A 57671-nucleotide genomic window follows, 5' to 3' on the forward strand; every position below is an offset into this window, starting at 1 on the left:
GGACTTCCCCGGAGGAAGAACCTATTTTATTTCACGCCGTAACGGTAGAACCTTTTTCAAGTCCTCCACCAGAGGTGGAGGGTTTAGACCGCAACTAATAATTTTTTCATTTCCGTTGTCCTCCCTTAAAAGTGTTTTGTTTTAAAAAACCGCTTACAGGTACTTGCTTGCAACAATCTGAAGCTGTTTTTTTACAGCTTGATTGTTGTACACTTCTGCCCTATCACCTCCTTTCAAATGACTTGCCGGTTATTGCTGCAAAAGGCGCGCAGCGCCTCTGGTTTGCTGCCTGTCAATTTTTAAAACCATCCGCGCGGGAAATCGCCGGGCCTTTTGGCAGGAAATTCCGGCTGGTGCGGATATTTGTCGGTGGTTCTGTGATGGTACGACAGTATTTGGACGTTTTTGGCTTGCGGCGCACGGAGGCATGCGCCGGGCTGACATTTTACGGAATTGTGGTTTCGGGGCTTGCGGTTCATATGAAATGGTTGCAAATCCTTTTGTTAAGATGGTTGCAACAAAAAAGACACGCAAATGAAATGATTACCAGCACAACTAAAGCAATTTTTCAGCAATGTCAACCCAAAACACAAAAAAATGTTTCCAAATGCTGCCCATGTGCTGGTTTATGAACATAGTTCAAAAACAAATATTTGAAATAACAGTTTTTTCGCCCATTCCAACCGCCCTGAAACCAAAGCATTTTTTCGGGGCTCCAAATCCTCTGTCGCCCGTTTGTTCCGTTTTTTCCCGCATCCCTTTCCCAGAAACCCGAACATGCCCGCATTTTTCCCCAAAGACCCAAATTTCCGGAAAGCAGAGGACGGAGGACAGAGGACGGAGGACAGAGGACGGAGGACGGAGGACAGAGGACAGAGGACAGAGGACAGAGGACAGAGGACAGAGGACAGAGGACGGAGGACGGAGGACGGAGGACAGAGGACGGAGGACAGAGGACGGAGGACAGAGGACGGAGGACAGAGGACGGAGGACAGAGGACGGAGGACGGAGGACGGAGGACAGAGGACGGAGGACAGAGGACGGAGGACAGAGGACAGAGGACAGAGGACAGAGGACAGAGGACAGAGGACGGAGGACGGAGGACAGAGGACGGAGGACAGAGGACGGAGGACGGAGGACAGAGGACGGAGGACAGAGGACGGAGGACGGAGGACAGAGGACGGAGGACGGAAGGCAGTGATCAGTGGTCGGTGGTCAGGAGCAAGAAGGCGGAAAGAACATCAGGCAATCAAACAGGAATGAAAGAAATGACAAAACAAGAACAGTTTAGTGATCAGTTTCAAACCGGGGTTACCGCCCCCCAAACACTGCCGGCAAGAGCTGCCTGCTTTTGCGCCCTGCCCGCCACTCCTCCCCCGTTCCAGGCCGGCCCCGGGGAAGGGGGCGGTTTTTGAAGCGACATTGCGATTTTTGCCGGACAGGCAAAAATCTCAGGAGCAAAAAAACCAACCCCGACTCCGGCGCCGCCTCCAAAGAAGTCCCCTGTACATTTACAACATCTTGAGAAAAAAAGAAATTTCTTCTCCAGAAAGGGGCCGGAATCCCCGGTTTTTAATTGACAGACAGGCAAATCTTAAATATTTTTGAATAAATTCGCTTTATTCAATAATGAAACGTTGGCTGCGAGTAACTGCTGCTATGGGTAAACTGGAAAAAGTGTACCAGCATATTCTGCTACGAAAATCAGATTCAAATGTATCTTTTGAAAACTTATGCACACTGCTTAAAAAACTCGGATTTGATGAGCGCATTAAGGGCGATCATCACATCTTTACCCGTGCAGACATTGAGGAAATTCTCAATTTGCAGCCAAAAGGCGCTAAAGCCAAGCCTTATCAGGTCAAACAGGTCAGAGGGATCATCCTGAAATACAATTTGCATGTTGGGGAATGATGATGGGAAAAAAATATGAAATCATTATATTCTGGAGCTCAGAGGACAACGCTTATATCGCCGAAGTCCCGGAGCTGCCCGGTTGCATGGCCGATGGCAATACCTACCAGGAAGCGCTCAAAAACGTGGAGCAGATTATCGATGAATGGATCGAAACCGCCACCCAACTCGGCAGACCCATCCCGCAGCCCAAAGGACGGCTGATGTATGCTTAAAACATTTTCCCGTGTGGGCGATTGCAGATCTGAAGTATTCTCCTGAAAAGATGCGTTTATATAAGGATAAATAATATGGCAGAACAAGAAAGTTTTGGCCGGTTGTTTGAAACCGGCGTGTACCGGCCGCCGAGCGAAGGCGGCAGCAACTCCCTGCTGCTGCGCTTTACCCGCAACTGCCCGTGGAACCGGTGCGCGTTTTGCGCCATGTACAAGACGGAAAAGTTCGAGGTGCGGCCGGTTGAAGAAATCAGGGCGGATATCGACGCCATGGCCCGGGTGCGCGACGAGCTTTATGAAATCTCCCGGCGGCGGGGCCTTGGAGATCAGGTCAACCGGCAGGCCATTGTGGAGCTCATTGAAAAATACCCGGAGTTCAACTATCATCAGGGTTTTGCCATGCTCATCAACTGGCTTATGGCCGGCGGGCGCACGGCATTTTTGCAGGATGCCAATACGGTGATCATGAAAACCCCTGATTTGGTGGAAGCCCTGCAGTATTTGCGCAAAAAATTTCCCTCCATCGAGCGGGTCACCACCTATGCCCGGTCCCGGACCCTGTCGCAAAAAAAGCCCGAAGAGCTCAAGGCCATCCGGCAAGCCGGACTGGACCGGGTCCACATCGGCCTGGAGACCGGCGATGACGAACTGCTGAAAAAAATCAACAAGGGCGTGGATGCCGACGGCCTGATCAAAGGCGGTCAAAAGGCCGTGGAAGCGGGTTTTCAGGTGTCTGAATACTGGATGCCCGGTCTGGGCGGAAAAGAGCTGTGGGAAAACCACGCTGTGAACACCGCCCGGGTGCTTTCCGCCATCAACCCCCATTACATCCGGTCCCGGCCGTTTCGGCCCCTGCCGGGCACGCCCATGTATGATCAATACCAGAAAGGCACACTGCAGCTTTTGTCCGCCACGGAACAGCTCCGGGAACTGGAACTGACCATGGAAAACCTGGAGGTCACCTCAAAGGTCTGCTTTGACCATGCGGGCAATTACTGGCGAAACTCCCGGGGCGGGCTGATGTTTTCCCACGATTACGAGGGCTACAAGTTCCCGGAACAGAAAGCCGAAGTCCTGGAAAAAATCAAGGACGGCTTAAACACCGACCACCCCATGCCCGGTTTTCTGCAGATGTGAAAAGAATTGTCACAGCCTGCCGGTTTAAAACAAAGGAGATCTCATGGAACTTAAAAACGCTTCTGCCATTGTCACCGGGTCATCATCGGGCATCGGGGCCGCTGTTGCCATGGAACTGGCAAAAAAGGGCTGGGGGAAAAGGCCTATGAAACCCTGAAAAATCAGTTTGAGGACGCCGCCCCCTTAAACCGCACCGCCACCCCGGAAACCGTTGCCCAAACACTTGGCTCTTTCATCAGCGGCGCGGACCTGACCACGGGCGAAACCCTGATCATCGACGGCGGCGCCCATCTGCACACCGCACCCATGCGGCGGTAATTTCGGCTGACTGGGCCACAACCCTGGTCAAATCATGCAAATCCCCTCTTGACATATACATATATTATATGCATAATTATTGCCATGAACACTGCTTGGGATCCCCAAAAAGCGAAAATCAATTTCCAGAAGCACAAAATTCGCTTTTCGGATGCTGAGGGCGTATTTTTTGATCCATACGCACTGACAATAGAGGAACAAAATTGTTTGGGCGAAAAACGATTTGTGACCGTTGGTGCAGACACTTTCGGGCGAATTGTGGTGGTGGTTTACACATACAGGGGTGAAACCATTCGCCTGATCTCCGCAAGAAAAGCAACATCAGGGGAAAGGCAGCAATATGAAAAAGGAATATAATTTTCAAAATGGAAAACAAGGCCCTGTTATTGCACAAAAAGGCAAATCCCGAATCACTATCTGCCTGGATTCGGATATTGTGGACGAATTCCGGGCCCGGGCAGATAAGGCGGGATACGGATATCAAACCATGATCAACGAAGCTCTGCGCCAGTATCTCGGAAAGAGCAGCAAATCACTGGATGAATCGGTTATCCGTCAGGTCATACGGGAAGAACTGGACCGCGCGGCCAATCATTGAGATGATTTTCCCTGTTGAAAAATTGGCATGCAAGCATAACCGGAGAAGATCATGGATGCCGGGAAAAAACAAACCGATGTGCTGCGGCAGATGCTTGAGAAAAGCCAACGGATCATTGTGTTTACAGGAGCCGGTATCAGCACGGAGTCCGGAATCCCGGATTTCAGAAGCCCGGGCGGCATCTGGAGCAAAAACCGGCCCATCAATTTCCAGGATTTTGTTTCTTCTGAAGAAATGCGCATTGAATCCTGGCGCCGCAGATTCGCCCTGGGCGAAGTCCTGGACCCGGCCCGGCCCAATTCCGGCCACCTGGCCGTGGCCAAACTGGTCCAGCGCGGCAAGGCCGCCTGCGTGATCACCCAGAACATAGACGGCCTGCACCAGCAGGCCGGGGTTCCGGACGACAAGGTTATCGAACTGCACGGCAACACCCATTATGCCGTGTGCCTATAAAAAAAACAAAACCATCAATTAAAGGAAGTATTTATGAACCTGTTTGAAGTCAATACAGACACCTGCAACCAGGACGGCATCTGCGCGGCAGTGTGCCCGGCCCAGATCATCTCCTTTTCCAAAGGACAATATCCCGAGCCTGTGGCAGATGCCGACGAACTCTGCATCCGGTGCGGCCACTGCGTGGCGGTCTGCCCCACCGGGAGCCTGACCCACAAAGACATGCCCGCGGAAAAATGCCCGCCGGTCCGGCCCGAAATGCTGCCAAGCCCGGAGCAATGCGAACATTTTTTCCGCATGCGGCGCTCCATCCGCACCTACAAGGACAAGGCCGTGGATGGCGATACAGTCTCCCGCCTGATCCACATGGCCCGGTTCGCCCCCACCGGACACAATTCCCAGTGCGTGGAATGGACCGTGATCGGCGGCAGGGACAAACTCGCAAACCTGGGCGAAGTCGTGGTGGACTGGATGCGCTGGATGATCGAAAACATGCCAGAGGCGGCAGCGGCCGTGCACATGGACCGGGCCGTGGCCCGGTGGGAAAGCGGTAAGGACGTGATTTTCCGGGGCGCACCCATGCTGGTTCTGGCCCATGGGGACAAAAGTCTTCCGCCTGCGCCCGCGGCCTGCACCATTGCCATGGCCTACCTGGAACTGGCCGCCCCCACCCTGGGCCTGGGCGGCTGCTGGGCCGGTTATTTCATGGCCGCGGCCGGCAATTTCCCGCCCATGAAAGAGGCCCTGACCCTGCCCGAAGGCCATCAGTGTTATGCCGCCATGATGATCGGATATCCCCGGTTTTCCTACAAACGCCTGCCGCTTCGAAATGCCCCGAAAATCAACTGGCAAATCAAATAAAAGAGGTGGGATATGCCTCCTTTTTCCGGCTGCCCTTTGTGCGGGGAAAAAGCGGTTGAACCCTACACTGCCGACCGGCTGCGGACATATTGGATCTGCAGCCGGTGCAGGCTGGTGTTTGTGCCGGAAAAACAACATGTATCACCGGCCCGGGAAAAGGCCCGGTATGACGAGCACAACAATGACCCGGATGATCCGGGTTACCGGAAATTTTTAAGCCGGCTGGCCGAACCCTTGTACAACAAACTGCCTTCAGGGGCATCCGGTCTGGATTTCGGCTGCGGGCCCGGCCCGGCGCTGGCAGCCATGCTCCGGGAGCAGGGCTTTGATACAGCGGTTTATGACAAGTTCTATGCCGCAGATTGCCGGGTGCTTGAAAAAACATACGATTTTATCACCGCCACAGAAGTGCTCGAACACCTCCGCCAGCCCGGAAAGGACCTGAACCGGCTCTGGCAGATCCTGCGGCCCGGCGGCATTTTCGGCATCATGACCAAGCTGGTCAAAGACAAAGCCGCCTTTGACACCTGGCACTACAAACGAGACCCCACCCATGTCTGCTTTTTCTCCGTTGAAACCCTGATTTGGCTCGGGGATTTTTTCCGGGCGCAGGTGGAATTTATCAACAGCGACACGATATTGTTTTATAAAACCAAAGCGCTCTGAACGATCCCGGCACTTGCCCTTTTTGTTTCAAGGACCTGTTGCTGGTATAAGTATTTGAACCTTGAACATTGAACGAAGTTAGAAGTTCAAGATCAAGGCTTGGCGCTTGCCGAAGAATGCGGCGCAATTCGCCGTACATGAAATTCTGAGAAATCGCGCGTAACGCGGATATTGGACACTTTACAGAAATCAACCAATATGCAATAAAAATAAATGACTCACAATGGCTCAACCCACAACCTTTCAATGCCATGATCAATGATGGATGAACTGGAATGGCAAACCCGAAGAGACCGGATCAACAAACGGCTACAGGCACTGAGCCGGCCCTGGATCATTATTTCCTCCCGGGAAACGGGCACAACACCTCTTACCTGTCACGCTGTTGAAGAATACTCCACTGCAAACGGACCTGCAGATTACGCACTTTTTGTAAACGGCCACCTTCTGGGCATTATTGAGGCCAAAAAAGTAAAAGTCGGTCCCCAGAATGTCCTGGAACAGGCCAAGCGGTATGCCAAAGGCGCCTTTAACAGCGTCGGCACCTGGAACGGGTACAAGGTGCCGTTTCTTTATGCCACCAACGGCGAAACCATCTGGTTTGTGGATGTCCGCCATCCCAACAACCTTGCCCGAAAAATCAGCGCGTTTCACACGCCGGATGCGCTTGCGGAATTCTTTGACGCGGATGTAACCGGGCGCTATGCGCATCTTCAACAGGATGCCCCGGCAATCAAGGGACTCCGCCCCTACCAGCAGGAAGCCGTGGAATCAATCGAAAATGCCATTGCCGCACGAAAACGTGCCATGCTCCTGGCCATGGCCACCGGCACAGGCAAAACCTTTACCACCGTATCCCTGATCTACCGGCTGCTTAAAACCAAGGCCGCCCGGCGGATACTCTTCCTGGTGGACCGGCGGGCATTGGCTGCCCAGGCAGTGCGGGAACTGTCTGCTTTCACCACCCCGTCAGGCAGCAAGTTCAACAATGAATACGAGGTGTACAGCCAGCGATTCCGAAGAGAGGACCTGGAGGAAGACCAGCCTTTTGACAACAAAGTGCTGCCAAACGAATACCTGACCGCACCGAAACCGGCCCATACTTTTGTGTATGTCTGCACCATCCAGCGGATGACCATTAACCTGTTCGGCTGGGAAAATGCATTTGCACAACCGGAAAGCGACCCGGATTATGAAGCTGAAACCGAAGCACTGGATATTCCGATCCATGCTTTTGACATCATTATCGCGGATGAATGCCACAGGGGCTATACCGCCCGGGAAACCGCGGTGCGCCGGAAAACCATGGAATATTTCGATGCTGTAAAAATCGGGCTCACCGCCACTCCGGCAGCCCATACCCTTGCCTTGTTCCGGGAAGTGGTTTACCGGTACACAACAGAACAGGCCATCCAGGACGGCTATCTGGTGGATTACGAGGCTGTCAAAATCGCCTCTGATATCCGAATGAAAGGAATTTTTTTAAAGCCCGGGGAATCTGTAGGCATCGTTGACACGGAAACCGGAAACGAAGCCTATGATGAACTGGAAGACGAAAGGGAATTTCCCACCCGGGAAATTGAACAGAAAGTCACCGCACCGGAAAGCAACCGGAAAATCATACGGGAAATCGCCGCCCATGCGTATCAGCATCAGAAGGAGACAGGTCATTTCCCCAAAACCCTGATCTTTGCGGCAAACGATCTGCCCCACACATCCCACTGCGATCAACTGGTCCGGATCTGCAAAGAGGAATTCGAACTGGGCGACGAGTCAGTGAAAAAAATCACCGGCAGCCCGAGCGTGGACCGGCCGCTTCAAAAAATCCGGGAATTCCGGAACCGTCCTGACCCCAAGATCGTGGTCACCGTGGATATGCTGACCACCGGCGTGGACATCCCGCCCCTGGAGTTTCTGGTATTTCTGCGGCCGGTCAAATCCCGCATCCTGTGGGTGCAGATGCTGGGCCGGGGAACCCGCAGGTGCCCGGAAATCCACAAGGAAAAATTCGTGATTTTCGACTGCTTTGACGGCACGCTGATCCAATATTTTCAAAACACAACGGATTTCCGGATCGAGCCGCCCCAAAAGGAAACCATACCCATATCCCGGGTGATTGAAAACATTTACCAGAACGTGGACCGGGCATATTACACCCGGGTGCTGGTGAGAAGACTGCGCCGGATCGAACGCACCATGAGCGGGCAGGCCCGGGAACAGTTTGCCGCATTTATCCCGGACGGCGACATGGCCAGATTCGCGGATGCGCTGCCCGAACGGCTGAAAAATGCATTCCCGGAAACCATGAAGACCCTTCGCAATACTGAATTCCAGGATCTGCTGGTCAAATATCCCAGAGCCAAACGATCGTTTCTGGTTGCCTATGAAGCCGAAGATACCGTGTCTTCTGAAACCGTATTTCTTGCCGGCGGAAATTATCAAAAACCCGGGGACTATCTTGACGCATTCGCCCGGTTTGTGACAGAAAATCCGGAACAGATCGAAGCGATCCGCATCCTGCTGGAACGGCCGGCGCAATGGCGCACTGACGCCCTGGATGAATTGCGCAAAAAATTACACCAAAACCGTTTTGATGAAGAAGCCCTTCGGCGGGCACACCAGCTGGTGTATAACAAGGCCCTGGCAGACATCATATCCATGGTCAAACACAGCGCGGACGAACAGCAGCCGCTGCTCACCGCTGAAGAGCGGGTGGATCAGGCCCTGGCCCGGGTGACCGCCGGCAGAAGCTTTACACCGGAACAGCAGCAATGGCTGAACCTGATCCGGGAACACATGATCGCAAACCTGGCCATCGAACTGAATCATTTCGACTATGCCCCGATTTTTGAGCGCAAAGGCGGACTGAGCCGCGCCCGCGCATTGTTTGAGACGGATCTGGAACGACTGATCGAGGAACTCAACTACGAAGTGGCTGCATGAACATGCGGCACCTGCTTTATCCAAAGGAAACCGAATGTCAGACATTGTCAACAAGCTCTGGGGCTTCTGCCACACGCTCCGCCACGACGGCATCGATTACGGGGACTACATTGAACAGCTCACCTACCTGCTTTTTCTCAAGATGGCAGATGAGCGGGGCATTGCCATCCCGGAGCAATATAACTGGGAAAGCCTGAAAAAAGAATCCGGACAGGATCTGCTGGACCGTTACGCGGAAATTCTGCGCAATCTCCGGGAACAGCCGGGTTTGCTCGGCGATATTTTCACCCAGGCAATGGCCCGGTTCAACAATCCCGTGAACCTCAAGCAGCTGATTGCCATGATCGACCGGGAAAACTGGTCTGCCATGGACGTTGACGTCAAAGGCGCAGCCTTTGAGGGCCTGCTGGAAAGATCGGCCAGTGAGGGGAAAAAAGGGGCCGGACAGTATTTCACCCCCAGGGAGCTGATCAAGTCCATCATTCGGGTCACGCAACCGGATCCCCGGAGGCACAAAAATTTCGCCGTCTGCGACCCGGCCTGCGGCACCGGCGGTTTTCTGGTTTCCGCATACGAGTGGCTCATGGAAAAGACCAAAGGTGCGCTTCGGATCAGCGAAGTGGAGCGCATCCGGAAAAAGACCTATTACGGCCAGGAATTCGTTCCCCGGCCCAGGCGCCTGGCCCTGATGAACCTGTTTCTCCACGGCATCCAAGCCACCGTTTATTACGGGGACACCATTTACGAGCCGAACCGGGGCGAGCGCTACGACTGCGTGCTTACCAATCCCCCGTTCGGCACAAAGGGCGCCAACCAGGTCCCTGACCGTGATGATTTCACCATTGCCACCAGCAACAAGCAGCTCAACTTTGTCCAGCACTGCATGAATATTCTCAAGCCCGGCGGCCGCTGCGCCATTGTGCTGCCGGACAACTGCCTGTTCGAAGGCAAGGCCGGCGAGGTGTTTGAAATCCTGATGCAGGACTGCAACGTGCATACCATCCTGCGGCTGCCCCGGGGGACCTTCACCCCCTACAGCCCGGGAGTCAAGGCCAACGTGGTCTTTTTCCAGAAAGGACTGCCTACGGAAAATACCTGGATATTCGACGCCCGCTCCAACGTGCCCGGCATCACGAAAAAAGAAAGACCCCTGACCGCAGAGCATTTTGCCGAATTCGAGCAATGCTACGGCCCGGACCCGGACGGCAGAAGCCAGCGCACCGACCTCGGCCCGGAGGGCCGTTTCCGGCGCTTCCACATCAGCGACATCAAGGAACGCGAATACAAGCTGGACATCACCTGGCTCCGGGACGAATCCCTGGAGGACGCCAATGACCTGCCTGAGCCGGAGGTGCTGGTTTCGGAGGCGATTACGGAGCTGGAGGCGGTGGTGGATGATTTAAGGAGAATCTTGCAATCCGTTGAAAATAATGGTGAATAATTTTGTACAAACCAAGTCATTGGGCCAAATGCACAATTGATGAAATTGCAGTTGTATTCCTAGGCAAAACTCCTCGGAAAAACCAATACAAGTCAAAAGGCAAAAATAAAGTAATAAAATTTCGAGATCTTAAGGAAGGACAAATAGACTTCAATAATGATAAAGAAGGATTTGTCGTTGATGATGCAGAGCTATTGAGATCTTTGAAAAAATTGAAAAAAAAAGATATTCTTATTACTTCCGCAGCTCATTCAGGAGAGAACATCGGTAAAAAATGTTCTATAATAAGTGAATTACCGCCAACATATGAAAGTATTTTTTTCACCGGGGAACTTTTAAACATTCGTTGTTTATATAATGAGAGCATGGCAAAATGGCTTTTTTACTTCTTTTCATCTAAATACGGTGTAAAAGAAATTCAAAAAGCTGTTTCGGGTGTTCATCTTACATCTGGCCGAGCAAAACTGATGGAGGTTGTGATTCCGCCCGATAAAGAAAGGGCGCGCATAGTCGCCAAACTGGAAAAATTACTGACCAGAGTGGACCAATGCCAGGCGCGGCTTGAAAAAATTCCGGGCATCCTCGAAAACTTTCGAACAACCATTATTTCGGCAGCGTGTACCGGAAAACTGACCAAAGACTGGAGACAGAAAAACAAAGATGCAAAATCAGCAAGCTCGGGACCACACCATCCAACTCCGAACAAAAAAAGCCAGAAAAAACCTTCTTATTTTCAGAGAAACTGGTTTGAAGAATTACCTGCATCCTGGAGTTGGGCATATTTATCTGAAATATCTGACTGCCGCCTCGGCAAGATGCTTGATAAAAGCAAAAACAAGGGAGAAAAAACAAGATATTTAAGAAACATAAACGTCCGGTGGTTCACTGTTGATCTGACTGACCTGCTTGAAATTCGGGCATCTGCAGAGGATAAAAGAAAGTTAAGTTTAAAAAAAGGTGATGTTTTGGTCTGCGAAGGAGGCGAACCGGGAAGAGCAGCGGTTTGGAATCGTGAAGATTCCGATATCATTTACCAAAAGGCCTTACATCGAGTCAGATCCGATGGCTCCTTTTTGCCTTCATGGCTGGTATACAACCTGAAAAATGATTCAAAAAACTGGCGGTTGTCATCGTTATTCACAGGCACGACAATAAAACACCTGACCGGCCAATCCCTTGCAAAGTACCCCTTGGCAATCCCGCCGATTGAAGAACAGAAAGAAATCATAAGGCGTATTGAAAAACTTTTTCAACTCGCCGACCATATCGAACACCGCTACCACAAGGCCAAAACGCACATCGACCACCTCACCCAGTCCATCCTTGCCAAGGCCTTTCGCGGTGAACTGGTCCCCCAGAACCCGAATGACGAGCCGGCCGCCGAACTCCTGAGACAGATTAAAAACGAAAAAGATCGGCAATCCCCTGAAAACAAATCAGGACGAAATTCAAAAAACCAGAACCAAAAGAAAAAGGCGCGGGCATGAAAGACTCGATCAAGACAGAATCCGATTACGAGAAGGCCCTCGAACGTATCGCCGCTTTGATGAATGCCGCCCCGGGATCTCCGGAAGCCGATGAACTGAAAAGACTTGCCGTGCTGGTGGACAATTACGAGTCCGTGCATTACCCCATTGACCCGCCGGCACCCGAGGATCTAATCGAGTTTAGAAAAGAACAGGCGAGACAAAAAACGTAACCGGAAAATTTGCCATCACAGGAACGCAGAACCATGCGGAAAATCAAAACCCTTCCAAAATGGGACCGTCCCAGGGAAAAGCTGCAGAACAGAGGGGCGCAGGCATTGTCAGACCTTGAGCTCATGGCGATTCTGCTCGGCTCCGGCACCCCGCAGCACGATGTCATGTCTCTTGCGGAAAAAGCGGTAAAAGTGGCGGATAAGACCAATGCAAAACCTTCTCTCGATGATTTGCTCGCCATTGACGGCATCGGCCCGGCCAAGGCCGGTCTGATTGCCGCAGCCCTGGAATTTGCCCGCCGCAGAATAAAACCGGAAGGCATCAAAATTGCGTTTCCGCCGGACGTGCTGCCCCTGATTCAACACCTGGCAGACCGCAAACAGGAACATTTCATCTGCATTTCCTTAAACGGCGGCCACGAAGTCTTGGCGGTGCGCACGGTTTCCGTAGGCTTGGTCAATCAATCCCAGGTTCACCCCCGCGAAGTCTTTGCCGATCCCATCACCGACCGGGCAACTGCGGTTATCGTCGCCCACAACCATCCCGGCGGCAGCCTGCACCCCAGTAAAGAGGACATGAAAATCACCCGTCAGCTAAAAAAGGCAGGGGAAATCCTGGGCATCAGCCTGCTGGATCACATCATTTTTAACGCAAGGGGATATTACAGCTTCCTGGAAAACGGAGATTTCAATGACGACCCTCACCTATAACATCTGTTGCGATGAATCCGATCTCCGTAAAACAAACCGACCAAGGGGAATAGCAGAAGTTGCCGCAAGGCATATCAAAATGCTGACAGGGTAAGAAAACAAAAGCCGCCAAGCTGACTTGACGGCTTTGATTGCTCCTTCTACACATGGCAGATGAGACTGATTCAACAATAGCTATTCTGTGCTCATTGTCAATTTTTGACATGACATGAACGTCCAAAAAAATTTGTCAGAATCGGCGCCAACTAAAAAGCTGCCCAAAAAACGCATGACAGATGGAAAAATCCCGGGTTCATAACCAAAGCTCCCCTGATGAAAAAATCGCCTTGTTCCGTTCGTTTTTCCGCGGCCGGGATGATGTCTATCCCCGGCGCTTTGAGAGCAGGAAATCGGGCAAAACCGGTTACCAGCCGGCCTGTGCCAATGAGTGGGCAAAGGGACTATGCGATAAACGCGCTGTTAAATGCACCCAGTGCCCGAATCAACGATTCCTTGCTGTCACAGATACGGTGATCCGATGGCATTTGTCTGGCTGTGATGACGGCGGTCGGGATTTTGTCATGGGCATTTACCCCATGCTTTTTGATGAGACCTGCTTTTTTCTGGCAGCTGATTTTGACAAGACAACATGGCAGAAAGATGCCCAGGCATTTATGGAAACTTGTGAGCAGATGAATCTTCATGCAGCCCTTGAGCGTTCCCGTTCCGGAAACGGTGCGCACGTGTGGTTGTTTTTCGAAGAGCCGGTTCCGGCTGTCCTGGCAAGAAAACTGGGCGCCTGCGTTTTGACCCGGACCATGGAAAACCGGCCGGATATGGGACTTGATTCATATGACCGGTTTTTCCCCAACCAGGACACCCTGCCCAAAGGCGGTTTGGGCAGCCTGATAGCCCTGCCCCTGCAGAAAAAAGCCCGGGAATCGGCAAACAGCGTTTTTCTTGACAAGCATTTCAGACCGTATCCGGACCAGTGGGTTTTTTTGTCAACCCTGATGAAAAACTTCCGCAGTCTTACAGAAACCATTGTGGATGCGGCGGAACAGAAAAACCAGGTGATGGGGGTCCGGTTTCCGCCGGCTGAAGACCCGGAGGATGCCCCCTGGGAGGCACCTCCTTCCAGACGACCCAAAGAACCGAAAATCACGGACGTACCAGATGAACTGACACTGATTCTGGGGGATCAGATCTATATATCCAAAGATGCGCTTTCCCCGGCTCTGCGCAACCGGCTCCTGCGCCTGGCGGCTTTTCAGAATCCGGAATTTTACAGAGCCCAGGCCATGCGCCTGCCCACCTATGACAAGCCAAGGATTATCGCATGCGCAGAGCAGTATCCGCAGCATATCGGACTTCCCCGGGGCTGTATTCCGGATATTGAAAAACTGTTTTCAGAGCTCAACATCAAGCCCGTGATCCGGGATGAACGTTTTCAGGGCAGACCGCTGCCGGTTTCATTTCAGGGGAGACTGCGCCCGGAGCAGATCACTGCAGCAGAAGCAATGGCAGCACACGACAATGGGGTTTTGGCCGCTGCCACGGCTTTTGGCAAAACCGTGATTGCCGCATGGCTGATCGCCCAGCGAGGTGTCAACACCCTTGTGCTGGTCCATCGAAAGCAGCTCATGGAGCAGTGGATCAACCGCCTGACTGCATTTCTGGATCCGCCGGCAGAATCCATCGGGTCCATGGGCAGCGGCAGAAAAAAACTGACCGGCGCTCTGGATGTGGCCCTGATTCAAAGCTTGGTGCGCAAAGGCCAGGTCAATGACCTGGTGGCTGATTACGGACACATTGTGGTGGACGAGTGCCATCACCTTTCTGCAAGAAGCTTTGAACTGGTGGCCCGGCGCGCAAAAGCCCGGTTTGTAACCGGCCTGTCAGCCACAGTGACCCGAAAAGACGGACATCATCCCATTATTTTCATGCAATGCGGGCCGGTGCGATATCGCGTTGATGCCAAAAAACAGGCAGACAAAAGTCCGCTGCAGCATAAAGTCATTGTCCGCCCGACAGATTTTCAAACCCAGACAGCCGATAATCCGGACGTTCGGATTCAATTTCAAGCTTTATACCTGGAACTGATGGCGGATGAAAACCGCAACCAGCTCATCTGCGGCGATGTGATCCAGGCGGTCAGAAACGGACGATCCCCGATTGTTTTAACAGAGAGAACCCAGCATCTGGAAATTCTGGCAGAACGACTACGGCCGGAAATACAGCATTTGCTTGTTTACCGGGGCGGCATGGGGAAAAAGGTTATGGCAGATCTTTCTGACAGACTCGCAGCCATAGATCCTCATGAAGAAAGGGTATTGCTCGCCACCGGCCGGTATATCGGAGAAGGGTTTGATGATAAACGGCTTGACACGCTTTTTCTGACCCTGCCGGTGTCATGGAAAGGAACCGTGGCACAATATGTCGGGCGGCTGCACCGTTTGCACGATACCAAGCGCGAGGTCTGCGTCTATGACTACGCAGACCTCAACGTGCCCATGCTGGCCAGGATGTTTGACCGGCGCTGCCGGGGATATGAAGGCGTCGGCTACACCATCGAGCTGCCGGCCAGTGCTGTTCCGGGATGGCCCGCAGATGCAGAACTTCCGGTTGATCCTGCCTGGAAACAGGATTATGCCGCCAGTGTACGACGGCTCATTCGCGACGGGGTGGACAAGCCTTTGGCCTCCCTGTTTATTCAAGCGGCCGGAGCTGCGCCTGGGGAAACAAAAATCCAAGGAGGGGCACGAAGTGCCACCGAGGCATTTCTTTACCAGCGGCTGCAAACCCTGCCTCAGACCGCTGGCAGATTTGAATTGAATCAGACCCTGCCCATTTCCTTTGACGGCCATGGCAAGATGGAAGTGGATCTGCTGGACAAAGACAACCGGATCGCCATTGAAATTGACGGCGCTCAGCACCTGGATGATCCGCAGGCATATCGCCGGGACCGGCGCAAAGACCTGCTTCTCCAGGAAAACGGATATATTGTCCTCCGTTTCCTGACCACAGATGTGGGCACCCACTTAGATCAGGTGCTGGACGCCATTGTCCGGACAGTCGTCCATCGCTCAGGGCAACCGGGTGCACTAGGCGTCATCATTGATTGACAAAACAAACACGATGCTTTAATTTAATACCACAATGATCATACCAAAATATTCTGAGTGCAAAACAATCAAAAAAATCAAAGCCGATAAATATGAAAGTCAAAACATCAATCACGCTGTCCCGGGATTTAGTCTGTCAGATAGACGCGCTGTCAGGGCGATATGGCAACCGATCCGCATTTATTGAAAAAGCGGTACGGGCGTTGATCGATACGGAAACCAAGCGTGCACGGGATCTCAAAGATTTAAAAATTCTCAACGAACAAGCCTCTGAACTCAATAAAGAAGCAGAGGATGTTCTGGATTTTCAGGCGGACTTGTGAAACGCGGGGAGCTTTATCGAGTCTATAAAGGCGCTGCCCATGATCCGAAACGCTACCGTGTTTTTGTGGTCATCAGCCGCCAGGTTCTGCTTGACTCCAGGCTTTCAACTGCCATCTGCGCCCCTGTATATAGTTCTTACCACGGTCTTTCCACCCAGGTACCGGTTGGTATCGACAATGGGCTGAAACATGACAGCAGCATCCATTGCGATGAACTGGTCAGTATTCCCAAACGCTTGCTGAAAAATTTTGTCGGCACGCTGTATCCCGTTCAAATGACTGTCCTGGACAAAGCCCTGGCCATAGCTGTGGGCATCGACAGCTGAAATCCGCGCGGCGCCGCCTCAGGGGCGAATATGTTCTGCAAATTCGTTGAAAGCCACATGGATGGGAATGGCAAATCCCAGGCCCTCGAACTTGCGGGTGAGTTCCTTAAAGGAGTTGATCCCGGCCACCCGGCCCTGGCGGGTCACCAGGGGGCCGCCGCTGTTTCCGGGATAGATTTTGGCATCGGTCTGGATGAAATTGGACTTGAACCCGGCAATAATGCCCCGGCTCATTGAATCCCGGAGGCCCAGGGGGCTGCCGATGGCATAGACCTGATCTCCCTGGGAAAGCGGGCCCGGGTTGGCCGGGGCGATAAAAGGGGTTTTGTACCCGTCGATTTTTAAAAGCGCCAGATCATGGCTGCGGCTTTTGGCCACCAGATAGGCGGGGATTTCCCGGCCGTCCTTGCATATGACCTTGAAATGGCGGCTCAGCGCTGCAGTGGCGTTTTTGTAACGATACGAGCTGATCTGTCTTTCGTATTCAGCCTTTTTGTCCTCATATTCGGCCTTTTGCTGTTCAAAGCGCTTCTTATACGCCTCGTATCGATCCTTTTCAATGGCATAGCGCCGCTTTTCCCGCTGCCTGGCCGCGCCCCTGGGCATCCTGTCTATGCTTGTCCGGTACTGGTTCAAATGCCGGGCAAACTTGCGCAGGCGCTGTTTTTCATCTGCGATCTGCTTGTCTGCGGCCGCAAACCGTTTCTCTATTTTCTCTATTGCCGCATCGCTTCGCTCAAGGGTATTCGAACTTGTCTGGATCACATGCCGGTTGGTGAGAATATAACCGTTTTCATTAACAAAAAAGCCGGAACCGGTTCCAATGCCCGTCTTTATGGTCACCGCGGCCAGGGCCGCGGCCTCCACCGGGCTTGAGGGGTTGTAGCGGTTGTGCAGGTCCGCCTTCAGATCCCGGCCTGAGGCGGGCCCGTGGCGGCCGGAGCGCCCGGCCGATTCCACCCGCTTTGCTTCGCCTTCGGGCGCGGTGTCGGTAAAATGCCATTTGCCGTCTGCATCCTGGTATTTGTAAATTTCAGACAACACCGGCGCGGCTGCAAAAGCAGTCACCAAAATCACCAGAACGGCCGGAAAAACCATTTTTCTCAGCATTTTTCTCCCCTGAACATTGACGCGCTCGTAAAAAGTCGATTTTCAGATGGCGCTGTAAAAAGTTCAAGATCAAGGCTTGCGCGATTTCGAAGAATGCAGCGTACTGATCCGTACGTGAAATTCTGAGAAATCGCGCGTAACGCAGATATTGGACTTTTTGCGGTGCCATCAACATTAATCCGCGTTTTTAAATCAGGCCCCTTTCCCCCAGGTTTCCGTAGCGGTGGTAATTGTTGCACACGGCCTGTTCCTGCAGATACTGGAGCAGTTCCAGGCGGCCTTCCATGTAAACCGGGGTGCGGGAAACATAAAACCCGGTTTCCGCGGCCTTTTCATAGACCACGGCAGGCACCCGGTCGGCGGCGGCATACCGGATCCGGTCGATTTCGCCCATGATCTCACACAACCGCTGGTCTGTCTGCTCAACGATCTCCCCGTTTCTGAAAAACCGGCGGCCGTGACGGGTGTTCAGAAACCGGGCCGCAGGCCCGGAAAGCCCGGGCGGAATGCTGACTGTGGCCGTGCACCCGGTGATCCGGGCAGCGGCAATCCGGGCCAGCACTTCAAATACCGAGTCCTTTTCACTGACCCGGACCACCACCCGGCCCTTGGGCAGATACCGAAGGTGATTGTCCTGGCCGCGCAGATGAAAATAATCATGCTCTTGGCCAAACTCCTGCTCCCACCAGTGGAGATAGCTTTTAACCGCATAAACCACCTTTTCCAGATCTCCGGCAAGGTCTGCATCAAACCTGTTCCAGCGCAGGTCAATCTGCCATTCATTGACAATGCGCAGCAAATGGCTGTCTTCGCAAATGTCGCCAACAGCCGGATACCCGGTTTCGGCAAAATCCATGAACTGGTAGACGTAATTGGGGCTGCCGGCCTTGATCCCCGCGCCCAGGGCGGACTTTCCCATTCCGCCGAAAGGCTGGCGCAGCACAATGGCGCCGGTGGTGCCCTTGTTGATATACAAATTGCCGGCTTTGATCCCGGCTTTCCATTTTTCCTGCTCCCGGCGGTCCAGGCTTTCCAGCCCCGAGGTCAGGCCGTATCCGGTCATGTTGACCAGATCAATGGCATGATCCAGGCTTTGGGCGCGCATGACCCCGATGACAGGGCCGAAAAATTCTGTCATGTGGGTATAGCCGCCCGGCTTTACCCCCCACTTGATCCCCGGGCTCCAGATATAGGGATTGGCCGCCACCGGCCCGGGTTTTAAGGCCCAGGATTCGCCCTCTTCGAGCTGTGTCAGGGCCCGGTGCAGATCCCCGTCCGGCGGGGCGATGACCGCGCCCACCTTGTTTTGAAACTCCCAGCAGGAGCCGGTCTTGCAGCTTTTGGCCGCATCCGCGAGCTGGCGGCGGAAAAGTTGGTCATCATAGACCTCCTTTTCCAATATCACCAGGGAGGTGGCGCTGCATTTCTGACCGGAGTTGCTGAAGGCCGAATGCACGATATTTTTGATGGCCTGGTCCCGGTCGGACATGGCCGTGACAATGGTGGCGTTTTTGCCGCCGGTTTCCGCAGCCAGCTGGACGTCCGGGCGGTTTTTCAATATTCGCAGGCCCGTATCCGTGCCCCCGGTCAAAATAATATAGTCCACCTCCGGGTTGCCGGTTAACTCGCTGCCTGCGGTGCTGCCGGCACACGGGATGAACTGGAGCGTTTTTTTCGACACCCCGGCCCGGTAAAAACACTTCACCAGTTCCCAGGCCGTGAGCACGGCCGATGATGCGGGCTTGAACAACACGGTGTTTCCGGCCGCCAGGGATGCGGCAATCCCGCCGCAGGGAATGGCAATGGGAAAATTCCAGGGCGTGATCACAAGGCCCACGCCCCTGGGGCGAACGCGGACATTGTCCATGTTGTGAAAGATTTTGGCGCTGTGCGGGTAAAACTCTGTGAAATCAATGGCCTCTGACACCTCTGGGTCGCTTTCGGCAAACATCTTGCCCCAGTTGGCCGCAGCCGCGCCGATCAGATCGCCCCGGGCCTTTCTGAGCTCATGGCACACCCGGTCCAGGATCTGGTGTCGTTTTTCCTGGGTTTTCTCCCGCCATCCGTCCGGGTCCCGGCGGGCGGTTTCAACCGCGCGCCGGATGTCCTCGGTCCCGGCCAGGCCATACACGGCTGTTGTGACCGCATCCCCGGAATCCGGGTTATACGTGGTCACGTCAATGACATTTCTGGTTTCACGGTCCTGGAAAATTTCATCTCCGTCTATGACCACCGGGATTTCAATGGGATCATCATCGGCGGATTTCCGCCATTTGTCCCGGATGGTTTTGGCCCATTTCTGGTTGGGCGGCAGGGACCAGTCCGTATCCGGCTCATTGGTGAACCGGTTGGTAAAAAACGCCCCGATTTGCTCATCAAATGTTTCCGTGTTTCTGTTCTGGGTCCGGCTGGGTGCAGCCGGGGCCGCATCCATATGCCGGCAGGACTGTTCAAACTGGTCTTTTAAAAACGTCCAGGCGCGGGAGTTGGTTGTCAGGTAAGGGGCATAGCGCAGGAAATTTTCCGGGGAGGTGTTTTCATCCAGCCGCCGGATCAAATAGGCAATGGCATTGATAAACTGGTCCTTTGAGGCCACCGGCGCATAAAGCAGGATATCTCTGACGCTTTCCTGCAGGGTCCGGCGCATGTGATCGGCCATGCCTTCGAGCATTTCAAACCAGAAAAACTCGGTCACGCCCAGGGCATGGCCCAGCTCATGGGCATAGGCCAGTTCAAACAGGTTATGGGAGGCCACCCCCAGGTGCACGGCCCGGATGTGTTCGGGCTGCATGGCATAGGAAACCATGCGCTTGTAATTGGCATCCACGTCCATTTTGTTGTCATATGTGGCAAGCGGCCAGTTGAAATGAGAAGATTCCAGCAGCTCCATCTCAAGATTGGCGCCCTTGACAATGCGCAGCTTGATGGGCGCCCCGCCGGCGTCCACCCGCTTAATGGCCCATTGGGTCAAGCGCTGCTGCATCGGATAGGCATCGGGCAGATAAGCCTGCAGGACAATGCCGGCGGAATAGTCTAAAAATTCCGCTTTTTCCAGGGTCCGGACAAAGGCCTCGCAGGTAATGTGGATATCGCGGTATTCTTCCATGTCCATGTTGACGATCTTGGGCACAACCTCACCGTTTTCCCGGGTGAAATAATTTTGCCTGGCCACCCGCAGCAGTTGTGAAAGTCTTTCCACCAGGAGTTCCACGGTGTGCTCAAAGGCCATGGGCGAGATCTGGGAATACAGGGTGGAGATTTTCACCGAGATGTATTCCACATCCGGATCCTTCATGTCGTCAATATAGGTCTGCAGCCGGCGCAGGGACTCTTCTTCGCCAAGAACGGCCTCGCCCAGGTGGTTGATGTTCATGCGCACGCCCTGGGCTCTTCGTTTTTCCAGGTGCCGGTGCAGGGGTTTGGATTCGCCCGGGATAATGGCCCGGGACGAGGAATTGCGCATCTGCTCCACCATCCGGGGCACGGCGATATTGGGGAAATGCCGCCCCATGCCCATAAACATCTGGATCAGCAGCCGCTCCACCCGGGAGAAAAAATCCGGGACCCCGTATTCGGAGAGCAGGTGATTGACCTGGTCGGCCACCCGCTCATGATCGTAGGACCGGAAGCACTGGTCGATCATGCGGGTGAGCACCACCTTGTCCAGGGGGTGGGTCAGCAGACGCTTCATCTGCTGCTGGATGTGTTTTTCCTCTGCGGTAAGCAGCTCATTTGCCCGGTTCTGCCATTTGGCGGCAAGTGCGGCAGCGCTTTGTTCAATTTGGTCCGGATTCGGGGTGTTCATTGTTCCTCCAGCAAGGGTGAAAACATTGCCGCCGCAACGCCAATGGCCAAACAGAGAGCAGCAAGGGCGGGCTTTGTGTTATTTTATATCCTTGGTCGGTATTATAGCATATAATGGATAAATTTCCATTGAAGACAAGACAGGATTTACAGAAAAAGGCGGAAAATGAAAGAAGTGATCATCACAGAGGAACCCATTGCGCTCTACAAGCTGCTCAAGCTCGAAAATTTGACTGCAAGCGGCGGAGAGGCCAAGTACGTGATTGCCCAGGGCATGGTTCAGGTCAACCAGCAAACTGAAACCAGAAAGCGCAAAAAAATCTTTGCCGGCGATCTGGTGGAATTTGCCGGCCGGCAGCTCCGGGTGCAGGTGCAGGGAAAATGATCCGCCGCTTTTCCATGTCAACATCCCGGATGCATTATATAAGGATTTGGCTTGACTGCAGGTGTATTTGTACATACAATAGACACACAAATACAAGAAACGGAGGCTGAAATGAAAGCCAAAAACCAACGGGTTTCCTTGCGCACCACCCAGGCCCAGAAGACCCTGCTGTCCCGGGCGGCTGAAATTAAGGGAACCAGTTTTTCCGATTTTGTTCTTGAAAGTGCATGCAGGGCAGCCGAGCATGCCCTGCTGGATCAGCGGCTGTTTTTTCTCGATGAAGACAGCTTTGCCAGGTTCCAGGAAGCCCTTGAAAGGCCGACTGCATCAAAACCGGAAATCCTTAAGCTTTTCAGGGAAAAACCGCCTTGGGAACAAACATAGCCCCGCCGGCAGCGCTTGAAAAACATCACCGGACAACCGATTTTGATTGCGGCAATCCTGTTTTAAACCAATGGCTGACAGATTACGCCTGGATGAATCAGCAGGCCGGCACATCCAAAACATTTGTCCTTTGCCGGGATGACCACCAGGTTATCGGATATTACAGCCTGGCTGCAGGGGCAGTGGCTCCGGAGCAGACCGGGTCCCGGATCACCAGGGGCCTTTCCAGACACCCCGTACCGGTGGCCATCCTTGCAAGACTGGCTGTTGACCGCAGGTGGCAGGGATACAAAATCGGCCAATGGCTGCTGCGAGACGGCCTGATCCGAACCGTCAACATATCCGGCCAGATCGGAATCCGGGCGATTCTGGTCCATGCCAAGGACGAAAATGCCCGGAAATTTTATACCCATCATGGATTTGAAGCCTCCCCGGTGGACCCGATGATGCTCATGCTGCTGTTAAAGGATATCAAAAAGAGCCTTGCCCATGAACCCCTTGTTTGAAGAACTCGACTTTCGCAATACCCCCATGGGCGAGCTGGTGCTCCGGCGCAGGCGGATGATGGCCCTGAAGGGAAAAATCATCTACGAGGTCAAGCTCAATGACGAATATCTCATGTCAAGCCTGTTTTATGCCGCTGAAGCCGCCCTGGCCGAAACCGGACTTTCTTGCCTGGAAGGCGGCAACTGGGACGTTGCCGTGGGCGGGCTGGGCCTGGGATATACGGCCGCGGCCGCCCTGGAATTTGAGCAGGTAAAGCGCCTTGTGGTCATCGAGGCCCTGGCGCCGGTCATTGACTGGCACCGTCAAAATCTGGTGCCAAACGGGGCGGTGCTGTGCCATGATCCGCGCTGCCAATTGATACACGGGGATTTTTTCGCCCTGTGCCGTGCCGGCGGCCTTGACCCGGATACGCCCGGCCGGCAATTTGACGCAATTTTGATAGATATTGACCACAGCCCGGAAGCCTGGCTGGATGCCGGCCACGGTGAATTTTACACAGCAGCCGGCCTAAACCGCCTCCAATCCCTTCTCAAACCCGGGGGCGTGTTTGCCCTGTGGTCCAATGACGCCCCGCACGATGGGTTTATCCAGACCCTGTCTGCGGTGTTTGAACAGGCGGAGGGCCGCACCATCTGTTTTGACAACCCCCTGCAGCAGACCGTGTCTGAAAACGGCATCTACCTGGCCCGGCGCAAAACCGGTTAAAAAAACGCCGGCTGCATCTCCACGGTGGGCCGGTCATCGGCCATGAGGCGTTTTTCCAATCCTTCGATTTTGGGCAGTTCATAGGCAAAGAAATAGCGCAGGGCAAACATCTTGCCGGCGTAAAACCCCTTGTCCTTTTTCTTCGGGCCCTTTTCCAGGGCGCTCTGGGCGGCCAAACCCTGGGCCAGCCACTGCCAGGCGATTGTGACAATGCCGAAATACTCCAGATACAGGGTGGCATCAGCCAGAAAGGCTTCAGCCCCCTGACTTTGCGCAACACCGACCTGATGCCGGGTCACCTGCTCCAGCCGGCTGACAGCGTCTTGGAGCTGTACGGCAAAACCCTCCAGATCCTTTAGTTTTCCGGCTTCGGCAATGGTCTGGCGCAGCTGCTCAGTGAAGAAGGCAAAGGCCTTTCCCTGCTGCATCATGACCTTTCTGCCCAGAAGATCCATTCCCTGAATCCCGGTGGTGCCTTCGTGGATGGGATGAATCCGGCAGTCCCGGTAATACTGCTCCAGGGGATAATCATCGCAGAAACCCGATCCGCCCAGGCACTGCAGGCCCTGGCTGATGGCCAAAATGCCGGTCTCCGAGGGATAACTTTTGGCCACGGGCGTCAGGATTTCCAGCAGAAGATGATATTTTTCCCTTTCATCAGCGTCTTGTGTCACCTTCATCATATCCACGTATTTGCTGCACTGGGTGAGCAAAGACAGAGAACCTTCCACCACGGATTTCTGAAACAGCAGCATCCGCTTGACATCCGCATGCTCGATAATGGCAACAGGCGGTGATGCCGGGTCCTTTTGGCCCGGCTTTCTGCCCTGGGTCCGGGTCCGGGTGTATTCCAGGGCCGCGTGATAGGCCCCGCCGGCCATGGCCGTGGCCCCCATGCCCACGCCGATGCGCGCCTCGTTCATCATCTGAAACATGTATTTGAGCCCCTGGTGGGCCTCTCCCACCAGCCAGCCATGGCAGTCGTTCTTATCGCCCATGCTCAGCTGGGCAATGGGACATCCCCGGTAGCCCAGCTTGTGATAAATCCCGGAGGTGGCCACATCATTGGCCGCAAGGGTGCCGTCTGCACCGGGGCGGTACTTGGGCACCACAAAAAGCGAAATTCCCTTGACCCCGGCCGGACCGCCCGGGATCTTGGCCAGCATCAGGTGCACCACGTTTTCCACGGCATCGTGATCGCCCGCGGAGATGAAAATCTTTTGCCCCTTGATCAGGTATTGGCCGTTTTCCAGGGGTTCGGCGGTGGTGGCCACATCAGTCAAAGATGATCCCGCCTCGGGCTCGGTCAGGGCCATGGTCCCCTGCCACCGGCCCTGCCGCATCCTGGGCACAAAGGTCTCATTTAGCTCCCTGGAGCCGAAGGACTCGATGAGATGGGCCGAACCCCGGCTCAGGCCGGCATAGGCATTGGCCGAGTAATTGGCAGAGGCAAAAATGAACTCGCAGAGATCGGCCACCATGGAAGGCAGCTGCTCTCCGTCCTGGTCAATGGGAACCGTGCTGGTCAGCCAGCCGCCTTCGGCAAATTCCTTTAAAATCTTTTTTATGGCCGGATGTACTTTGACCTCGCCGCCAACCAGTTCGGGCGGCTTTCTGTCCATTTCCTCAAACAGGGGAAACAGCAGGTTTTTGGCCAGTTTCACCGCTTCTTTGACCACCATTTCAAACATCTTGCGGTTGTGCTGGCCAAAATAGTCATACCGGGTCAAAGACGTGACGTCAAAGACCTCGTAAAGCAGAAAATCCACGTTTCTTTCATCTACAAACCGGGTTGCCACAATAGCCTTCCTTTCATTTCATTTTGTTCAAACCGCCGGATTTTTGGGTCTGTGATCCGACAGCGGGGTTTTGGCCGAAACATCTTTTTCATTATCCTGTCTGCATTGCTCCGTCAACTCGCATCCATTAAAACAAATCAGCGCCAAAAAGACTGCCAGAAGCGGTCTTTATCCACGATCCCGGGGCCGGGGATATCATGGTCCGGGTTCCTTTTTGAGCAGCATTTGTCCGCCCCTGTCAAAGGCCCGGCAGTTGGCGGCCACCTTGTCCTCGGGCATCATTTGCGAGACCGCGGCTTTAAATGAATCCCTGTCCACGGGCAGAATATCTGCGGCAGCCAGGGCCCCGATCATCATGATATTGGCAAAAATGGCGTTTCCCATTTCCATGGCCGCCCGGGTGGCTTCCAGAAACCACGCCCGGGCCGAGAGATCACCGATCCACTGCCGGAGCCGGTCCTGCTGCGGATATTGGGCCTGGCCGGAAATCACGGCAATGGAATGCACCGGCCGGGTGTTGCACAAGACGATCACATCCGGGTTGCCGTAATCGGCCAGCACCCGCAGGGCCTCGGTGGGCTCAAGAGATATGATCACATGGGCCAGGCCCTTTGGCATCAGGGGCGACCAGGTGTGGGTTGCCGAGACGCGCAGGTGGCTCATGACCGAGCCCCCCCGCTGGGAGGCGCCAAAGGTTTCGCCAATGGTGACGGTATAGCCCTGGTGCGTAAAAATATGGCCCAGCACCCGGGAAGCCAGCACATTGCCCTGCCCGCCCACGCCGGTGATCACCAGGTTGTAAGGGTCGCCGGGAAGTTTCACAGCTGCCGCCATTTTCAGGTCCTCTTCTTTCGGGTGATGGCCCCTGCCGGACAAACCGAGGCGCAGACCCCGCAGCCGGCGCAGATCACCTCGTCGATGCGCGCGCAACGACTTTTTTCATCCCAGTTTAAGCCCGGACACTTAAACACCCGGGTGCACAGCTTGTTGCACCCGCAGCTTTCCCCGATGCAGATTTGCGGATCCAGATGCATTTCATATTCCGGCCTGCCTTTTCGCTCCGGACTCAGGGTGCAGGCCCGGCGCATGATCACCACCTGGACCCCGTTTTTGCCGGAGATCTTTTCCAACAGGATATCACGGGTCTGATCCATTTCAAAGGGATCGCACACAGTGGTCTGCGCCCCCACGGCCCGGCACACGGCCTCAATGTCAACGGCCGGCGCGCTTTGACCCATGGCGTCTGTATCCAGGCCCGGGTGGGGCTGGAAGCCGGTCATGGCCGTGCCGCTGTTGTCAAACACCACCAGGGTGATATCCGCATTGTAATGCACGGCATTGACCAGCGCCGGCATGACCGCGTGGAAAAAGGTGGAATCCCCGGATACGGCCACAATGGACTGGTCCATGCCGAACTGCCCCAATTTGCCGAAACCGCTGGCAATTCCCGTGCCCGACCCCATAGCGTGCATGGTTTTTAGGGAAAAAAACCCGGTTTCGCGCATGCCGAGAGAATAGCAGCCGATATCCCCGCACACAAACCCTTCCCGGTTATCCAACGCCAGCACATTGTGCAAAATCCAGTAGGAAGCCCGGTGGGGGCATCCCGGGCAAAAGGTCAGGTCCCGGCCAGGAGCCCCGGCCAGCACGCACAGCCCGGCTTTTTCCGTGTAGTCCGCGGACACGGCCGCATAAGAAATGTCAAAAATTTTGGCCAGAGCGGCAATCACGTGATCCGGACTCATCTCCCCGACTGACGGCAGGGTTTTGTCGCGCTTGGCATGGATGGTTTTGACACCGATTTCCGGGGCCAGCTCGGCTGCCAGGATCTTGATGTTTTCCCCCAGAAACGGGATCACCTCCTCGACAATGAGCACCCGGCCGGTTTTTTCCAGATGCCGGCAAACAAGGTTTTGCGGCAAAGGCCAGGTGGTCCCCAGTTTCAACAGGCCCGCGCGGTCTGACAAACCCAGTATTTCAATGGCCTCCCGGCAGTACAGATTGCACGCACTGGCGGTAATTACCAGCAATTCCGGGTTTTCAGGGCCTGTATAAGTATTGAACAATGCGTTTTCAAAAGCGTCCCGGGCCTTTTCCAGTTTTTGCTGCTGCAGGGCGTGCTTGCAGGTCACTGGCGCGCTGGTCACAGCGCCCTGCTCGGGATCCAGGATAAACCCGGTGTGCCGGAACCGGGCTTTGGGCCGGGCATCGGGGATGGGGCCGAGTTCCACGTTTCCGCTGGCATGCGACAGCCGGGTGACGCTTCTGACCATGACCAGGTTGCCGATCTGCTCGGAGAGTTCAAAAGCCCACTTGATCATATCCTTGGCTTCCTGAAAACCACCGGGTTCCAGCAGGGGGATTTCCAGCAGGCGCGCAAAATGCCGGGATTCGCCCTCGTTTATGGAAGACAGGGCTCCGGGATCATCGCAGGGCACCAGCACCATGCCGCCCCGGGTGCCGCCGCCGGCCAGATGGAGCAAAAAATCCGAGGCCACGTTGACCCCGTTTTGCTTCATCACGCAAAGCGAACGCAAGCCCGCAAAGGATGCGGCCGCAGCCACTTCCGCGGCCACTTTTTCATTCACCGACCATTCCACGTATATCCCCGCGGCATCAGCCACCCCGGCCAGGTTTTCAATGATCTCCGAAGACGGGGTTCCCGGATAACCGGCTGCCACACTCACCCCGGCTTCCAGGGCGCCCCTGGCAATGGCCTGGTTGCCCATCATCAAAAGCCGCTGGCCCGGCCGGCCTTCAATCAGCTCATTCATGCGCACCTCCCGGCCCGGCCGTCATTTTTTCAAGGGCCCGGGCATTGACCCGCAGCACGGCCGAGCCGGTTTTCTCCGAATTGACCCGGCCCGTATCAAGGGCGCGCCCAAAGGCCCTGCGCTTTTTGGCAGCCGCTGCCGTCTCCAGGTGAACCCGGCCGGATTGCGGAAAATCCCACACCTCCAGGTATCCGGCGGCCGCGGCATCGGCTGTTAGCTGCCGGCCTTTTTCAGTGCGCACCACAAGGGTGTTGTATCCCGGGTTCTGTTCCATGGTGCCCACTGACACATCCGCCCATTCGGCGGTCATGTCCGGGCACAGCCCGCATCCTTTGGCCACGAGATCCCGGATTTCATCAAGGGCGATTTCAATGGCATGATTGCGGGTTTCAGCCACCAGGATTTCTGCCGGGGGCGGGGGAATACGGATTTTGCGGATTTCTTCGCCGGGGAGGCGTTTTTCCATAAAAGCCATCAGGCCCCGGGCATCCAGGGCCCAGGTGCAAAACAGCCCGATGGTCAGGGCCACGGGATCTGAGAAATTTTCATCCGCCATGGGATTGGCCCGCATTCGGGCCACGGCGGTCATCTGGCAGGGCGTGCCCACAACCCCCATTTGCTGATACCCCTGGCTGATCCCCTGATTCAACGCCGCCAGGGTGGGTGCGGCCGCATACCTGGAGCCCGCATACCCGGCCACGTCCCGGGCCCGGGTCACCAGGCCCGGTTCCGGCATCAGGCCCTTTTTGCCCGTGAGCACGGCCGCGTCAATGCAGCCGGTTTCCAGGGCATACGCAACCAGGGCCGAAACCGCGCCCCCGTCCTGAAAATCCCCGCAAACTGCGGCATCCCCTGCCCGAACGGCAAAAATCTGCCTGTAAGCCCCGATCGGGTCCCCGCTATATTCCCCGCGGCCGGCCAACCTGGAAAGCGCATCCAGGTCCACCTCGGTTTTTGGGCAAAAGGCGTGGCACCGGCCCTTTTCCCGGTCGCAGGAAAAAACCATGGCAGTCTTGCCCTGCCAGGTGTCAAAATAGGGGCACAGGTGAATGCATGCCCCGCAGCCCACGCACAAACCGGTTTCCAGCACTTCCCTGTGCAGATCACCGGGTCCGAGTACCTGCATATGCAACTCCCCTGGTCAAATCCATGTCAAGTTGTCAATCCAGCCCATCCTGTTGTTTTTCTACCTGAATGGCAGATAGTCGTCAATGCCAAATATTGTTTGTTATTACCGAACAACTATACCGTCCGGAAATCATGAATCGTGTTCAGATAAAATTTGACTCCTGTTCAAAATACGGATATTTTTCAAACATTGGCAAATTCACAATGACCGAACGGAGCTTGAAACATGAGTGTGCAGTCTGTGCAGCGCGCGCTGACAATTTTAACCCTGTTTTCCCATCGCCGCCCGGTGCTCGGCATTTCCGAGCTAAGCCGGTTGATGGACCTGCCCAAGGGCACCGTGCATGGCATCACCCGCACCCTTGTGGACCAGGGCTTTTTAAGCCAGGATGAACAAACCAAAAAATACCGCCTTGGCCTGAAAATCCACGAGCTGGGCATTGTGCTTTCCGGCACCCTGGAATTAAACCAGAAGGCCGCCGGCCCCTGCCATCAGCTTTCCCGGCGCACAGGGCTGCTTTCACGCATCGGCATCTGGGACGGCGGGTCGGTGGTGATCACCCTAAACACCCATCCCAACCCCATGCCCGTGCTGCCCCACCAGGTGGGCCCGCGGATCCACGCCTACTGCTCGGCCATTGGCAAGGCCATCCTGGCCTTTCTGGATGAAAAAACCATCCGGCAGTACCTGGACCGGACCCGGATGACCGCATTTACCCCCCACACGGTAACTGTTAAAAAAAAGCTCCTGGAAGACTTAAAGGCCACCCACAGGCGGGGATACGCCATTGACCGGCAAGAGGCCGTGCAGGGCATGGGCTGTATGGGTGCGCCGATTTTTGACCACCAGGGCGGCGTGGCCGGGGCCCTGAGCCTGTCAGGCCCGGTCAACCAGGTCCTGGGAGATCAGACAGAGGAACTGGCCGGTGAAGTACTTTCCACGGCTGCCGAGATCTCCCGCCTTTTCGGATATTTTCCCGCAATCATGGAAACCGGCGCATCCTGACGCTAAAAACTATACGTCTGTGGCAAACACCTGTCAACGATCCTTGCTCCCGGCCCTTTCCCTTATGATGAATTTTTTAAAAAACTGAAAACAAAGCGATTATGCCTTGACCCGGCGCCGGGTTTCTGGGAAAATTATTCGGAATTGAATCAGCATGGCCCTGGCGGAAACGCATAAGGAGAAATACCGAGATGGACCTGAAAGCATATTGCCCGGAGAAACTGCTTGCCCCTGAAAAAGCGGTGAAAAAAATCAAAAACGGCAGCCGGGTGTTTATCGGAACGGGCTGCGGCGAACCCCAGCAGCTGATTCGCTCCATGGTCGAAGATGAAAGCGTCCAGGACATCGTGGTCTACCAGATGCTGTCTTCCACCTTTGCCCAGTACATCGATGATCCGTATTTTACCAGCCGGTTTTCCCTGAAGCTGTTTTTTATCAGCCTGCACATGCGCCAGGCTGCTTTTGAGGGAAAAATCGACTATATTCCGGCCTATCTCTCCCAGATCCCGGAGCTGTTTAACACCCGGCAGATCGGCCTGGATGTGGCCTTAATCCAGGTCAGCCCGCCGGACCGATACGGCTACTGCAGCCTGGGTATTTCCGTTGACATAACGGTTTCGGGCATGAGCAACGCCCCCCTTGTTATCGCCCAGGTCAATCCCCGTATGCCGCGAACCTGGGGAGACGGTTTTGTCCATGTCGATGACATCCATTATCTGGTCCAGTTTGAAGAACCCCTTGTTTCCGCCCTGCCTGAGGCCAAAAACCAGGAAATTGTCGAGCGTATCTCCCAGTACATCAACCAGCTCGTCGATGACGGCTCCACCCTCCAGGTGGGCTTCGGCCATCTGCCCAATTTTATCCTGCCCCATTTAAGCGGCAAAAAAGACCTCGGGATCCACACCCAGGTGATCACAGACGGATTTCTGCCCCTGTTTGAGAAGGGCGTGGTCACAAACAAGAAAAAAAACTATCTTCCCAACCGGGTGGTGGCTTCCCTGTGCATGGGATCGGAGCAGCTTTACCAGTTCATGGACAACAACCCCATGTTTTATTTCCGGGTGGCCGACTTTGTCAACGATCCCAACATCATCGCCAAAAACGACCATTTGATCTCCATCAGTTCGGCTCTGGAAATCGACCTGACCGGGCAGATCTGCACGGACTCCAAGGGCTATATCTTCTACAGCGGCATCGGCGACCAGGTGGACTTTATCCGGGGCAGCAAGATGTCGCGAAACGGATTTTCCATCATTGCCCTGCCCTCCACGGCCCAGGGCGGCAAGGTGTCGCGCATTGTGCCCCATCTAAGCGAGGGCGCCGGCGTGGCCACCACCCGTGGTGACGTGGATATCGTGGTCACGGAATACGGGATTGCCGAACTTCACGGCAAAGGCATTTACCAGCGGGTCATGGAACTGGCCCAGATCGCCCATCCCAAGTTCCGGGAATGGCTCATTGAAGAAGCCAAGAAGCGGCACTACATCTTTGGCGACCAAATCCCGCCCAGCGAGCAGGATTTGATGTTTCTGGAAGACTACAAAGACCACCTGGACCTGGAAAGCGGAAAAACAGTGGAATTCCGGCCACTTTTGCCATCGGATGAGTTTGCCACCCGCAATTTCTATTATTCGCTCCAGGAAAGCACGGTGTTTTACCGCTTTTTTTACCGCCGCAAGATCTTTTCCCGGGAAATGCTGCAAAAACAATGGGCCTCTGTGGACTATCACCAAAACATGACCATCATCGGCATGATCCAGCGGGGCAAGCACAGGGAAATCATTGCCATCGGCTCCTACGGCCAGGCCGAAGATGAAGTGGCGGAAGTGGCTTTCGTGGTCAAGGAAGAATACCAGGGCCAGGGCATCGGCAGCTACATGCTGGGCCTGCTGGAAAAAATCGCCCGGGAAAACAAGTACACGGCCTTTACCGCAACCGTGCTCAGCGAAAACAAGGCCATGGTCCATGTTTTTGAAAAACGCTATCCCCATGCCAAAATCAAGCGCGGATACTCCGGGGAGGTCGACATCCACATGCCCTTTGAGTCCCCGGAAAACCAGGCCGGCAACAACAAGGAAAAAAATCAGCCGGACCCGGAATAACGGGCCTTGATTTTTTCACGGTCCGGACTGCCGTCTGATCTGACCGGAAAATCGGTGACCACTTCAACATAATGGGGTTTTTTGTAACGGGCAATGCGCCTGCCCACAAACTCGATGAGTTCCTCCGCCCCCAGTCTGGCCCCGGGTTTGAGCCGGCACACCGCCTTGATCCCCTCTTTCCATTTGGGATCCGGCACACCAAAAACCACTGTCATATCCACTGCCGGATGCTCCAGGATGACTTTTTCCACTTCCGCCGGATAAACATTTTCCCCCCCGGGCTTGATCAGCTCCTTTTCCGCCATGCGGCCGGTATAAAACAAAAACCCGTTTTCATCAAAACGCCCCGTGTCTCCGGTATGATGCCAGCCGTTGCGGAATGTATGCGCGTTGTCTTCGGGCAGGTTCCAGTAGCCCTGAAACACCAGGGGGCCCCTGATGACAATCTCGCCGGATTCGCCCGGGGGCAGAAAACGGCCGGTCTCATCCACCGTGTGCACGTCCGCCAGCACCACCGGCTTTCCGGCTGATCCCGGAGCGTCGTTGTAAGGCCCGAGGGTTGCCAGCAATGAGGTTTCGGTCTGGCCGTACATGCAGTAATACGTACCGCCTGTCATTTGCTGGTACTGCTCGATGTCCCGGGCTGACGCCAGGCCGACCACCGACCGGAGCGATGAAATGTCCCGGTTCTCCTCTGCTGCGGCCTTTAAAAACGATGAGAGAATCGGCGGAAAATCAAAGAACAGGGAGGCGCCAAACTCTTCTGTCAGCCCTGCGGCCCTGCCTGCATCAAACCGGCTCATGTTCACGTTCAGCGCGCCCGCCTGAAACGCAGCCACTGCCATGAAAAGACCGGCCACGTGAAACAGCGGCAAAAGGCATAAGTGCACGTCCTTTTCAGACAGGCCAAAATAATAGTCCAGATGAAGACCGGCGCAAAGAACGTTTTCATGGCTCAAAAGCGCGCCCCTGGGCCGTCCGGCCACCGCTGCGGTATGGATGATCACAAATCCGTCATGGCTGCCTGCGTCTTCGGGCGCAGCATTGCTTCCGCCCTCTGCAAGGGAGGACAGGGCTCCGAATGCCCCGGCATCGGACTTTAAGTTGTAGCACTGCTGCAGCGAAGGCAGATCCATCAGGCGATCCTTGAGCATATCCTGGAATTCTGCGTCCGCAAACATGAGCCTGGGCGAGCAATCATTTAAGTTATAGCAGATCTCGTCTGCGCTCAGCCGCCAGTTTATCGGAAGCATAACCGCCCCGGCAGCTGCCGCGGCACCAAAGAGCAGAAAAAACTCAATGCTGTTTTTTCCAAGCACTCCCAGGCGGTCGCCTTTTTCCACCCCCGCGGCCTTGAGTCCGGAGCTAAGTGCGTCAACACGGGTTTTGATGTCCCGGAATGTGAACATCTCGCCGGTGTCAGCCTCGTACCAGGCCCCTGCATCCGGAAAGGCCGCTGCATTGCGTTTTATCTGATCATAAAATGTAAAATCGTAGAGTCCCATGGTTTTTTCCTGTCCTGTGCCCCAAAATTGAATTGGCCCCCTGCCCTCTGCCTTCCGTCCTCTGCCTTCCGTCCTCTGCCCTCCGTCCTCTGCCCTCCGTCCTCTGCCCTCTGCCCTCTGCCTTCTGCCTTCTGCCTTCTTACTTAACAGTGGTCACGGGACACGGAGCCTTTAAAATAATGAACTGCGCCGTGGAGCCCAGAATGATCTTCTGGGTCCGGGATTTTTTCCTGACCCCCACGAATATCAGGTCGATTTGATTTTCCGCGGCAAAGCGCACCAGATCCTCGCCCGGGGTCATCCCGCGGGCAAGCTGGTGTGTCTCGCATTCCACTCCCTTTTCCTTCATAAACCGTCCGGCCTCATCCAGGCTCTTGTCCACACTGGCGATCTGCTCGAAGCTCTCGCTTGACCCGCCTTCCATGGAGGTGACAATTACAACCCTGGCATTAAAAAACAGGGCATGCTCACGGGCAAGAGACAGGGCCGCCTCTGAGGCTTTTGTCCGGTTGTAGCCGACCAGTATTTTCATCAGATCATTCCTTTTCTACATCCATCTTTTCCGCCGCTTGTAAGACTTGACCTCCTTGAAGGATTTTCGTCCCCCCGCCCGGGTCAGGCCCATGTAGAACTCCTTGACGTCCGGATTTTGCTTCAATTCCCCTGCCGGCCCCTCCAGTACGATCCTGCCGGTTTCCATGATATAGGCATACTGCGATATTTCCAGGGCGATCCTGGCATTTTGCTCCACCAGCAGAATAGTGGTATTCAGATCCCTGTTGATGGCGGCAATGTTTTCAAAGATCTCCTTTACCAGAAGCGGGGCCAGGCCCAGGGACGGCTCATCGAGCATCAGCACCTTGGGTGCGGCCATCAGGGCCCGGGCAATAACGATCATCTGCTGCTCTCCGCCGGAACAATAGCCTGCAAGCCTTTTGGGAATGTTGGCCAGGCGCGGAAAATGCCTGTACATCAGTTCATGGTCTTCACGGATTTTCTGCTGGCCGTCTTTGCGGGTCACCGAACCCACCCAGATGTTTTCATCCACGGTCAGGTGCTTGAAAACACGACGCTCCTCGGGCACCATCACCGCCCCCTGCCTTACCACGTATGTACCCAGCACGTTTGTGATGTCCCGGCCCCTGAACCGGATGTAGCCGTCGCGGATGTATCCGTTTTCAGGCTTGAGCAGCCCGCTGATGGCCCGCAGGGTGGTCGTTTTGCCCGCGCCGTTGGTGCCCAGAAGCGATACAATGGCGCCTTCGGCCACCTTCAGGCTCACGCCCCTTAAAACCTGAACAATATCGTTGTATACCACCTCGATATTGTTGACTTCCAGCAGATGCCCGTCTTGTTTGGTTTCCATGAATATTTCAACCCGCTTTTCAGACATTTTTAAAAAGCCCCCCTTACGCCGGGCCCGGTGCAAAGGGGGCCTGAAATCCACTGCTTTGTTACTTGATTTTCTCCGCATATTCCGAGACAAACGGCTTGCCTTCTGCACGGAACTCCCCGTCATCAACCACATAGAGCTGCAGGGTATCAACGCCCTGGTGATCGTCTTTGGAATATGTAACCGGCCCCACGGTGGTGACCGGATAAAAGGCGTTCATGCCGTTCATCTCCAGTAATTCCTGATAGAGATTTTCCTTGTTGACCGGCTTTCCTTTGGCCTTGGCCCGCCTGATGACCTCTGTTGTGACCTGGGCGACCATGATCCCGTTTGCATAGTTGTGGGAATTGGCGGTTTTTTCATCCCGGCCGTATCTTTGCGCAAGTGCAAGCTGCGCCTCCGCTCCTACCCCGGGTTCGGAGGTCACGATATAAGAGGTCGTCCAAAAAAAATTTTCAGCCGCATCCCCGGCAAGGGCGATCAAGTCGTTGCCGCCCGTGTAATGAGCGCCCAGAAATGTCATTTTCCCCTTTTCGCCGAAATGCTTTGCAACCAGATCCATATTCTTTGCACCTTTGAGCATTGTTGCCACAGGCGACTGCACGGTCTGGCTTATTACATACTCAACTCCCTTGCTTCTCCACCTCTGGATCATGGCCGTGACATCCAGATCCTGACCATGTTCAACCGTTTCAACGAGTTCTATATCCAGGCCTGCTTCAACGGCTTTTTCAATGTCTTTTACCGGTTCTCTGCCGAATGCCGAAGGATGGACGTACATGGCCACTTTTGGCGTGCCGCCTTCATGGTGGTCCACCACATATTCGACAAGGCCGATGTTTTGGGCGGAATACGACGCAATGGGCAGAAAAATATAATCCGACCCCTCTATGTTGCCGGCATGAAAGGAAGCCGGGAGTGTGGGCATTTTCACTTCGTCAAAATCGCGCTTCAGCGCCAGGGTGCTGCCGGTGGAATAATTGAGATAAAAGACAATGCCCATATCCAGAAATTCTTCAAAGTTTCGCTTTGTGATGGCTGTCTCATACTTGTCATCCCGGATCGTGCACTCGATTGTATCGTCTCCCAGCAGTTTCATGTCATTGACATACCGGAAATAATCTTCAGCTCCCTTTGAATAAGGATTTCCCGCATCAGATGTCGGACCCGTGATGGCAAGGGACAGCGCTGTTTTGTAAACCTCTCCGGCCATGGAAGACCCGGGTGCGGCCAGCATCAGGGCCGCGGCTGCAACAATGATCCATATGCTGATTTTTTTGGTTTTCATTTCCCCCTCCTTGATTTGGCTTGTTTAAACGGCTCCGGGCAAAAGCCCTGCAAGCCAGGGGCCGCAGATCAGTATCGAAACGGCCAAAGCTTTACATAAGAGCGTATGATCCGCCACCAGTTGGCGATTCCGCGCGGTTCAAATATGAGAAACAAAACAATGACCAGACCGGCCCACCTGGCCTGAAAACCAGTGCACACGGCCCACATACATGAACTGCCCCTGGTTGAAAAATTCCATGGACCCGATGACCCACTGAAATATCAACTGAAAAGACAAAGTTGCCATAAGCAGGTACAAATGCCGCAACCGCAGGGCCGGAAGGCCCACGATCAAACCCATGGCCGCCCCCATGAACCCGGACAAAACAATCATCAAAGGCCAGGCATGGGTGATGAGCACATGCTGATCTCCGATAACGCCGGCAACAGAGGCCACCGTATAGGCCCCCACACCCATGAAGGCGGCATGGCCCACTGAAATCTGACCGGCAAACCCGGTGACGAGATTTAACCCGTAAACCGCAATGACCGCGATCAGGATATTGTCGATCACCAGCATGTACTTGGTGGAAAGTTCGATGAAATAAGGCCATGAAAACAAAACAACCAGAAAGAGCGCAAATATCAGCCGGTCGGCATGGGTGGCAAAAATCCGCTGCTCCTGTCGGTAGGTGGTAAAATAGTTGCCTGTGGCCATCCAGCGATTGGCTGACATCATCTACACCCGTTCGATTTCGTGTGTACCAAACAAGCCGTGGGGCTTGAACAAAAGGATCACCAGCAAAACAATATAGGGCAGAAGGCTTGCGGTGCCGCTCAAGCCCCAGTTGCCGTCGAGATACCCGCTTGCAAACTGCTGGATCAGGCCCATGATGATTCCGGCGGCCACGGCACCCGGAAGGGAATCAAGGCCGCCGAGAATAACAACCGGAAACACGATGATCCCAAAGGCATGACCGGAAATGGGGCTGTTCGGCGTTTGCATTGATTCTGGCGATTTCCCTGTAAACCAGGTCTGCCACCTCCGGCTTTGCCGAAAGATCCATAAAGGTGGAAAACGATATCCCGCGGTCTTCAGCCCATTTTCCCACCACTATGGGATCGATGTTGATCAAAGCCGATACATAATCCTGCTGATCGCCGAAAATCACGGCTTCCTTGATATAAGGGCTGAACTTGAGGCGATTTTCAAGAAACATGGGGCTAAACATCTCGCCCCGGCTGTTGTGCATGACATCAGAGACCCGGTCTATGACCACCAGGTGGCCGTTTTCGTTTATGTATCCCGCATCCCCGGAATGGAGCCATCCATCCGGTTCTATGAGTTCAGCGGTTTTCTCCGGTGCCTTGTAATAACCTTTTGGCACAGAAGCGGACCGGGAAAGAATCTCGCCCTGATCCGATATCATGCACTCTGTGCCCGGAAGGGGCTTTCCCACTGTTTCGGGATGCACCTCGCCGTCTCTGTGCACGTAGGCGATGCCGGTGATCTCGGTCTGGCCGTAGATTTGCTTGAGGTTGACGCCGATGGCCTGGTAAAAGGTAAAAAGCTCCGGACCCAGGGCCGCCCCGCCGGTGTAGGCACGCCGCAGCCGGCTCAGCCCCATCTGGTTGACCAGCGGTCGGAACATCAAAACACTGCCCAGCCAGGAAAGAACACCCAGGACCGGGGGCTTGCTGCGGCCGGTCATCCGGTAGTGAGCCGCCTTTTCCCCGATTTTCATGAAAAAGTTGTAGCATAGCTTGTTGAAACGGTAGGATTCGTCAATCTTGAGCCATATCTGCGAACGGATGGTTTCATAGATGCGCGGAGCGCCGAACATGAAATGGGGGCCGATTTCCTTTAAATCCGCCATTGCGGTTTCAACCGATTCGGGAAAATTTATGGCAATGCCCGTTGCCATGGCCACCCCGAAAGAATTCATCTGCTCGCCGATCCATGCAAAGGGCAGAAAGGAAACATACTCGTCTGTGGCCGCCAGGGGGTCCACCTCTGTGAGCCGCAGGCCCATGTTGATGTAATTGCGGTGGGTCATCATGGCCCCCTTGGGCAGGCCGGTGGTCCCCGAGGTCAGGCACAGATGGCAGACGTCATCGGGGCGGCCTTCATCCACCATGTTTTCAAAGGCCCCGGGATCATTTTGATGAGCCTGGTCGCCGAGTGCGTAGAGATCGGCTATGGACATAAACCACTGATCGGATCTGTAGCCGCGCATACCCCTGGGATCTTCGTATATCACCCTTTTTACATTCGGGATGCGTTCACGGATCTCCAAAACCTTGTCCACCTGCTCCTGATCCGAGCAAAAAACCACGCTGATCTCAAGATAGTCTATGATCTGTGCAATCTCATCGGGAAGGGTGGTCTGGTAGATGCCCGCGGATATCCCGCCTGCTGCCTGGGCCCCGATGGCCACGAAAAGCACCTCAGGAATGTTGTCGCAGATCAGGGCGATCTTGTCCTGCCTGCCGAAACCGATTTGCTTTAACCCCAGCGACGCCCTGCGGGTATAATCGTAATATTCGTTCCAGGAGTAGGGAATCCAGCGGCCGAAATCCTTTTCCCTGAGCGCGGTCTGGTTTCCGCTGGTTTTCACCCGCCACCGCAGAAGCTGGGGGATGCTGTATTGGAGCAGATGGTCCCTGTTTTCCATACCTGTTTACTCTTCTCCGATATAGGCCTCCACAACCCTGGGATTGGAGGCGATCTGATCCGCATTTCCCGATCCGATCACTTCGCCGAAATCGAGCACATAGATCTGATCGGAAATATCCATGACCACGCCAAGGTCATGCTCGACAATGACCACGGTTATTTCCCATTCCTTTTTGATGTCGAAAATAAAGCGCACCATGTCTTCTTTTTCCTCGACATTCATGCCGGCCATGGGCTCGTCGAGCAAAATCACTTCCGGCTCCAGGGTAAGGGCCCGGGCCACTTCGACTCTTTTCTGCACCCCGTAGCTGAGATTGCCCACGATCTGCTTCCGGTAAGGCTCAAGCTCCATGAAGTCGATGACCCTTTCCACGTTTTCCCGGTTTTCCGCTTCAACTCTGGCGGCTTTTCCAAAAAAGAAAACAGCATGCAAAAGACTGTAGGAAAGATCCTTATGGCGGGCCAGCATGAGGTTGTCGAGCACCGACAGTCCGCTAAACAGCTCAAGGTTCTGGAAAGCACGCGATATCCCGAGCTTTGACACATGGTGCGGCGCCAGTTTCGTCAAACGCCGGTCCTTGTAATGAATCTCGCCGCTGGTGGGATGATAAAATCCGGATATGCAGTTTAACAGGCTGGTTTTGCCCGCCCCGTTGGGCCCGATAACAGAGGTGATAAGACCGGGCTGGATTTCCAGGTTCACGGAGGAAAGGGCGTGGAGACCGCCAAAGGTGAGGGTTACATCAGATACGATTAAATTCGGCATACAATTCCCGCAAAGTTGAAGTGGGAGAAATTATGCGCTTTCTGGTTTTAAGATTGAGCCCGTGGGGAGACAAAGTCAAGTAGAGAGAATAGCAGTAAAATAGCGGGTTATACCCGCTATTGTTCAAGGGAGAGCAAATGGGCGCGGAGATTTATCTTCTTGTTTTTTATATCCAATTTCGTTCTGATATTGTGCCGGTGAAACAATATGGTGTTTTTGGAAACCAGAAGTACATCTGCAATCTCGTCATTGGTTTTGCCCGCCTTGATCAGATCGGCCACGCGGATCTCCATGGGCGTGAAATTTCCGGTTCGGCCGGCCAGTCTGTTGATAAACGGGGATACGATATTGTCCAGGTTTGTGTCCAGGATCTGCAAAAGCGTCTTCTGGCGGGTATCCAGACGTGTATTCATTATTTTTTCCAGGTAGGGATGCACCAGTTGCTCCACGTTTCTGCGCACCATGTCACTAAGCCCCCGCTGGTCGCGCTCATGCTGGTTTAAAAGAACGCGCAGGGCGGTATTGACCTCCTCGAGATGATGGGACTGGGCGCGCAGTTCCTTCTGATTTTGCTGAAGGGAATGTTCAGCCCGCTTGCGCTCCTCGATTTCCTGCTCAAGGGCCCTGTTGGAGCCTTCAAGTTCCGCAGTGCGTTCTGCCACCAGTTTTTCGAGCTGGTCGCGGTACTGCTGCAGCTTTCTTTCCGCCTGCTTTTGCGCGCTGATATCGCGCAGGATCACGATGTTGCCCGCCGGCCTGCCGTCTGCACCCGTATACAAGGTGGAGGAAATCTGCACATCCAGCACCCGGCCGTCTCTTGTCAGGCGCCGGGTTTCAAAAAGATTGATGGTCTGGCCGGCAAGCATCCTTTCAATGGCCTGCCGGGTTTCGGCCCGGCTTTCCTCGGGCACGAAATCGATGCGCTTGCCCAGCAGTTCGTTTCTCGACAGCCCGAAGGTGGTCTCAAAAGCCGGGTTGACATAAGTGGCAATACCTTTCATGTCATAGACCACAATGGGATCCGGTGATGATTCCAAAAGGGTGCGGTACCGGGTTTCGCTTTCCCGCAAAACCGCTTCGGCCCGCTTTCGCTCGGCCAGTTCCCGGCGCACGTCGGCATACAGCCGGGCCTTTTGAAGAGCTATCAGTGCCAGGGCGGCAAAACGCTCCAGCACGGTCACATCCTCTTTTGTAAAACAGCGTCCCTTTTCCACGTGGGCAAGGCCGATCACACCCGCCACTTCCAGCCCGGACTTCAGCGGGATGCCGACCACGGAACCGAGACGGTCAAGCTTTTTGTCCGGTATCCGGCCGGGCCAGACCTGGTAGTCATCAACAAGCAAAACCGCTTCGGTTTCCCATACCCGGCCGCCCAGGCCCTGGCCCCGGACCACCTGACGGCCCAGCTGGCCCCTGAAAAAACCCTTGCCCATCTGCATCTGCATGTAGCGGGTGCCGGGTTCGTGCAGATAAATAAACCCGTGCTCCGTGCCGGTCAGGGAAGAGGCCCGATCCAGAATATTTTCCAGAAGCTCTTCTTTGTCGATCTTGGCAATCAATCCAAGAGATGTCTCATGAAGGGCCTCCAGGTAAGCTTTTTGGGCCTGAAATGCCGACTCTGCAGTCCGGCAGCGCTCTGCCTCCCGGCTTAATTCCTGTATCTGATTTTCCATCTGCTCATAGGACGATTTTGGACTCATGGACGCCGCCTGAACGGAATTTTTGGGGAAAGAAATATGTTTTTTAAATATATATTAACAGGTTATCCATGACTATGCAACTTTTTTGGTGCTAAAAAACCGCAAGCCGACTTGACAGGCCGGGCCGGCAATGACATGGATAAACAGAAAACTGTGCAAATCCCTTACACAAAGAAAGGCATAGCTTATGGATTTCGGCCGCTCCACCCCGCCGGACGAACTAAATGCCCGTGTGCGAAAACTTCAGCAGCACCTGCAGGAAAAACAAATCCAGGGAGCCCTGATCCTTCAGAATACGGATCTGTTCTACTTCAGCGGAACCATCCAGCAGGCCCATCTCTTTATTCCGGCCGAAGGCGAAGCCGTGCTCATGGTCAGAAAAGATATTGAGCGCGCCAGGGCGGAATCGGCCCTCAATCAGGTTGTTTCCTTTTCCAGCCCGAAGCAGATTCCCGATATCCTTGCCGGCCATGGCATCAGCATGCCGGCAAGACTTGGCATGGAGCTCGATGTTTTGCCGGCAAACCTGTATTTCAATTTCATCCGGCTGTTTGAAAACGCCGAAATCACGGATATCAGCACAGCCATCCGGATGATCCGCGCGGTGAAATCAGACTATGAAATCGATAAAATCCGCACCGCCGCCCGGTTTTCCGACCGCCTGGCGGCCTGTGTGCCCGATCTGTTAAAGGAAGGCATACCGGAGGTGGAACTGGCCGGCCGAATCGAGGCCGAAGCCAGAAAAATGGGACACCAGGGTATTGTACGCATGCGGCTGTGGGGGGCTGAACTGTTTTACGGCCACGTCATGGCCGGGTCTGCGGCTGCCGTGCCGAGCTATCTGTCTTCGCCCACCGGCGGCGCCGGGGTCAACGCATATGTGGCTCAGGGAGCGGGCATGCGGCCCGTGGGCAGAAACGAGCCCGTGCTTGTGGACATGGTTTTTGCATTTGAGGGCTACAATTCCGATCACGCCCGGATTTATTCCATCGGCGAACTTCCCGCCGACCTGACAGCCGCCCATCAGGTGATGCGCGATATCCAGGAAGCTGTGAAAAAAGCCGCCATGCCGGGAACAGTCGCGGGCGATCTTTACGAACTGGCCCTGAACATGGCCGAAGACAAGGGCCTGGGCGACTGTTTCATGGGCACGGGTGCCCAGCGCATCCGGTTTGTGGGCCACGGTATCGGCCTGGAGCTGGATGAATTTCCGTTTCTGGCCCGGGGACAGAAACTGGCCCTGGAACCCGGGATGATCATCGCCCTGGAGCCCAAGGTCATTTTCCCGGAAAAAGGCGTGGTGGGAGTTGAAAACACCCATGTGGTCACCCAAAATGGACTGGAACAGCTCGGCGAATATCCGGAAGAGATTATTGTCATATGAACAAAAAAAGGCCCGGCTTAAAGCCGGGCCCTCTTTTCAGACAGATTGCTTTGCTACAGGTTTCTTCAGCTTACTGCCCTTTCCACTGTTTTAACATTTCATCATAATCCATGGTTTTGGGCTCTTCATCCGGCCGCTCGGGCTTGGGCGCCCCGGGCTGGGACAGCCAGAATTCCCGGTCTTTTTTGGGATTGAGCTTCGGGGAATACTTGGGCATTTTCAGCCGGCTCATGAGCTCGTCCATCTTGTAGGCCAGATCATCCATTGCCTTCTGGGGGGTGGCATCCCCGGTGGTAACAAGGGATATGTGTTTCCACCACTGCTCTGCCAGAAGCGGATAATGGGGAACATTGGGACCGGTGTCGGTCCACATGTGCTCCACGGGCGACTTGTAAAAGGTCACAATGCCGCCGTAGGTTCCCTTTTTCTCCTCTTCTGCAAGGTAATCGGAAAACACCGTGGATTTGCGAACCGGAGTCCGGCCCACAATAAACTTTTTCAGGCTCACGGTCTTGGACACGCAGAACTGTGCCCACAGCCAGGCCGCGGCCCGGTCGTCGCCTTTAACGCTGTTTTTGAGAATCGTCCAGGACCCGGCATCCTGATAACCCACTTTCATGCCCTCGTCCCAGTACTTGCCGTGGGGCGTGGGTGCCACCCGCCACAGGGGCTTGCCAGTGGCGTCGGTGACCGGGCTCTGATCCGAGTTGAATGCCGGATCCGAAAGCCAGGTAATATACTGAAAAATCCGCTGGGCAACATTGCCCCGGGAAGGCGTTGGGCCGGCCTCGGACCAGGTCATGGAGCCGGCATCCGGGGGAGCGTACTTGTCCATCCATTCAACATACTTGGTTGTGGCATACACCGCAGCCGGGCCATTGGCCGCACCGCCGCGCTCCACAGAGGCGCCCACGGGAATGCGGTCCTCAACCCGGATGCCCCATTCGTCAACCGGCATTCCATTGGGAAGGCCCTTGTCCCCGGCTCCTGCTATGGAAAGCCAGGCGTCTGTAAACCGCCAGCCCAGGGAAGGCGATTTTTTACCGTAATCCATATGGCCGTAGACTGTCTGCCCGTCGATTTCCCGGCCCGTGAAAAACTCGGCAATATCCTCATATGCCGCCCAGTTCACCGGCACCCCGAGCTCATAGCCGTATTCTTCCTTAAAGGCCTTTTTCAGCTCCGGATCGGTGAACCAGTCGTAACGGAACCAGTACAGGTTGGCAAACTGCTGATCCGGCAGCTGAAGCTGGTTGCCGTCATAATCCTGACCAAACTCCAGGTTTAAAAAATCGTCGAGATCCAGCATGGGATTGGTGACATCCCTGCCCTCGCCCTTGATGTACTCGCTAAAGTTCAGGGCGCTGTCAAGGCGCAGATGCGTGCCGATAAGATCCGCATCATTGACGTAGATATCATAGAGCTTGCGGTTGGTCTGGATCTGACGCTGGACCCGGTCGACAACCTCGCCTTCGCCAATGATGTCATGGGTGACCTTGATGCCTGTGATTTCCTCAAATGCCTGAGCCAGCACCTTGGCTTCCCATTTGTGGGTGTTGATGCCTTCGGCCACTGATGTGATTTCAATTCCCTTATAGGGTTCGGCGGCTTTGGCAAACCATTCCAGTTCCTTTCTCTGCTCTTTTTTTGAAAGAACAGAGGGCTGGAAAACATCTATCCATTTGTCAATCGTATCTGCCTGTGCCGCGGCCGGCAGCAGGAAAGCCAGCGCTGTAAGCACCAGTACGATTTTTGCCGTCCATGTTCGATACATGTCCCCTCCCTGTAAAATGTTGGCGTTTACAATCTTTGATGGCGCCGTAAAAGTCCAATATCTGCGTTACGCGCAATTTCTCAGAATTTCACGTACGGATAAATACGCTGCATTCTTCGAAATTGCGCAAGCCTTGATCTTGAACTGTTTACGGCACCATCTGAAATCAGACTTTTTACGGTGCCCTCATCTTTTGCAAAAGCGTTTTTTTACCGCCGATATCACCTCCTTTTACAATGGGCGTCAATCCGGTACAACACCTCCGGAAAAAATGATATTTCAGATACATGCTTTCATTTTAGCCCCACCCGCCCTCTGCGGCAAACCAGCCAAGCGAGATGGCCAGGGGAATCCACAGGGCCGTATCCCCGGCTATGCCAAGCCATATCAGAAATATGGCGATCAGGGAGATGATCCCGATAAAAAACCGGTCGCCACGGGTGGTGCGGATGGGAAGAAAACCTTTTCTGGGCACGGACGGAGAAATCCCATCCCAGATACCCATAAACACGATGGCCGCAAACAGGCCGCCGATTGCCAGCCCGCTTGGCCAGGTCCAGTACATCCATGATGTATTGACGGCAATCCAGTCAACCATTTGCTATACCCTCCCCAGTGCAAACCCTTTGGCGATATAATTGCGCACGAAATAAACCACAATTGCGCCGGGCACCATGGTCAGCACCCCGGCGGCGGCCAGCAGTCCCCAGCGCACACCTTCTGCGCCGATGCCCACGGTCAGTGTGACCACCACGGGCTTGGCATCGGTAATGGTCAGGGCCTTGGCCAGAATCAGCTCGATCCAGGAAAAGGTAAAACAGAAAAACGCCGCCACACCCACGCCCGGGGCAATGAGGGGGAAAAATATTTTGCCGAAAAACCGGGGGAAGCTGTAGCCGTCGATCAGGGCGGTTTCATCAATTTCTCTGGGAATGCCCGACATGAATCCTTCGAGAATCCAGATGGCCAGGGGAATGTTAAACAGGCAGTGGGCCAGGGCCACGGCCAAATGCGTGTCATAGATTTGCAGGGTATAGTACAGCTCGGTAAACGGGACCATGAATACCGCAGCCGGGGCCATGCGGTTGGTCAGAAGCCAGAAAAAAAGATGATGCGAACCCCTGAACTTCCACCTGGAAAAGGCATATGCGGCGGGAATGGCGGCAATAAGGCTGATCACCACATTGAGGCACACATAGATGAGCGAATTCATAAAACTGCTGCGCCACAAAGATGATGTAAAAATCTCCGCATAGTTTTGAAACGTCAGGTCTTTGGGAATCAGGGTCAGCTCTTTTAAAATCTCGTTGTCTGTCTTCAGCGATGTATTGATCATCCAGTAGATGGGTATAAACAGGACCACCATGTAGCAGATCAGAAAAATATAGCGCTTCTTCATTGGTTTTCTCCTTTGCCGATGTTGGTCATCAGCTGAAAGAAGATATAGCTGAAGACAATGACAATGAAGAGATAGATAAACGAGGAGGCCCCGGCATACCCGAGTTGATAGGATTCTGCCTTCCGGGCCACGTGCAGGCTCAAAAACGTCGTGGCATCCCCGGGCCCGCCGCCGGTGAGCAGAAGGGGTTCGGCATAAATCTTAAACGAATCCATAAACCGCAGCAAAACCCCGATGATCAGAACCGAGCGCAGCTTGGGAAGGGTCACGTAGCGAAACATCTTCCACGAAGATGCCCCGTCAATCCGGGCGGCCTGGTAGAAGGCATCGGGTATGGCCTGCAGTCCCGCATAACAGAGCAGGGCCACCAAAGGCGTCCAGTGCCAGACATCGAGCAGAAAAATGGTGGCAAAAGCATCCACCGGGTACTTGGACACATTGAAATCATAATTAAACAGGGCCAGAAATTCCGGAATCAGGCCCACCGAGGACTGGGTGAGCACCCGGGCGATAATGCCCACAACATTAAACGGGATCAAAAGGGGAATGCCCAGCAACACCAGACACAGGGCCACGGCCGGGCCCCTTCTGGGCATGGACAGGGCAATACAGATGCCCAGGGGCACCTCCACGGCCAGAATGCCCATGCTGAAAAAAAGCTGCCGGATCAGGGCGCCCTGGAAAGCCGGATCCCGGAGCACTTCAATGTAATTGTCAAACCCCACGAATGTCGGCGAGGATCCGGCAAAAATATAGTGCAGGGAATAATTGATCACCGTCATCAGGGGGATAAAGGCACTGATGGACAGAATTGCCAGTGCGGGAATCAGAAACAGCCAGCCTCTGTTTTTCATGGCGGTCCCCCTTGAAAATGTTGTCCCCGGCAATCCCCGGATGCAGGGCTTGCGGATATGGCCTCAGATAATTCTTTGTTCGTTGTAAAACAGGTTGACCTTGTCTTCCGGAAAACTCAGCCACACCCGGTCGCCTTCCCGGATACTGATGGATTCGCTCACTCTGGCCTTGATCCGCGAGTTCCGGCGGTCACAGGTCAGCACTTTGTAGGCGCCGGTGTCTTCGATCACCGCAACCGTAAATTCCACAGCCCGGTTTTTTTCCTCTGCAGCCACGTCCAGAAATTCCGGCCGTATGCCGAATTTGAAATCCTTTCCGTAAGAAGCCATCTTTTTTTGCATGTCTTGGCCAATGGGCAGCGCAAAGTCGGCAAATTGCAGTCTGCCGTCATCCAGGCTGCAATCGAGCAGGTTCATCCCCGGGCTGCCGATAAAATAGCCGATAAACGGGGTGGCCGGCTGGGCGTGCAGCTCTTCGGGGCTTCCCTTTTGAATGAGGCGTCCGTCTTTGACGATGGTCACGTTGTCTGCAAAGGTCAGGGCCTCGTGCTGATCATGGGTGACATAGATCATGGTTTTTTTCAGCCGGTTCTGCACCTCCCGGAGTTTTCTGCGCAGTTCCCCCTTGAATTTGGGGTCAATGACCGTCAGAGGCTCATCCAAAAGTACGGCTGCCGTATCTTCACGCACAATGCTTCTGCCAAGGGAAATCTTCTGCTTGTCTGCGGCATTTAAACCCGTGGTCCGCGATTTTAAACGATCGGCCAGCCCGAGGATCTCGGCTGTTTCCTCGACTTTTGTCTTTACTGTTTTTTCAGGGGTTTTTTGATTGCGCAGGGGAAAGGCCAGATTGTCAAACACATTCATGCTGTCATAGACCACCGGGAACTGAAACACCTGGGCGATTTTGCGCTCCCGGGGGGCAAGCCCTGTGACATCGTTTCCGTTGACCCGGACACGGCCGGCGGTGGGATAAAGCAGTCCGGAGATGATGTTTAAAATAGTGGTCTTGCCGCAGCCGGAAGGCCCGAGCAGGGCGTTGGCACTGCCGTCGGCCCAGGAGATATCCAGCCCGGAAACCGCATATTCCCGCTCATCCTCGGGTTTCGACAATGAATCATAGGAATGGGAAATGCTTTCAAGCTCGATTCGGGCCATGGTTTTCCTCCATCGCCGGAAGCCGGTCTCTACCGGTCAGGAAAAGGTTTTAAAGGCCAACTGCCTTGTTTCCCGGTCAAACAGAAACAGCCGCCCGGGATCCAGGTAAACGGTTATCTGCGTTCCGATGGGAAACCTGGCCACCTCCTGCATGAGCACCACAAACACCTGTCCCTGGTGACGGACATGCAGTTCAGTGTCTGAGCCGAGTTCCTCGGCCAGTTCCACGGTGGCGGTAAAGGAAATCAGATTTTCCATTTTTTGAGCGGTATAAAGATTGTATGCGCGGATTCCCACCAGATACTGTCCATGCGCCAGCCGGTCCCGGAATCGGGTGACATCGATTGCAATTTCTTCTGAGATGCGAAGAAAAATCCTGTCCTGCTCTGTTGTCACATCGGCTTCCATGATGTTCATGGTGGGATAGCTGAAATAGGCCCCCACTTCCACCGAAGCCGGATTCCGGTAGACATCCTGAAGGGCTCCGTACTGCAGCACCCGGCCCTCCTGAAGATAGGCAACATGCGTTGACATGGAAAGCGCATCCACGGGCTCGGGCGTGGCATACACCACGGCCCCGCCCTTATGAGTCAGAAGGGTTTTGAGCTCTCCGCGCAGTTCCTCGCGCAGCTTGTAGTCAAGGTTGGCCAGGGGTTCGTCGAGAAAAACAAACCGGGTGTCCTTGACCAGGGCCCGGGCAATGGCGGTGCGCTGCTTTTGGCCGCCGCTGACTTCTTCCGGGTAATGATCCAGCACCCCGGTCAGCCCGAGAAGCCCGGCATTATGGCGCACTTTTTGATCAATGCCGGCTTTTGTATGCCGGTTTTTGGAAACCCGCAGGGGAGAGGCGATATTTTCGTATATGGTCATGGACGGGTAATTGACAAACTCCTGATAGACCATGGCCACGTTTCTTTTCCGGACCGGAACCCGGGTGACATCAGCGCCGTCATAATGCACCCGACCCTTATCCGGGCGGTCGATGCCGCACATGATGCGAAGAAGTGTTGTCTTGCCGGCACCCGTGGCCCCGAGGAGGGTTACAAAGGCACCATCCTCGATTTCCATGGACACATCGCGTAAGGCAGGGGTTGCCTCGTAGGACTTTTCAATGTTGAAAACAGCGATTCCCATTTCAAGGTTCTCCCTGAAAAATCGCAAACCACGTCCCGGAAATGCGGACAACCGGACAAAAAGAGCAAAAGTCGCTTTATTCGGATATTTTTACCGTTCTGCATCCAGAGCTTATCATTTTCTTTATCAGATCAAACAGGATTTCACAAGTGAAAATTATAAAAAATTTTTAAAACAATTTTCGGAAATGATCAATCCCATGAGCTTGCAAAAATCTTTTTTACAGACCGTGTTAAACTCGAAGCGATTACAGTATTAAGTAAAATCGGAAAGTTATTTTTTATCAAACCACGAAAAGTTCCACTTCCGCACGCTCCAGAGTCTCCATGAGCGGCGCCGAGGGCCGGCGGTCGGTGAACAGGGCGTGAATCTCTTCGATATTTCCCAGACGCACCATGGCGTTTCTGCTGAACTTGGTGTGGTCCGCAGCCAAAAACACCTTTCGGGAGTTGTCAATAATGGCCCGGGCTGCACGCACTTCCCGGTAATCAAAATCCAGCAGCGTGCCGTCGGAATCTATGCCGCTGATGCCGATCACCCCGAAATCCACCCGGAACTGCTGGATAAAATCAATGGTCGCCTGGCCGATGAGCGCACCGTCCCGGTGCCGCAACAGGCCGCCGGCCACAATAACCTCAATCTGCTCGTTGGCCGACAAAATATTGGCCACGTTCAAATTGTTGGTGATCACCGTCAGGCGCTTGTGATCCACAAGGGCCCGGGCCACGGCCTCGGTTGTGGTTCCGATATTGATGAAAACAGAGGCATGATCCGGAATCTGGGCGGCAACCAATTGCGCGATCTGCTGCTTCTGGCGGTAGCACATGATCTTGCGCTCATTATAGGCAACATTTTCCGTACTCGATGCCACCCCGGCGCCCCCGTGAAACCGCTGAATCAGCCCCTCTTCACTCAACACATTGATATCGCGGCGGATGGTCTGGGGTGTGACAGCAAACTCCCGGGCCAGGTATTCTATGGTCACAAACCCCTGGGCCTGCACGATCCTTTGAATCCCCAAATGGCGGTCCGCCGGACTCAGGCGGGCACCGGATCCCGGTGCTGTCCGCCCGGAACTTTTCTTTTCAACGGCCACGGGCTCAGATAAGGATCGGGATGCCATGGGCCCTCCTGAAAACGGATGATTCCGGTTTTGCCGCACTTTGCCGGATGTAATAAAATGAAAGACTTGTTTTCATTTTCGAAAATTTGTACGTGACATATTGGATTATTTGTGGTATCGGTCGGGTAAATTTTCATTTTCGCTAAAATCAGCTTAACATCCCAAGGCTGTCTTCACAAGCAAAAACCCTGTCAAGGGGGGCTGATGCAGACCTGTGTACTGATCATCGGCGCCGGAGCCACCGGCACCGCCCTGGCCCGCGACCTCTGCCTGCGGGGGATAGACTGCACCCTGGTTGAAAAGGGTGATGTCAATGCAGGGGCCTCCGGGGCCAACCACGGGCTTTTGCACAGCGGCGCCCGGTATATTGTCTCTGATCCTGCCGCGGCCGCAGAATGCCATGCGGAAAACCGCATTTTAAAACAAACCATACCCCAATGCATCGAAGACACAGGCGGTCTGTTTGTGGCCGTGCAGGGCGATGATGAAAAATATATCGCTGATTTTCCAACAGCCTGCCAAAAGTGCGGCATCCCTGTTCAACCCCTGAGCCCGGACCAGGCCCGGGACATGGAACCGGCATTGTCAGAGGACGTGATCGCCGCCTTTTGGGTCGATGATGCCGCCATTGATCCGTTTAAACTGTCGCTGGACAATCTCAGCTGCGCACAGGCGCGCGGGGCACGCCGGCTTTGCCGCCATCAGGTAACATCGTTTGAAATCAGGGGCGGCCGCATCGTCTGCACCCATGTCACGGACCTGAAAACAAACAAACAATTTCCCATTGAAGCGCAAGTCGTGGTCAATGCCGCCGGCGCCTGGGCCGATATCATCGCCCGGTGCGCAGGCGCACAAATGCAGATGTATTATTCCAAGGGCAGCCTGATGGTCACGCAAAACCGCATCGCCAAACGGGTTATCAACCGGCTGCGCATGCCCACTGACGGCGATATCCTGGTTCCGGGGGGAACCGTGTCCATTCTGGGCACCACTTCCGAACGCGTGGCCTCACCGGACTTCATCTACCCGGAAATCCATGAAATCGATACCATTCTTGACCAGGGATCGGCCATGATTCCAAAATTGGCGCAAACGCAGTATATCCGCGCCTACTGCGGGGTACGCCCCCTACCGGCGGGCTCTGAGATAACAAACCCGCCCCGGGATCCGGATGACCGGGCCGTGAACCGGGGCTATGAGCTTATTGATCACCAGGATCAGCCCGAACAAATGGCCAACTTTGTTTCCATCACCGGCGGCAAGCTCACCACCTGCCGGCTCATGGCGGAAAAAACAGCCGATCTGGTGTGCGAAAAACTCGGTATCCAGGCTGTTTGCCGCACCCGCACCGAGCCTGTCCCGGATGCAGCCGAAGCAAAATGGACCAAGCCCGGCCTGGCCCCGGCGGCCTGGGTACGGGAAAACCGGTGCAAAGAACCCCTGCTTTGCGAATGCGAAATGGTTCCGGAAAGCGTTGTCAAGCAGATTGCAGACACCTTTGCCGCAAACCAGCAGCGGCCCAATCTAAAAGCGATCAGCCTGAGAAGCCGCATCGGCAAGGGTCCCTGCCAGGGAACTTTCTGCAGCATGCGCATCATGGCCTATCTATATGATCAGGGATACATAAACGACCGGTACGGCACAGATGATCTGCGCGCCTTTTTAAAGGAGCGGTGGCGCGGCCGGCAGCCCCTTGCCTGGAACAACGGCCTGGCCCGGGCCGAGTTGATGGAGGCAATGCACTGCGGCCTGTTTTGCCTGGAGCTGTAAACCCTCATGACTTTACTGTTTCGCGCGGTTTTAACCCGGCCTGCGAGGATCAAATGAACAACCAGAAAGCCGATATTCACTGCGACCTGATGATCATCGGCACCGGCATGGCCGGCATGGCCGCAGCCTTGTTTGCCGCCGGACAAGACCTTGACATTGTCCAGGCCGGCCGGACCGGACAGCTCGGCTTTGCAAGCGGTCTGATAGACGTTTTGGGGGTTTATCCCGTGGCACGGAGCAGGATTGTCAAAGATCCCTGGCCGGCCATTGCAGATCTTGGCCGCCATGAGCCGGCCCACCCATATGCAAAGATGGCAATCAGCGAAATTCAGACGGCCGTTGATACCGTGCTGGGTTTTTTTGAGCAGGCGGGCTATCCTTACATGTATCGAAAAAATCAAAACATGATCATGCCCACGGCCGCCGGCACAGTGAAACCCACCTATGCCGCGGCCCATACCATGGCCCATGGACAGGCGGCCATGGCACACCAGGAACCATGCCTGCTCATTGATTTCAAAGGGCTTAAGGGATTTGGCAGCCGGATGATCGCCGCAAACCTGGCCCGGACCTGGCCGGGACTTCGGCCAGTGACCATCGGGTTTCCCGAAGCCGGTACAGAGCTTCATCCGGAGCCCATGGCCCGTGCCCTGGAAACCGCCCGCATGCGCGAAAAACTTGCAGAAAACATCGCCCCGCACCTGGGCGATGCCGCCTGCGTGGCGCTGCCTGCAATTCTGGGCATTTCGCGCACCCAAAAGGTCACAGAAGAACTCAGCGGCCTTCTGGGGATGCCGGTTTTTGAAATCTCCACCATGGTGCCGGGCGTTTCCGGTATCCGGATAATGGAAATCTTTCAGCAGCACCTGCCGGAAATGGGCATAAATGCTTTTTTTCAGCACAACGTGCGCAAGGCCTGCCGCAAAACCGGCGGCGGATGGGTATTTGAAGTGGGAGACCGCAGTCACTGGCGCCTTGTATCAGCCAGGGCGGCCCTGGTCTGCAGCGGACGGTTTTTGGGCGGCGGCCTGCATGCAGACAGAGCCGGAATTACGGAAACCATTTTCAACCTTCCGGTGGCCCGGGTCCCGGACCGGGACTCCTGGCATCACCGGGACCTGCTGCATGCCGGGGGCCATCCGGTAAACCGGGCCGGTCTGGCTGTTGACAAAAGCTTCAGGCCGGTGGATGACAACAATAGGCCGGTCTGGCCGGATCTGTTTGCAGCCGGCACGATTCTGGCCGGCCAGGACTGGATGCGCGAAAAATGCGGCAGCGGGCTATCCATTGCAACGGCATACGCTGCAGTCCGGGCTGCGCGCAGATTTCTTGAGAAAACCTAACTCCCGGGTCTTTTTCAGGGGTGCCGGCAGCGCTGCAGTTGTGATAGGATCGATTTAAAATCCATTGATCAACTCAAACCAAAGGAGGTTTGCGGCCATGGGCGATTACATCGGGGCTTTGGACCTGGGCACCACCAGCAACCGCTTTATTGTTTTTGACCGGCGGGGCCGGATCGTGGGATCGGCCCAGAAGGAACATGAACAGATATTTCCCAGGCCGGGCTGGGTGGAGCACAATCCAGTGGAAATCTGGGAAAACACCGGCGATGTCATGCGCGGGGCCCTTGCCAAAACCGGGCTGAAAGGATCCGATATCGAGGCGGTGGGCATTACCAACCAGCGCGAAACCACCCTGGTGTGGGACAGCCGCACAGGCAAGCCCTACATGAACGCCATTGTCTGGCAGGACACCCGAACAGACGAGATGTGCAACCGCCTGGCCGAAAACGGGGGGCAGAACCGGTTCAGGGACAAAACCGGGCTTCCGCTGTCCACCTATTTTGCCGGACCCAAGCTGCGCTGGATACTCGATAACTGCCAACCCGCGCGCAAGGGTGCGCAAAAGGGGCAGGCCATGTTCGGCACGGTGGAGTCCTGGGTTATCTGGTGGCTCACCGGCGGGCCCGGAGGCGGATCGCATGTCACGGACGTGACAAACGCAAGCCGCACCATGCTCATGAACCTTGAGACCCTGTCCTGGGATGAGCAGATCCTCAAAGCCTTAAACATCCCTGAATCCATCCTGCCGCGCATCGTGCCCTCCATTGATTCCGACACCTGGGGCACCACCCGCAAAGACGGCCCCCTGGGGGGGGAAGTTCCGGTCTGCGGAGCCCTGGGCGATCAGCAGGCCGCCCTGGTGGGCCAGGCCTGCTTTGAGGTCGGGGAAGCCAAAAACACATACGGCACCGGATGTTTTCTGCTCTTAAACACAGGTACCGAAGCGGTGGCAAGCCGCCACGGCATGCTTACCACCGTGGCCTACCAGGTGCGCGGCGAAAAACCGGTCTACTGCCTGGAAGGCTCCATTGCCGTTGCCGGCGCCCTGGTGCAGTGGCTGCGCGACAACTTAAAATTCATCGAGCATGCCGCGGAAATCGAGCCCCTGGCCCGGTCGGTTGCCGATAACGGCGGCGCCTACATTGTGCCGGCTTTCTCCGGGCTGTTTGCGCCGTACTGGCGATCAGACGCCCGGGGGGTGATCGTTGGCCTGACCCGGTTTATCAAGCGGGGCCATATCGCAAGGGCCGTGCTCGAGGCTGTGGCCTACCAGACCCTGGACGTGGCCGAAGCCATGGAAAAGGATTCCGGGGTGAAAATGGACAACCTCAAGGTGGACGGCGGCATGGTGGTAAATGAGCTTTTGATGCAATTTCAGGCAGATATTCTGGGCATCCCGGTGGTCCGGCCCAAAATCACGGAAACCACGGCCCTGGGTGCCGCGTCTGCGGCGGCCCTGGCCAGCGGGTTTGCCTCCGGCATCGGCGAACTCAAGGAAAACTGGGCCCTGGACAAAACCTGGCAGCCGCAGATGTCTGAAGAGCAGCGCAAAAAGGACGTCAAAAACTGGAAAAAAGCCGTGGACAGGACCTTGAACTGGATCGACTAGGCCAGCCCTTTTTGTTTGGCCACAAAATAAACCATCTGCCCGACAATCATGGAAATGATCTCCGGGGGCAGCAGATCCGAGGGCGAACTCTCCATTTTTTCGGCAACCAGGTCCTTTGCGCTTTTCTCCGGATCACCGGTCCGGGCCAGGGACTGTTCGATCCGGGTGCGGAATTCGGTTGCGGCAGAAATGGACCGGTTTAAAAAAGTTGCCGCATCCTGACCGGTTCGCGCACCATAATGCTCTGCAAGGTAGACGGCAATATCCAAGCCCGCCATTTTTTCAAGGCTTTGCTGATACTTGTCAAAATCGGAATTGGCAGCGGTAAAAATCTCGTCTCCGGCTTCAATGCCGCCGGCATCCGAGGCAAACAGGGCTTTTTGCTCAGGCACGTACACGGCAAGGCTGCACGATGAATGACCCGGCACCGCCAGGATCTCCAGGGTCATATCCCCGCAGGTGATTTTCTGGCCGTCTTCGAGCACCTGCTCCACCTCGATGCCCTCAAAATCGGCATATCCTTTTTCTTTTGCATCATCGAGCCGACCCCGGCGCTTTAGGGTCTCATGGTTCATGGCATTGATGGTTTCAATCACCTTTGGCTTGCCCAGCATGGCCTTTGCCGGCGCGGATGCGGCCACGGCCGCCCGGGGCCACTGTTTTTTGAAAAACGGCACAATGCCGCAATGATCAAAGTGAGAATGAAGAATCACAATTCTTTTGATCTTTTCCGGGTCCACGGCCATCTCCCGGATCTGGTCCAGGACCTCTGGCACGATATAAACCATCCCCCCGCCGATAATGGCGGCCTCGCTGCCGCCATCGAGCAGATATACATTGGATTCCCGCCGGCCCAGCAGGGTGATGCGATCGGTTATTTTTCCCGGCTCCTCTATTTTCATACAACCTCCTTATTCGCTGACCAGCAAATTTACCGCATCAATATGCGCTGGATTTTCCCGGTCAATGACTTCAATGATGCTGCCGTGCATCCGTTTTTTGTGCTCTGCAAAAATGCCGCGCTTCTTGTTAAAAGATTTGGCAAACCCCATGGTTTCCGCCATGAGATGTTCGGCGTTGTCACAGGCTTTTTCAATTACGTGATGGGCTTCCAGCTCCGGGGCCGTGGCCCGCCGGCCGGTGAGTTTTAACTCATTGAACTTCCACCGGGGTACGGCCTTTTCAATAAAGGCATCCATGCCCGGCAGAAACGGAATGCCCAGGTCCACTTCCGGAAAGCAGAAAAACCCCCGGTCGGATTTCATGAACCGGAAATCACAGGCGCAGGACAAAATGGCGCCGTTTCCGAATGCATGACCGTTGATGGCGGCAATGGTGGGCACCGGTGCCAGCAGCAGCTTTTTAAACACTTCATCCATGCCGTAGCAGAAATCCCGGATGGCCTGAAATTCCTGTGCGGCATACTTTTCCATCAGCCAGTTGACGTGAATCCCGTTTGAAAAAAATTTGGGATCCGAACTGGTCAACACAACCGCCCGGGTTTGGCTATCTGCCACAGCCTCGTCCAAAACAGCATTCAGGGCCTGTGAAAAGGCCAGATCCTGCAGGTTTTCATTGTTGTTCATATAAACAACCGCCACGCCCTCATCCATCTGTCTGTATACAATCGCCATAACCGATCCTCCGTTTTGCTATCCCTTTGCCCACAGCTTTTGTTTTTCCACTCTCTGTTTGACCCAGGATTCGTTAAACCACAGGGCCGCCAGGATCAGCCCGCCGCCGGCAAGCAAACGCAGCAGATCCACCTCCCGGTTCCAGATCACCAGGTTGACCACAAGGCCTGCGGGCACCAGTGCATTGTTCATGATGGCCAGGGCGCCGGCGTTGACCAGGGTGGCCCCCTTGTTCCAGAGAAAATACCCGATGCCGGATGCGGCCACGCCCAGCCACAGCAAAACACCCCATTGAACGGCTGTCTGGGGCATCATGGTCATATCCCCCCAGAATAGCCAGCCTGAAACCGCCACTGCCATGGCGCCGATATAGAAAAACCCGAACACCGAGTGCTGGGCAAAAACCTGCATTCCGGCCTGCCGGCGCTTTTCCATGAGATTTTTATACCCCACCTGGCCCACGGCAAAACAAACATTGGCTCCCTGAACGAGCAAAAATCCGATCACAAAATCCTGGCTTAAGGGGTTGTAACGGATCACGGCCGCTCCGGCAACGGCAACCCCGGCGGTCACCAGATACCAGAAGGTAAACCGGCGCCGGGCCGCGTCATAGAGCAAAGTGATATAAATCGGCGTAAAAACGGTAAAAAGCACCACTTCGGGCACGCTTAAAAAGGAAAAAGAATGATAAAAACAGATAAACATCACCCCGAGCTGGACCGCGCCAATGCCCATGAGCCGGACAGCCAGGTTCCAGGAAACCTTT

The 57671-nt window shown here is 54.8% G+C and carries 54 protein-coding genes (1 of these 54 running past the window's edge); 28 read left to right on the plus strand and 26 right to left on the minus strand.

Features of this window, described 5'->3' with window-relative positions:
* Positions 1-167: 167 nt before the first annotated feature.
* The 18 genes from ACTCIA_RS05655 (at position 168) to ACTCIA_RS05740 (ending at position 16709) form a co-directional block, all read left to right on the plus strand.
* Entirely contained in the window at positions 168-632 is a 465-nt protein-coding gene (locus tag ACTCIA_RS05655) for a hypothetical protein (protein WP_463000827.1), read from the plus strand.
* 997 nt (positions 633-1629) lie between these two features.
* The gene (locus ACTCIA_RS05660) at positions 1630-1914 is read left to right on the plus strand and encodes a type II toxin-antitoxin system HicA family toxin (RefSeq protein WP_463000828.1); all 285 of its coding nucleotides are present in this window, start codon (positions 1630-1632) and stop codon (positions 1912-1914) included.
* Between the two features lie 2 nt (positions 1915-1916).
* Positions 1917-2129: a type II toxin-antitoxin system HicB family antitoxin gene (locus ACTCIA_RS05665; protein WP_463000829.1), complete on the plus strand. Its 213-nt coding sequence runs from the start codon at positions 1917-1919 to the stop codon at positions 2127-2129.
* 75 nt (positions 2130-2204) lie between these two features.
* Positions 2205-3266: a radical SAM protein gene (locus ACTCIA_RS05670; RefSeq protein WP_463000830.1), complete on the plus strand. Its 1062-nt coding sequence runs from the start codon at positions 2205-2207 to the stop codon at positions 3264-3266.
* 153 nt (positions 3267-3419) lie between these two features.
* On the plus strand, positions 3420-3584 hold the full coding sequence (locus ACTCIA_RS05675) for a hypothetical protein (RefSeq protein WP_463000880.1): 165 nt from the start codon (positions 3420-3422) through the stop codon (positions 3582-3584).
* Positions 3585-3668: 84 nt separating this feature from the next.
* Positions 3669-3941, plus strand: coding sequence for a BrnT family toxin (locus ACTCIA_RS05680; RefSeq protein WP_463000831.1), 273 nt, complete (start codon positions 3669-3671; stop codon positions 3939-3941).
* Complete coding sequence (locus ACTCIA_RS05685) at positions 3925-4182, plus strand: BrnA antitoxin family protein (protein ID WP_463000832.1); 258 nt, start codon at positions 3925-3927, stop codon at positions 4180-4182. Before ACTCIA_RS05680 ends, ACTCIA_RS05685 begins: the two co-directional genes overlap by 17 nt.
* 51 nt (positions 4183-4233) lie before the next feature.
* On the plus strand, positions 4234-4635 hold the full coding sequence (locus ACTCIA_RS05690) for an SIR2 family NAD-dependent protein deacylase (RefSeq protein ID WP_463000833.1): 402 nt from the start codon (positions 4234-4236) through the stop codon (positions 4633-4635).
* Between the two features lie 33 nt (positions 4636-4668).
* The gene (locus ACTCIA_RS05695) at positions 4669-5496 is read left to right on the plus strand and encodes a nitroreductase family protein (protein WP_463000834.1); all 828 of its coding nucleotides are present in this window, start codon (positions 4669-4671) and stop codon (positions 5494-5496) included.
* Between the two features lie 12 nt (positions 5497-5508).
* Positions 5509-6162, plus strand: a complete 654-nt coding sequence (locus ACTCIA_RS05700) for a class I SAM-dependent methyltransferase (RefSeq protein WP_463000835.1) — start codon at positions 5509-5511, stop codon at positions 6160-6162.
* A gap of 261 nt (positions 6163-6423) precedes the next feature.
* Positions 6424-9105, plus strand: coding sequence for a type I restriction endonuclease subunit R (locus ACTCIA_RS05705; protein WP_463000836.1), 2682 nt, complete (start codon positions 6424-6426; stop codon positions 9103-9105).
* A 34-nt stretch (positions 9106-9139) separates the two neighbouring features.
* On the plus strand, positions 9140-10546 hold the full coding sequence (locus ACTCIA_RS05710; protein WP_463000837.1) for a type I restriction-modification system subunit M: 1407 nt from the start codon (positions 9140-9142) through the stop codon (positions 10544-10546).
* A gap of 2 nt (positions 10547-10548) precedes the next feature.
* A complete protein-coding gene (locus tag ACTCIA_RS05715) occupies positions 10549-12033 on the plus strand; it encodes a restriction endonuclease subunit S (RefSeq protein ID WP_463000838.1) in 1485 nt (494 codons plus the stop codon).
* A complete protein-coding gene (locus ACTCIA_RS05720; RefSeq protein WP_463000839.1) occupies positions 12030-12245 on the plus strand; it encodes a hypothetical protein in 216 nt (71 codons plus the stop codon). The genes ACTCIA_RS05715 and ACTCIA_RS05720 overlap by 4 nt, the downstream gene beginning before the upstream one ends.
* 33 nt (positions 12246-12278) lie before the next feature.
* Entirely contained in the window at positions 12279-12956 is a 678-nt protein-coding gene (radC, locus tag ACTCIA_RS05725; protein ID WP_463000840.1) for a RadC family protein, read from the plus strand.
* 275 nt (positions 12957-13231) lie between these two features.
* A complete protein-coding gene (locus ACTCIA_RS05730; RefSeq protein ID WP_463000841.1) occupies positions 13232-16060 on the plus strand; it encodes a TOTE conflict system archaeo-eukaryotic primase domain-containing protein in 2829 nt (942 codons plus the stop codon).
* 92 nt (positions 16061-16152) lie between these two features.
* The gene (locus ACTCIA_RS05735; RefSeq protein WP_463000842.1) at positions 16153-16383 is read left to right on the plus strand and encodes a ribbon-helix-helix domain-containing protein; all 231 of its coding nucleotides are present in this window, start codon (positions 16153-16155) and stop codon (positions 16381-16383) included.
* Positions 16380-16709, plus strand: a complete 330-nt coding sequence (locus ACTCIA_RS05740) for a type II toxin-antitoxin system PemK/MazF family toxin (RefSeq protein WP_463000843.1) — start codon at positions 16380-16382, stop codon at positions 16707-16709. Before ACTCIA_RS05735 ends, ACTCIA_RS05740 begins: the two co-directional genes overlap by 4 nt.
* 18 nt (positions 16710-16727) lie before the next feature.
* Here ACTCIA_RS05740 and ACTCIA_RS05745 read toward each other — a convergent pair whose 3' ends face one another.
* The 3 genes from ACTCIA_RS05745 to ACTCIA_RS05755 are packed head-to-tail and all read right to left on the minus strand — an operon-like array spanning position 16728 to position 21624.
* Positions 16728-17819 carry a trypsin-like peptidase domain-containing protein gene (locus ACTCIA_RS05745; RefSeq protein WP_463000844.1) on the minus strand — a complete coding sequence of 364 codons (1092 nt, stop codon included), beginning with the start codon at positions 17817-17819 and terminating at the stop codon, positions 16728-16730.
* A complete protein-coding gene (locus ACTCIA_RS05750; protein ID WP_463000845.1) occupies positions 17743-17988 on the minus strand; it encodes a hypothetical protein in 246 nt (81 codons plus the stop codon). The genes ACTCIA_RS05745 and ACTCIA_RS05750 overlap by 77 nt, the downstream gene beginning before the upstream one ends.
* A gap of 18 nt (positions 17989-18006) precedes the next feature.
* The gene (locus ACTCIA_RS05755; RefSeq protein WP_463000846.1) at positions 18007-21624 is read right to left on the minus strand and encodes a proline dehydrogenase family protein; all 3618 of its coding nucleotides are present in this window, start codon (positions 21622-21624) and stop codon (positions 18007-18009) included.
* A 165-nt stretch (positions 21625-21789) separates the two neighbouring features.
* Between ACTCIA_RS05755 and ACTCIA_RS05760 the strand changes: the two genes are divergently transcribed.
* From ACTCIA_RS05760 to ACTCIA_RS05775, 4 genes are all read left to right on the plus strand, one after another.
* Complete coding sequence (locus tag ACTCIA_RS05760) at positions 21790-22008, plus strand: RNA-binding S4 domain-containing protein (protein ID WP_463000847.1); 219 nt, start codon at positions 21790-21792, stop codon at positions 22006-22008.
* A 111-nt stretch (positions 22009-22119) separates the two neighbouring features.
* Positions 22120-22392 (plus strand): type II toxin-antitoxin system TacA family antitoxin, encoded by a 273-nt coding sequence (locus ACTCIA_RS05765; RefSeq protein WP_463000848.1) that lies wholly within the window; start codon positions 22120-22122, stop codon positions 22390-22392.
* Entirely contained in the window at positions 22377-22898 is a 522-nt protein-coding gene (locus ACTCIA_RS05770; protein ID WP_463000849.1) for a GNAT family N-acetyltransferase, read from the plus strand. Before ACTCIA_RS05765 ends, ACTCIA_RS05770 begins: the two co-directional genes overlap by 16 nt.
* Positions 22882-23604, plus strand: coding sequence for a spermine/spermidine synthase domain-containing protein (locus tag ACTCIA_RS05775; RefSeq protein WP_463000850.1), 723 nt, complete (start codon positions 22882-22884; stop codon positions 23602-23604). The genes ACTCIA_RS05770 and ACTCIA_RS05775 overlap by 17 nt, the downstream gene beginning before the upstream one ends.
* On the opposite strand, the gene ACTCIA_RS05780 is transcribed toward ACTCIA_RS05775, so the two are convergent.
* From ACTCIA_RS05780 to ACTCIA_RS05795, 4 genes are all read right to left on the minus strand, one after another.
* Entirely contained in the window at positions 23601-25403 is a 1803-nt protein-coding gene (locus tag ACTCIA_RS05780; protein WP_463000851.1) for an acyl-CoA dehydrogenase, read from the minus strand. The genes ACTCIA_RS05775 and ACTCIA_RS05780 overlap by 4 nt on opposite strands.
* A 195-nt stretch (positions 25404-25598) precedes the next feature.
* On the minus strand, positions 25599-26237 hold the full coding sequence (locus ACTCIA_RS05785) for an indolepyruvate oxidoreductase subunit beta (RefSeq protein ID WP_463000852.1): 639 nt from the start codon (positions 26235-26237) through the stop codon (positions 25599-25601).
* A 2-nt stretch (positions 26238-26239) separates the two neighbouring features.
* Entirely contained in the window at positions 26240-28177 is a 1938-nt protein-coding gene (locus ACTCIA_RS05790) for a thiamine pyrophosphate-dependent enzyme (RefSeq protein WP_463000853.1), read from the minus strand.
* Positions 28170-29303, minus strand: coding sequence for a Coenzyme F420 hydrogenase/dehydrogenase, beta subunit C-terminal domain (locus ACTCIA_RS05795; RefSeq protein ID WP_463000854.1), 1134 nt, complete (start codon positions 29301-29303; stop codon positions 28170-28172). Before ACTCIA_RS05795 ends, ACTCIA_RS05790 begins: the two co-directional genes overlap by 8 nt.
* A gap of 228 nt (positions 29304-29531) precedes the next feature.
* Here ACTCIA_RS05795 and ACTCIA_RS05800 point away from each other — a divergent pair, with 228 nt between their 5' ends.
* The gene (locus tag ACTCIA_RS05800) at positions 29532-30311 is read left to right on the plus strand and encodes an IclR family transcriptional regulator (RefSeq protein WP_463000855.1); all 780 of its coding nucleotides are present in this window, start codon (positions 29532-29534) and stop codon (positions 30309-30311) included.
* 191 nt (positions 30312-30502) lie between these two features.
* Positions 30503-32413, plus strand: coding sequence for a GNAT family N-acetyltransferase (locus ACTCIA_RS05805; RefSeq protein WP_463000856.1), 1911 nt, complete (start codon positions 30503-30505; stop codon positions 32411-32413).
* Here ACTCIA_RS05805 and ACTCIA_RS05810 read toward each other — a convergent pair.
* The 9 genes from ACTCIA_RS05810 to ACTCIA_RS05850 form a co-directional block, all read right to left on the minus strand.
* Positions 32395-33918, minus strand: a complete 1524-nt coding sequence (locus ACTCIA_RS05810) for an AMP-binding protein (RefSeq protein ID WP_463000857.1) — start codon at positions 33916-33918, stop codon at positions 32395-32397. The two genes, ACTCIA_RS05805 and ACTCIA_RS05810, sit on opposite strands and share 19 nt — an antisense overlap.
* A 139-nt stretch (positions 33919-34057) precedes the next feature.
* Positions 34058-34450 (minus strand): universal stress protein, encoded by a 393-nt coding sequence (locus tag ACTCIA_RS05815; protein ID WP_463000858.1) that lies wholly within the window; start codon positions 34448-34450, stop codon positions 34058-34060.
* A gap of 15 nt (positions 34451-34465) precedes the next feature.
* Complete coding sequence (locus ACTCIA_RS05820; protein WP_463000859.1) at positions 34466-35311, minus strand: ABC transporter ATP-binding protein; 846 nt, start codon at positions 35309-35311, stop codon at positions 34466-34468.
* 61 nt (positions 35312-35372) lie between these two features.
* Positions 35373-36599 (minus strand): ABC transporter substrate-binding protein, encoded by a 1227-nt coding sequence (locus tag ACTCIA_RS05825; protein WP_463000860.1) that lies wholly within the window; start codon positions 36597-36599, stop codon positions 35373-35375.
* 138 nt (positions 36600-36737) lie between these two features.
* On the minus strand, positions 36738-37319 hold the full coding sequence (locus tag ACTCIA_RS05830) for a branched-chain amino acid ABC transporter permease (protein ID WP_463000861.1): 582 nt from the start codon (positions 37317-37319) through the stop codon (positions 36738-36740).
* Complete coding sequence (locus tag ACTCIA_RS05835) at positions 37320-37538, minus strand: hypothetical protein (protein WP_463000862.1); 219 nt, start codon at positions 37536-37538, stop codon at positions 37320-37322.
* The gene (locus ACTCIA_RS05840; RefSeq protein ID WP_463000863.1) at positions 37507-39255 is read right to left on the minus strand and encodes an AMP-binding protein; all 1749 of its coding nucleotides are present in this window, start codon (positions 39253-39255) and stop codon (positions 37507-37509) included. The genes ACTCIA_RS05835 and ACTCIA_RS05840 overlap by 32 nt, the downstream gene beginning before the upstream one ends.
* Positions 39256-39261: 6 nt before the next feature.
* Complete coding sequence (locus ACTCIA_RS05845; RefSeq protein WP_463000864.1) at positions 39262-40023, minus strand: ABC transporter ATP-binding protein; 762 nt, start codon at positions 40021-40023, stop codon at positions 39262-39264.
* Between the two features lie 116 nt (positions 40024-40139).
* On the minus strand, positions 40140-41723 hold the full coding sequence (locus tag ACTCIA_RS05850) for a PAS domain S-box protein (RefSeq protein ID WP_463000865.1): 1584 nt from the start codon (positions 41721-41723) through the stop codon (positions 40140-40142).
* Between the two features lie 187 nt (positions 41724-41910).
* Here ACTCIA_RS05850 and ACTCIA_RS05855 point away from each other — a divergent pair, with 187 nt between their 5' ends.
* Positions 41911-43107, plus strand: a complete 1197-nt coding sequence (locus tag ACTCIA_RS05855) for a M24 family metallopeptidase (protein ID WP_463000866.1) — start codon at positions 41911-41913, stop codon at positions 43105-43107.
* A 70-nt stretch (positions 43108-43177) separates the two neighbouring features.
* On the opposite strand, the gene ACTCIA_RS05860 is transcribed toward ACTCIA_RS05855, so the two are convergent.
* The 7 genes from ACTCIA_RS05860 to ACTCIA_RS05890 form a co-directional block, all read right to left on the minus strand.
* Entirely contained in the window at positions 43178-44881 is a 1704-nt protein-coding gene (locus tag ACTCIA_RS05860; RefSeq protein ID WP_463000867.1) for an ABC transporter substrate-binding protein, read from the minus strand.
* A gap of 298 nt (positions 44882-45179) precedes the next feature.
* The gene (locus ACTCIA_RS05865) at positions 45180-45479 is read right to left on the minus strand and encodes a DUF2160 domain-containing protein (RefSeq protein WP_463000868.1); all 300 of its coding nucleotides are present in this window, start codon (positions 45477-45479) and stop codon (positions 45180-45182) included.
* A gap of 3 nt (positions 45480-45482) precedes the next feature.
* The gene (locus ACTCIA_RS05870; RefSeq protein ID WP_463000869.1) at positions 45483-46280 is read right to left on the minus strand and encodes a carbohydrate ABC transporter permease; all 798 of its coding nucleotides are present in this window, start codon (positions 46278-46280) and stop codon (positions 45483-45485) included.
* Positions 46277-47134 (minus strand): carbohydrate ABC transporter permease, encoded by an 858-nt coding sequence (locus ACTCIA_RS05875; protein ID WP_463000870.1) that lies wholly within the window; start codon positions 47132-47134, stop codon positions 46277-46279. The genes ACTCIA_RS05870 and ACTCIA_RS05875 overlap by 4 nt, the downstream gene beginning before the upstream one ends.
* Before the next feature lie 63 nt (positions 47135-47197).
* Positions 47198-48292 (minus strand): ABC transporter ATP-binding protein, encoded by a 1095-nt coding sequence (locus tag ACTCIA_RS05880; RefSeq protein ID WP_463000871.1) that lies wholly within the window; start codon positions 48290-48292, stop codon positions 47198-47200.
* Between the two features lie 36 nt (positions 48293-48328).
* Positions 48329-49426 (minus strand): ABC transporter ATP-binding protein, encoded by a 1098-nt coding sequence (locus ACTCIA_RS05885; protein ID WP_463000872.1) that lies wholly within the window; start codon positions 49424-49426, stop codon positions 48329-48331.
* Positions 49427-49709: 283 nt separating this feature from the next.
* Positions 49710-50549 (minus strand): DeoR family transcriptional regulator, encoded by an 840-nt coding sequence (locus tag ACTCIA_RS05890; RefSeq protein WP_463000873.1) that lies wholly within the window; start codon positions 50547-50549, stop codon positions 49710-49712.
* Positions 50550-50753: 204 nt separating this feature from the next.
* Between ACTCIA_RS05890 and glpA the strand changes: the two genes are divergently transcribed.
* From glpA to glpK, 3 genes are all read left to right on the plus strand, one after another.
* Positions 50754-52319, plus strand: a complete 1566-nt coding sequence (gene glpA, locus ACTCIA_RS05895; protein WP_463000874.1) for an anaerobic glycerol-3-phosphate dehydrogenase subunit GlpA — start codon at positions 50754-50756, stop codon at positions 52317-52319.
* 53 nt (positions 52320-52372) lie between these two features.
* Entirely contained in the window at positions 52373-53662 is a 1290-nt protein-coding gene (gene glpB / locus ACTCIA_RS05900) for a glycerol-3-phosphate dehydrogenase subunit GlpB (RefSeq protein WP_463000875.1), read from the plus strand.
* 97 nt (positions 53663-53759) lie between these two features.
* The gene (gene glpK, locus ACTCIA_RS05905) at positions 53760-55271 is read left to right on the plus strand and encodes a glycerol kinase GlpK (RefSeq protein WP_463000876.1); all 1512 of its coding nucleotides are present in this window, start codon (positions 53760-53762) and stop codon (positions 55269-55271) included.
* On the opposite strand, the gene ACTCIA_RS05910 is transcribed toward glpK, so the two are convergent.
* The 3 genes in view from ACTCIA_RS05910 to ACTCIA_RS05920 are tightly spaced (at most 18 nt apart) and all read right to left on the minus strand, a layout consistent with a single transcriptional unit that may run on beyond the window.
* Positions 55268-56173, minus strand: a complete 906-nt coding sequence (locus tag ACTCIA_RS05910; RefSeq protein WP_463000877.1) for an MBL fold metallo-hydrolase — start codon at positions 56171-56173, stop codon at positions 55268-55270. The genes glpK and ACTCIA_RS05910 overlap by 4 nt on opposite strands.
* Positions 56174-56182: 9 nt before the next feature.
* On the minus strand, positions 56183-56905 hold the full coding sequence (locus ACTCIA_RS05915) for an enoyl-CoA hydratase/isomerase family protein (protein WP_463000878.1): 723 nt from the start codon (positions 56903-56905) through the stop codon (positions 56183-56185).
* Between the two features lie 18 nt (positions 56906-56923).
* Positions 56924-57671: the 3' portion of an EamA family transporter gene (locus tag ACTCIA_RS05920; RefSeq protein WP_463000879.1), read on the minus strand. Its footprint extends 149 nt past the window's final position; the window shows 748 of its 897 coding nt (coding positions 150-897); its start codon lies beyond the right edge, outside the window — the gene reads right to left on this strand; its stop codon occupies positions 56924-56926.

Source organism: Desulfosalsimonas sp. (genome assembly GCF_055149105.1).

Bases quoted from the DNA above. Each gene is read 5' to 3' on its own strand.
- ACTCIA_RS05660 (WP_463000828.1), top strand. From the start codon at position 1,630: ATGAAACGTTGGCTGCGAGTAACTGCTGCTATGGGTAAACTGGAAAAA.
- ACTCIA_RS05665 (WP_463000829.1), top strand. From the start codon at position 1,917: ATGGGAAAAAAATATGAAATCATTATATTCTGGAGCTCAGAGGACAAC.
- ACTCIA_RS05670 (WP_463000830.1), top strand. From the start codon at position 2,205: ATGGCAGAACAAGAAAGTTTTGGCCGGTTGTTTGAAACCGGCGTGTAC.
- ACTCIA_RS05680 (WP_463000831.1), top strand. From the start codon at position 3,669: ATGAACACTGCTTGGGATCCCCAAAAAGCGAAAATCAATTTCCAGAAG.
- ACTCIA_RS05685 (WP_463000832.1), top strand. From the start codon at position 3,925: ATGAAAAAGGAATATAATTTTCAAAATGGAAAACAAGGCCCTGTTATT.
- ACTCIA_RS05690 (WP_463000833.1), top strand. From the start codon at position 4,234: ATGGATGCCGGGAAAAAACAAACCGATGTGCTGCGGCAGATGCTTGAG.
- ACTCIA_RS05695 (WP_463000834.1), top strand. From the start codon at position 4,669: ATGAACCTGTTTGAAGTCAATACAGACACCTGCAACCAGGACGGCATC.
- ACTCIA_RS05700 (WP_463000835.1), top strand. From the start codon at position 5,509: ATGCCTCCTTTTTCCGGCTGCCCTTTGTGCGGGGAAAAAGCGGTTGAA.
- ACTCIA_RS05705 (WP_463000836.1), top strand. From the start codon at position 6,424: ATGGATGAACTGGAATGGCAAACCCGAAGAGACCGGATCAACAAACGG.
- ACTCIA_RS05710 (WP_463000837.1), top strand. From the start codon at position 9,140: ATGTCAGACATTGTCAACAAGCTCTGGGGCTTCTGCCACACGCTCCGC.
- ACTCIA_RS05720 (WP_463000839.1), top strand. From the start codon at position 12,030: ATGAAAGACTCGATCAAGACAGAATCCGATTACGAGAAGGCCCTCGAA.
- radC (WP_463000840.1), top strand. From the start codon at position 12,279: ATGCGGAAAATCAAAACCCTTCCAAAATGGGACCGTCCCAGGGAAAAG.
- ACTCIA_RS05730 (WP_463000841.1), top strand. From the start codon at position 13,232: ATGGAAAAATCCCGGGTTCATAACCAAAGCTCCCCTGATGAAAAAATC.
- ACTCIA_RS05735 (WP_463000842.1), top strand. From the start codon at position 16,153: ATGAAAGTCAAAACATCAATCACGCTGTCCCGGGATTTAGTCTGTCAG.
- ACTCIA_RS05745 (WP_463000844.1), bottom strand. From the start codon at position 17,819: ATGCTGAGAAAAATGGTTTTTCCGGCCGTTCTGGTGATTTTGGTGACT.
- ACTCIA_RS05750 (WP_463000845.1), bottom strand. From the start codon at position 17,988: ATGGCACCGCAAAAAGTCCAATATCTGCGTTACGCGCGATTTCTCAGA.
- ACTCIA_RS05755 (WP_463000846.1), bottom strand. From the start codon at position 21,624: ATGAACACCCCGAATCCGGACCAAATTGAACAAAGCGCTGCCGCACTT.
- ACTCIA_RS05760 (WP_463000847.1), top strand. From the start codon at position 21,790: ATGAAAGAAGTGATCATCACAGAGGAACCCATTGCGCTCTACAAGCTG.
- ACTCIA_RS05765 (WP_463000848.1), top strand. From the start codon at position 22,120: ATGAAAGCCAAAAACCAACGGGTTTCCTTGCGCACCACCCAGGCCCAG.
- ACTCIA_RS05775 (WP_463000850.1), top strand. From the start codon at position 22,882: ATGAACCCCTTGTTTGAAGAACTCGACTTTCGCAATACCCCCATGGGC.
- ACTCIA_RS05785 (WP_463000852.1), bottom strand. From the start codon at position 26,237: ATGGCGGCAGCTGTGAAACTTCCCGGCGACCCTTACAACCTGGTGATC.
- ACTCIA_RS05790 (WP_463000853.1), bottom strand. From the start codon at position 28,177: ATGAATGAGCTGATTGAAGGCCGGCCGGGCCAGCGGCTTTTGATGATG.
- ACTCIA_RS05795 (WP_463000854.1), bottom strand. From the start codon at position 29,303: ATGCAGGTACTCGGACCCGGTGATCTGCACAGGGAAGTGCTGGAAACC.
- ACTCIA_RS05800 (WP_463000855.1), top strand. From the start codon at position 29,532: ATGAGTGTGCAGTCTGTGCAGCGCGCGCTGACAATTTTAACCCTGTTT.
- ACTCIA_RS05805 (WP_463000856.1), top strand. From the start codon at position 30,503: ATGGACCTGAAAGCATATTGCCCGGAGAAACTGCTTGCCCCTGAAAAA.
- ACTCIA_RS05810 (WP_463000857.1), bottom strand. From the start codon at position 33,918: ATGGGACTCTACGATTTTACATTTTATGATCAGATAAAACGCAATGCA.
- ACTCIA_RS05815 (WP_463000858.1), bottom strand. From the start codon at position 34,450: ATGAAAATACTGGTCGGCTACAACCGGACAAAAGCCTCAGAGGCGGCC.
- ACTCIA_RS05820 (WP_463000859.1), bottom strand. From the start codon at position 35,311: ATGTCTGAAAAGCGGGTTGAAATATTCATGGAAACCAAACAAGACGGG.
- ACTCIA_RS05825 (WP_463000860.1), bottom strand. From the start codon at position 36,599: ATGAAAACCAAAAAAATCAGCATATGGATCATTGTTGCAGCCGCGGCC.
- ACTCIA_RS05830 (WP_463000861.1), bottom strand. From the start codon at position 37,319: ATGATGTCAGCCAATCGCTGGATGGCCACAGGCAACTATTTTACCACC.
- ACTCIA_RS05840 (WP_463000863.1), bottom strand. From the start codon at position 39,255: ATGGAAAACAGGGACCATCTGCTCCAATACAGCATCCCCCAGCTTCTG.
- ACTCIA_RS05845 (WP_463000864.1), bottom strand. From the start codon at position 40,023: ATGCCGAATTTAATCGTATCTGATGTAACCCTCACCTTTGGCGGTCTC.
- ACTCIA_RS05850 (WP_463000865.1), bottom strand. From the start codon at position 41,723: ATGAGTCCAAAATCGTCCTATGAGCAGATGGAAAATCAGATACAGGAA.
- ACTCIA_RS05855 (WP_463000866.1), top strand. From the start codon at position 41,911: ATGGATTTCGGCCGCTCCACCCCGCCGGACGAACTAAATGCCCGTGTG.
- ACTCIA_RS05860 (WP_463000867.1), bottom strand. From the start codon at position 44,881: ATGTATCGAACATGGACGGCAAAAATCGTACTGGTGCTTACAGCGCTG.
- ACTCIA_RS05865 (WP_463000868.1), bottom strand. From the start codon at position 45,479: ATGGTTGACTGGATTGCCGTCAATACATCATGGATGTACTGGACCTGG.
- ACTCIA_RS05870 (WP_463000869.1), bottom strand. From the start codon at position 46,280: ATGAAGAAGCGCTATATTTTTCTGATCTGCTACATGGTGGTCCTGTTT.
- ACTCIA_RS05875 (WP_463000870.1), bottom strand. From the start codon at position 47,134: ATGAAAAACAGAGGCTGGCTGTTTCTGATTCCCGCACTGGCAATTCTG.
- ACTCIA_RS05880 (WP_463000871.1), bottom strand. From the start codon at position 48,292: ATGGCCCGAATCGAGCTTGAAAGCATTTCCCATTCCTATGATTCATTG.
- ACTCIA_RS05885 (WP_463000872.1), bottom strand. From the start codon at position 49,426: ATGGGAATCGCTGTTTTCAACATTGAAAAGTCCTACGAGGCAACCCCT.
- ACTCIA_RS05890 (WP_463000873.1), bottom strand. From the start codon at position 50,549: ATGGCATCCCGATCCTTATCTGAGCCCGTGGCCGTTGAAAAGAAAAGT.
- glpA (WP_463000874.1), top strand. From the start codon at position 50,754: ATGCAGACCTGTGTACTGATCATCGGCGCCGGAGCCACCGGCACCGCC.
- glpB (WP_463000875.1), top strand. From the start codon at position 52,373: ATGAACAACCAGAAAGCCGATATTCACTGCGACCTGATGATCATCGGC.
- glpK (WP_463000876.1), top strand. From the start codon at position 53,760: ATGGGCGATTACATCGGGGCTTTGGACCTGGGCACCACCAGCAACCGC.
- ACTCIA_RS05910 (WP_463000877.1), bottom strand. From the start codon at position 56,173: ATGAAAATAGAGGAGCCGGGAAAAATAACCGATCGCATCACCCTGCTG.
- ACTCIA_RS05915 (WP_463000878.1), bottom strand. From the start codon at position 56,905: ATGGCGATTGTATACAGACAGATGGATGAGGGCGTGGCGGTTGTTTAT.